Here is a 56,853-nt window from a genome sequence, read left to right as displayed (position 1 = left end):
GCCGAGTACTGGCCGACTTCGAAGAACGTATAGATGTTCTCGTTGTACGGCTGTGCGCCGCCCCACAGCAGCATGTACAGCACGTAGCTGGACATGATGCAGCTGGCGCCGACACCCAGGATGGTGACCGTCTGTGCGCCGATGCGACCGACCTGCCGGCCGAACAGGCCAGCGATGATGCTGCCGATCAGCGGTGCAAGCACCACTGCGATCAACAGACTCTTGGAGAGAGTGATTTCCATCTACGGATCAGCCCTTCAGCGAGTCGACTTCGCCGACATTGATGGTGCGGCGATTACGGAACAGGGTTACCAGGATCGCGAGACCGATCGCGGCCTCGGCCGCGGCAACGGTGAGGATGAAGAACACGAACAGCTGGCCGGCCGTGTCACCCAGTTCCCGCGAGAACCCGACGAAATTGATGTTGACCGACAGCAGCATCAGCTCGACCGACATCAGCAGCACGATGATGTTCTTGCGGTTGAGGAAGATGCCGGCGAGGCTGATGCAGAACAGCAGCGCGCCCAGTGCCAGGATATGGCCGAGGGTGATCATGGCGTTGCCTCCTCGTCGCTGGACGGCTTGGTGTTGGTGTGGACCACCGGCTTTTCGACAGCCATCTTGACCACGCGCAGACGGTCGCTGCCCTTGACCATGGTCTGCTCGCTCGGGTTCTGGGTCTTCAGGCCGGTGCGGCGACGCAGGGTCAGCATCACGGCGGCGACCACGGCCACGGTCAGGATGACGGCGGCGAACTCGAACGGCAGCAGGTATTCGGTGAACAGGCTGCGGGCCAGCCAGGTGATGTTGGAGCTGTCGGCCGCCAGTGCGGCCGCGTTGTCGGCCGGGAACGGGTTGACCGCCCTGCCCTTCACCCCGATCAGCACCAGCATCTGCACCAGCATGGTGACCGCGACCACCAGGCCGATCGGCAGGTAACGCACCCAGCCTTCGCGCAGGTTGGTGGCATCGATGTCGAGCATCATCACCACGAACAGGAACAACACCATGACCGCGCCGACGTACACCAGCACCAGGGCCACGCCGAGGAACTCAGCGCCGACCAGGATCCAGATGCAGGCCACGGAGAAGAAGGTCAGGATCAGGTTCAATACGGCGTAGACCGGATTGCGCACGCTGATCACCGCCGCGGCGGAAATGCCCGCCACGATGGAGAAGACCCAGAAACTGATATTTACCCAATCCATCATTCGACCTCAGCGGAAAGCGGCATCGGCGGCGCGACGCTCGGCGATTTCGGCTTCAAGCCGATCCCCGATGGCCAGCAGCTGCGGCTTGGTAACGATGTTCTCGCCACGATTCTCGAAGTGGTACTCGAGGATGTGGGTCTCGACGATCGAGTCCACCGGGCAGCTTTCTTCACAGAAGCCGCAGAAGATGCACTTGAACAGATCGATGTCGTAACGGGTGGTACGGCGGCTGCCGTCCTCGCGCTTGGCCGAATCGATGGTGATGGCCAGTGCCGGGCACACCGCTTCACACAGCTTGCAGGCGATGCAGCGCTCTTCCCCGTTGGGGTAGCGGCGCAGCGCGTGCAGGCCACGGAAACGCGGCGACTGCGGGAACTTCTCCATCGGGTACATCAGCGTGTACTTGGGCTTGAAGGCGTACTTCAGGGTCAACCACAGACCGCCGAGCAGCTCGAGCAGCAGCAGGCTTTTGAAGTAATGGGTAATTCGATTCATCACTTAGACGCCCTTCTGGATCACGCCGTAGAACACCATCACCGCCGTCACTGCAATCCAGAGGATGGTGAGGGGGATGAAGACCTTCCAGCCCAGACGCATGATCTGGTCATAACGGAAGCGCGGGAAGCTGGCACGGAACCAGATGTAGGCGCTGGCGAAGAAGAACACCTTCAGCAGCAGCCACGGCCAACCGCCCTTCCACAGCCAGTCGATCCACGGCGAGATGTCCGCGTTGACCCAGCCCTGGATGGGGCTCAGCCAGCCACCGAGGAAGAAGATCGAGATCAGGAAGCTGATCAGGATCATGTTGGCGTATTCGGCCAGGAAGAACAGCGCGAACGCACCACCGGAGTACTCGACCATGTGGCCGGCCACGATTTCCGATTCGCCTTCCACCACGTCGAACGGCGCGCGGTTGGTTTCGGCAACGCCGGACACCCAGTACACGATGAACAGCGGGAACAGCGGCAGCAGGAACCAGTCGAAGAAGCCGGAGCTGCCGGCCTGGGCCATCACGATGCTGCTCAGGTTCAAGCTGCCTGAGGCGATCATCACGCCGACCAGGGCAAAGCCCATCGCGATTTCGTAGCTGATCATCTGCGCCGAGGCGCGCATCGCACCCAGGAAGGCGTACTTGGAGTTGGAGGCCCAGCCCGCCAGGATGATGCCGTACACGCCCAGCGAGGTCATCGCCAGCAGGTACAGCAGGCCGGCATTGGCATTGGACAGCACGATCTTGGCGTCGAAGGGAATCACCGACCAGGCCGCGAAGGCCGGGCCGAGCGTGATCAGCGGCGCAAGGATGAACATCGCCTTGTGCGAGCTGGCCGGCTGGATGATTTCCTTGAACAGCAGTTTGAAGACGTCGGCGAAGGCCTGGAAGATGCCCATGCCGACATACATCGGACCATGGCGGACATGCATCCAGCCGATCAGCTTGCGTTCCCAGACCACGAAGAACGCCACCGAGATGATCACCGGCATGGCGATCACCAGGATCTTCAGGATGATCCAGAGCAGCGCGCCGATGTCGCCCAGTGACAGCAGCCACTGGTGCAGCGGGTCGACCGCGTTCAACAGCAATTCGTTCATGCAGCCACCACCGTTACGCGAGCGGCACCCAGCGGTGCGGTTGCACCGTGGCCCGATTCAATCCAGACCGAACCCGCGGCGACGCGGGCGTCGACCACCACCGGCAAGGTGGCGCGACCGGCATCGGTGCCGACCTTGGCCATCTGCCCTTCGGCCAACTGCAGGCGGGCAGCATCGGCGGTGTTGAGCACGATGCGCGGCGCGGTGTTGAGCGGATGCGACTGCAACGCCTGGGCGCGACGGACCACCGCATCGGTGCGGTAGATCGCGGCGGTCGAGGTCACTTCCAGACCCTCGCCTGCCAGCGGCGTTGCAGCCGAGGCGGCAACGGTGACGCTGACCGGGGCCAGGCTGGCGCGCAGGCCGGCCAGGTCGATGAACTCGAAACCGGCCAGGGCCAGCTCGCCGCCCAGTGCACGCAGCACACGCCAGCCTTCACGCGCCTCGCCCGGCAGCTTGCCGCCGGCACGGGCCGACTGCTCGCGACCATCGAGGTTGGTCAGGGTGGCGTCCACTTCCGGCAGGGCACCGATCGGCAGGATCACGTCGGCGACGTCGCGGGTGGAGGCACAGGCGAACTGGCTGAAGGCCACCACCTGCGCACCGGCCAGTGCCTTGCGGGCAGCGGCGGCGTCGGCGAAGTCCAGGCCCGGCTCGATGCCGTAGATGGCATAGGCCTTGCGCGGCTGGGCCAGCATGGCGTTGACGTCCTTGCCGGCCGGCAGCACGCCGGCGCGGGACAGGCCCACGGCATTGGCACCCTGCGGGATACGGCACAGCTTGGCACCGGTGGCGGCGGCGAAATCACGCGCCGCGGCGCGGATCGCAGCAGCCTGCGGATGGTTTTCGGCGATGCCACCGACAATCAGCACGGCGTTGCCGGCCGAGGCGCTGACGGCATCACGCAGCGCGGCAGAGCCCAGCGCCTCGATGAAGGCCGACGGGGCGACGATCTGCTTGCTGGCCAGCTTGAACGCGAAGTCAAAGTCCACCGGGTTGACGGCGTGGATCTTGGCGTTGCGCGTGGTCTGCGCCTTGCGCAGGCGGGCATGCAGCAGCGGCAGTTCGTGGCGGATGTTGCTGCCCAGCACCACGATGCTGTCGGCGGCTTCGATCTCGGCCAGCGGCAGGCCGAACACTTCGGCGGTGGCGGCGTCGGAGAAGTCGCGGTTGTTGATGCGGTGGTCGATGTTGGTGGTGCCCAGGCCGGCGGCGAGACGGGCCAGCAGTGCGCCCTCCTCGTTCGAGGCCGACGGGTGCACCAGCACGCCGAGGTCATCGCCCTGGTTGGCGGCGAAGATTTCCTTGGCAGCGGCCAGGCCTTCAGCCCAGCTCACTTCCTTCCACTCGCCATTGACCTTGCGCAGCGGCTTGACCGCACGGTCTTCGCTGTACAGGCCCTGGTGCGAATAACGGTCGCGATCGGACAGCCAGCATTCGTTGACCGACTCGTTGTCACGCGGCACAGCGCGCAGCACTTCGCCGCGACGCACGTGCAGGAACAGGTTCGAGCCCATCGCGTCGTGGTAGCCCAGCGACTCGCGCGCGGTCAGTTCCCACGGACGGGCGCGGAACTGGAACACCTTGTTGGTCAGCGCGCCGACCGGGCACACGTCCACGACGTTGCCGGACAGCTCGGTGGTCAGCGGCTTGCCGTCGTAGGTGCCGATCTGCAGGTTTTCACCGCGGTACATGCCACCCAGTTCGTAGGTACCGGCAACGTCGGCGGTGAAGCGGACGCAGCGGGTGCACTGGATGCAGCGGGTCATTTCGGTGGCGACCAGCGGACCGATGTCCTCGTCGGGCACCACGCGCTTGCGCTCGTTGAAGCGGCTGACCGAACGGCCATAGCCCAGCGACACGTCCTGCAGCTCGCACTCGCCGCCCTGATCGCAGATCGGGCAATCCAGCGGGTGGTTGATCAGCAGGAATTCCATCACCGAGCGCTGGAACTTCAGCGCCTTTTCACTGCGGGTGGCGACCTTCATGCCATCCATGACCGGCGTGGCGCAGGCCGGTGCCGGCTTGGGCGACTTTTCAACGTCGACCAGGCACATGCGGCAGTTGGCCGCGATCGGCAGCTTCTCGTGGTAGCAGAAGCGCGGGATCGGGATGCCAGCCTTGTCGGCGGCCTGGATGATCATCGAGCCCTTGGGCACGACCAGGGACTGACCGTCGATTTCGACGGTGACATGTCCCTCAGGCACCACGGCCGGCGTCACGCCCGGATTGTTGGGTTGCGCGCTCATGCAGCGGCTGCCTCCACCTTCTTGCCGTCAACCATCGAATGACCGTTGACGATGTAGTACTCGAATTCGTCCCAGAACTGGCGCAGGAAGCCCTGGATGGGCCATGCCGCCGCTTCACCGAACGCGCAGATGGTGTGACCTTCGATCTGGCCGGCCACCGTCTTCAACTGATGCAGGTCTTCCATGGTGGCCTTGCCGGCGACGATGCGCTCGAGCACACGATGCATCCAGCCGGTGCCTTCGCGGCACGGGGTGCACTGGCCACAGGATTCCTTGTGGAAGAACTGGCTGATGCGGCAGGCGAACTTGACGCAGCAGACGCTGTCATCCAGCACCACGATGGCGCCCGACCCCAGCCCGGTGCCCAGGGCACGCAGGGTGTCGTAGTCCATCTGCAGGCCCTTGAGCTCTTCGGCCTTCAGCACCGGCATCGAGACGCCGCCCGGGACCGCGCCCTTGAGCGTGCGGCCCGGCTTCAGACCACCGGCCATTTCCAGCAGGTCGTCGAAGGTGGTGCCCAGCGGCACTTCGAAGTTGCCGCCCTTCTGCACGCAACCGGAAACCGAGAAGATCTTCGGGCCGCCGTTCTTGGTCAGGCTCAGGCCCTGGAACCATTCCGGACCGTTGCGGATGATCGCCGGCACCGAGGCATAGGTCTCGGTGTTGTTGATCGTCGACGGCTTGCCGTACAGGCCGAAGTTGGCCGGGAACGGCGGCTTGTAGCGCGGCTGGCCCTTCTTGCCTTCCAGCGATTCCATCAGCGCGGTTTCTTCGCCGCAGATGTAGGCGCCAGCGCCCAGCGCGCCGTAGATGTCGATGTCCACGCCGCTGCCAAGGATGTCCTTGCCCAGCCAGCCGTTCGCGTACGCGTCGGCCAGGGCCTGCTCGAAGTTCTCGAACGGCTCGTGGTGGAACTCGCCACGCAGGTAGTTGTAGCCCACGGTCGAGCCGGTGGCGTAGCAGGCGATCGCCATGCCTTCCACAACCGAATGCGGGTTGTAACGCAGGATGTCGCGGTCCTTGCAGGTACCCGGCTCGGATTCATCCGAGTTGCACAGGATGTACTTCTGCATGGTGCCCTTGGGCATGAAGGACCACTTCAGACCGGTCGGGAAGCCGGCGCCACCGCGGCCGCGCAGATTGGACTGCTTGACCATCTCGATGACCTGCTCCGGCGAGATCTTCTCTTCGAGGATCTTGCGCAGGGCGGCATAGCCACCGGTCTTGAGGTAGCTTTCATACGACCATGGGGTGTCGTAATGCAGGGTGGTGTAGACCACCTGGTGCGGCAACGGTGCGGGACCGACCGGACCACTGGGTGCGTGATGATGTGCCATGTCTTACTCCAACCCGTCCAGCAGCTCGTCGACTTTCTCGACGGTCAGGCGCTCGTGGTAATGGCCATTGATGACCATCATCGGCGCACCGGCGCAACCGGCCAGGCATTCTTCTTCACGCTTGAGGTAGACGCGGCCGTCGGCGGTGGACTGGCCGGTCTTGCAGCCGAGCTTCTTCTCGGCGTGCGCGACCAGGTCCTCGGCGCCGTTCAGCCAGCAGCTGATGTTGGTGCAGAAGGCAACGTTGTGGCGGCCGACCTTCTCCAGCTCGAACATCGAGTAGAAGCTGGCCACTTCGTAGGCCCACACCGGCGGCAGGTCCAGATACTTGGCCACGCCGGCGATCAGCTCGTCGGTCAGCCAGCCTGCATTCTGTTCCTGTGCGGCGTGCAGGCCCTGCAGGACAGCCGAGCGCTTGCGATCCGGCGGGAACTTGGCCAGCCAGTGATCGATGTGCGCACGGGTCTTGTCATTCAAGACCACCATCGGGTCGACGTCGCGCGCCGCCTCGAAATTACCTGTCGCCTTCATCGGCCGACCTCAGCGAATACGAAATCGTTAAAAACCAGAACCTGCAGCGCCGGCAGCAGCCGGCGGGTGTCAGGCATCGTGCAAGCGGATGCGATCACCGGTCCACCTCGCCGAACACCAGATCGTAGGTACCGATCATGGCGACCACGTCGGCGAGCATGTGCCCGCGTACGATCGAGTCGATCGAGGACAGATGGGCGAAGCCGGGCGCGCGCAGGTGCACGCGGAACGGCTTGTTGGCGCCATCGGACATCAGGTAGCAGCCGAACTCGCCCTTGGGCGCTTCGACGGCGGCGTAGGTTTCGCCGGCCGGGACGCAGTAGCCTTCACTGAACAGCTTGAAGTGATGGATCAGCGCTTCCATGTCGTCCTTCATGTCTTCCCGGCTGGGCGGGGCGACCTTGAAGTTCTTCACCATCACCGGGCCCGGGTTGGCCTTCAGCCACGCCACGCACTGCTTGATGATGCGGTTGGATTCGCGCATTTCGGCCACGCGGCACAGGTAGCGATCGTAGCAATCGCCTTCCTTGCCCAGCGGGATGTCGAACTCGACGGCGTCGTACTTGGCATACGGCTGCTTCTTGCGCAGATCCCAGGCAATGCCCGAGCCGCGCAGCATCACGCCGGTCATGCCCCAGGCATGCGCCAGTTCAGGGGTGACCACGCCGATGCCGACGGTACGCTGCTTCCAGATGCGGTTGTCGGTGAGCAGGGTTTCGTACTCGTCGACACGCTTCGGGAATTCAACGGTGAAGTTCTCGAGGAAATCGAGCAGCGAACCTTCGCGCGCGGCGTTGAGGTTCTTCAGGGCCTTGCCCTTGTGCCAGCGCGATTCGGTGTACTTGGGCATGCGGTCCGGTAGGTCGCGGTAGACGCCGCCCGGACGGTAGTACGCCGCGTGCATGCGTGCGCCGGAGACCGCTTCGTAGCAGTCCATCAGCTCTTCGCGTTCGCGGAAGGCGTACAGCATGACCGCCATCGCGCCCAGATCGAGCGCGTTGGACCCCAGCCACATCAGGTGGTTCAGGATGCGGGTGATTTCGTCGAACAGGGTGCGGATGTACTGCGCACGCTCCGGCGCCTCGATCCCCATCAGGGTTTCGATCGCGCGCACGTAGGCGTGCTCGTTGCACATCATCGACACGTAATCCAGGCGATCCATGTAGCCGATCGACTGGTTGAACGGCTTGGACTCGGCCAGCTTCTCGGTACCACGGTGCAGCAGGCCCACGTGGGGGTCGGCACGCATGATGGTTTCGCCGTCCATTTCCAGGATCAGGCGCAGCACACCGTGCGCGGCCGGATGCTGGGGACCGAAGTTCATCGTGTAGTTGCGGATTTCCTGGCGCAGTTCCGCCGGGTTGCTCGCAAAGGCCTGGTGGGCCTGGGGTTCACGCTTGCTCAGATCAGCACTCACTTTACTGCCTCCGTCTGCGCGCTTTCGCCGGCAGCGGTCTGGAAACGGGCATCGTCACGGATCACGCGCGGCACGCCGACGCGCGGCTCCACCGAGGTCACCGGTTCGTAGATCACGCGCTTCTTCTCTTCGTCGTAGCGCACTTCGACGTTGCCGATCAGCGGGAAATCCTTGCGGAACGGATGGCCGACGAAGCCGTAGTCGGTCAGGATCCGGCGCAGGTCCGGGTGGCCTTCGAAGATCACGCCGAACAGGTCGAACGCCTCGCGCTCGAACCAGTTCAGGCCCGGCCATACATCGGTCAGCGAGGCGACAACCGGCAGTTCCTCATTCGGCGCAAAGCAACGGATGCGCATGGTGAGGTTGTGCTGGTAGGAACGCAGCTGGGCGACCACGGCGAAACGCTGCAGCGGGATCGGCTGCGGCTGGGCGCCATCGCTGGTTTCGCGGGTGGGGAATTCACCCCAGGCGAAACGGCCGACGGACTTGCCCTCGACGCCACGGCTGAAGCCCTGGGACGACACATCGGCCGTATCCCATTCGTCGCTGCCGTAGCCGAGGTAGTCCAGGCCGCACAGATCGACGGCCTGCTCGAAACCGAATACGTCGCGCAGCGCCACAGCCGTGGCATGCCAGTCAGCGGCGGGCACTTCCAGCGTCACTTCGCCGCGGGGTTCGACCACGAAGACCTGCGCACCAGCAAAATGTGCGGAGAGTCGGTCGATGAAGGAAGGTGCTTGCTCTGCCATGGGGGCTTGGCGTGCTCTAGTCAGGAGGGAGGTCAGCGGGCGATGGTCTGCGTACGCCAGATCTTCTTCTGCAACTGCAGGATCCCGTACACCAGCGCTTCGGCGGTTGGCGGGCAACCGGGGACATAGATGTCCACCGGCACCACGCGGTCACAGCCACGAACCACTGCATAGGAGTAGTGGTAGTAGCCGCCACCGTTGGCGCAGCTGCCCATGGAGATGACCCACTTGGGGTCCGGCATCTGGTCGTAGACCTTGCGCAGGGCCGGGGCCATCTTGTTGACCAGGGTACCGGCCACGATCATCACGTCGGACTGACGCGGCGACGGGCGGAACACCACACCGTAACGGTCAAGGTCCAGACGCGCGGCGCCGGCATGCATCATTTCGACCGCGCAGCAGGCCAGACCAAAGGTCATCGGCCACATCGAACCGGTACGTGCCCAGTTCAACAGCGCGTCGACGCTGGTGGTCAGGTAACCCTTTTCCAGCAGCGGGTTGTCGCCCTCGGGGCGCAGGATGTCGTCGACCCGCCCTTCCGGGACCGGGTTGTTCATCAGGCCGTCGAGCGTCTGAATCACTCCCATTCCAGCGCTCCCTTCTTCCAGACGTAAATGAAACCGAGGAAAAGCATGCCTACGAAGAGGCCCATCGTGACCAGCGAGCGTGCGCCCAGTTCCATGAAGACCTGGGTCCACGGCACGATGAAGATGATTTCCAAGTCAAATACGATGAACTGGATCGCGATCAGGTAGTAGCGCACATCGAACTTCATGCGCGCGTCCTCGAAAGCCTCGAAGCCGCATTCGTACGGCGAGAGCTTTTTCAGATCAGGACGTCGTGGACCGAGGAATCGGCCAACCAGCATCAGCGAAACGCCGATACCGGTGGCAACGATCAGAAACAGCAGAGACGGCAAATATTCGGCCAGCACAGCGATTCTCTCTTGCCTCTGCCGCGACGCCTGCAGGCGTGTTGGCATGGGGGAGTGGACGGATACCGCTACCTGGCGCTTTGCGCGCCAGACGAACCCGCTTACAAACAAAATGGTGCCCAAGAGGGGACTCGAACCCCTACGACCTAAGTCGCTACCACCTCAAGGTAGTGCGTCTACCAATTCCGCCACCTGGGCTTACGTTCGCAAAGAGGGGTTTCCCTATCGGATTCCCTCAGTGCGCCGCATATTGTAACCGTCTTCAGCGAGTCTGGGTGCCTTCCGAAGGCTTTTCTTCACCAGATTTCGGCGTTTCCGCCTGAGCCGGCACAGTAGCCTGCGGAACCGACTGCTGCACAGCGGTTTCCGGGGCCTTGGGCACGGCCGGCAGCTCGCCTGCCGGGGCGGCCGGGGTCGTTGCGACCGGGGCCGACATCAAACCAAGATCCTGCTGGGTGGCCGGGCGCGAGCCATGGCTGGCGTACCAGGCCATGAACAGGCTGATGCCGAAGAACACCACGGCCAGCCACTTGGTCGACTTGGACAGGAAGTTGGACGCGCCACGCGCGCCAAACACCGTGCCCGAGGCGCCGGCGCCGAAACCCGAGCCTGCGGCAGCACCGGAACCACGCTGCATCAGGATGAGCGCGATCATGGCGACGGCCACCAGCACGTAGACCACATTGAGGATCAACATCAGCATTTCGAATCCGTCCTCGGACATGTTCGTGCCGGCGGTTGGCCGGCAACATTACTAATTAGCGCCCGGCCGCCGCAGTGGCGATGGCCAGGAAGTCCGCGGCGACCAACGAGGCGCCGCCCACCAGCCCACCATCGACATCGGGCTGCGCGAACAGTTCCCCAGCGTTGTCGGGCTTCACGCTGCCGCCGTACAGGATCGGCAACGAATCGGCGATTCTAGCATCCAGCTTGGCCACTTCGCCACGGATGAACGCATGGACCTGCTGGGCCTGCTCCTTGGAGGCGGTGCGGCCGGTGCCGATGGCCCAGACCGGCTCATAGGCGACAACGGCGTGCTGGAAGCCGGCCGGGCCCACCAAGGCAAGCACCGGGGCGAGCTGGGCGGCGATGACCTGCTCGGTCTGGCCGGCCTCGCGCTGCTCCAGGGTTTCGCCCACGCACAGCACGGGCGCCAGGCCGGCATGCAGGGCGGCGGCGAACTTGCGGGCAACCAGTTCGCTGGTTTCATTGTGGTACTGGCGGCGCTCGGAGTGGCCGACCAGGCCGAACCGGGCCCCGACTTCGGCCAGCATAGCGGCGGAGACCTCACCGGTGTAGGCGCCCTTTTCGTTGGAGCTGACATCCTGCGAGCCGAAGGCGATGGCCCGGCCCTCAAAGGCTTCGACCAGCTCGCCCAGGTACGGCAGCGGGGGCAGGATCACCACCTCGACGCCATCGACCGGCAGGCTGGCGACCAGGTCGCTGACCAGGTCGGTGGCGAATTGGCGGCTGCCGTGCAGCTTCCAGTTACCGGCGACGATCTTGCGGCGCATGCGGTGCTCCTTTGGGTATCAGCCGGCAATGATACCGGATGAAACGAAACGGCGCGGTTGCGAAAACGCTTACATTTCAAATGGATATTGGTTTTGTCCGAAAGGCGGCAGCTGGAACTTCATCGCGCGGGTCGGGCGCGGGCGGGGCGGCGGGACACGCCGTGAACCCATCCATGGGGGCTCTTAGGCGACATCCATGTCGCCTAAGGTCCCGCCGCCCCGCCCGCGCCCGCCCATGACAGTTGGCCGTTTCGCACGGGAAGGCGAAGGAGCGTGCCGACCAACGGTCAGCACCTACCCATCCCCATCCCCATCCCCATCCCCATCCCCATCCCCATCCCCATCCCCATCCCCATCCCCATCCCCATCCCTACCCCATCACCCATCAGCAATCACCCGCAGCCTCACCCATCCGCAGACCCAAAGCGCCAGCAGCAAGCCTGCCCCTGCCCTCGGCTCCGGTCGCAGCAATCTGTGAGGTCGGGCGCTGCCATGCCCCGCCGGGACCTTAGGCAACATGGATGTTGCCTAAGAGCCCCCATGGATGGGTTCACGGCGTGTCCCGGCGGGGCATGGCAGCGCCCGACCAACCGACAGCAACCGACCAGCCGGCAGTTGCCGTTGCCGTTGCCGTTGCCGTTGAATTTGACGTTAAAAAGAAGAAGGCCGCCTTCCGGCGGCCCTCCTCCCAACATCATTTCAGCTTGATCTCGCGCAAACGCTCTTCCAGGAAACCATGCGCCGTAATCGGCTCCGGATAGCGGCTCGGGTTCTCCGGCGTGATGCAGGTCGGCAGCACATCGATCAGGAAGTCCGGATTCGGATGCAGGAAGAACGGCACCGAATAGCGCGGCTGGCGCGCCTGCTCGCCCGGGGGATTGACCACCCGGTGGATCGTCGACGGATACACATGGTTGGTCAGACGCTGCAGCATGTCGCCAATGTTCACCACGATCGTGTCCGCGTCCGACGTGAACGGCACCCACTTGCCCTCGTGCGACTGCACCTCCAGCCCCGCCGCGCTCGCCCCCACCAGCAACGTGATGAAGTTGATGTCGCCGTGTGCACCAGCGCGCACGTTCGGAATGTTCTCGGCGGTGATCGGCGGGTAGTGGATCGGGCGCAGGATCGAATTGCCGTTGTTGGTCTTGTCCGCGAAGAAATCTTCCGGCAGCCCGATGTGCAGCGCCAGCGCCGACAGCACCCGCGACCCCAACTGGTCCAGCGCCTGATACAGCGCATAGCCACGCTCGCGGAAGTTCGGCACCTCGGACGGCCACAGGTTCGGCGCCATCACGTCACGGTACTTCGAGTCGTCCGGAATCTCGCGGCCGATGTGCCAGAACTCCTTCAGGTCGAAGTGCTGCGAGCCCTTGGCCGTCTCCACGCCGAAGGCCGTGTAGCCGCGCGCCCCGCCGCTGCCCGGCACGTGGTACTGGCGCTTGGTCTCTTCCGGCAGTGCGAAGAAGGCCTTGAACACCTCGTAGGCGGCGTCGATGTCGGCCTGCGGGATGCCGTGGTTGCGGATACCTGCGAATCCCCATTCGCGGTAGGCCGCGCCCAGCTCGGCAACGAAGGCGTCGCGGTCACTGTCGAAACGGGTGATGTCGAGGGTCGGGATCTGGCTCACAGCGGTTCCTGGCTTGTTCGGATGGGTCACAGGCCATCTCACTGGCCCGGCTGAACATTGTGCCAGATCCGCCACCCGGCACTGCCGACACAAAGATACAAACCGATACAATGCGCCCGCCCTGTTGCCATAAGCAGGGTGCCGACGCAGCCGCCGCCACGTCCCCCGTCCCCTTTCACTGCGCCGCCGACCCGCTCCATGCCCCTTTTCCTGCCCGCTGATGCCCTCTCCCCGTCCACGCGCTGGCAGCGCCTGGCCTGGCTGAGCCTGTTCACCGCCCTCAATGCCGGCGCCGCGATTCTCATCGCACTGGGCAACACCCCGCTGGGCGACAACCCCGGTGGCGGGCTTGGGCTGGCCTACCTGAGCGTTGCCCTCCCCGGCCACTTCCTGGCGCTGGGCGCGGTGGTATCGCTGCTGCCGCTGCTGCTTGGGCTGGGCCTGCGCGCACCGCGCGGCCTGCTGGTGAGCGCGGTGGTGCTGCAGACCCTGTGGCTGTGCCTGCTGCTGGTGGATGCCAAGGTGTTCGCCCTGTATCGCTTCCACCTCAATGCCATGGTGCTCAACATGGTGTTCGGCGGCGCACTGCAGGACCAGGTTGCACTGTCCTGGCAGACCTGGCTGCAGGCCGGGGCCGTACTGGCCGCCGTGGTGCTGGCCGAAGTGCTGCTGGCCTGGGCCTGCTGGCGGCTCATCCCCGGCGCGGCGCGGCGCCGCCCGCTGCTGCTGGCCTGGGCCGCCGGCCTGGTGCTGATGACCTGCGGCCAGGTGGCCACCGCCTATTACGATGCCCGCGGCGAACGTGCGGTGACCAGTCAGTGGGCGTACCTGCCCTGGGCGCAGCCGATCACCGCCAAACGCCACATGCACCGGCTCGGCGTGCACAGCCTGCCCCAGGCCAGCCTGCCCGACCCGCGCCACAGCCAGCTGCAGTACCCGCTGCATCCGTTGCGCTGCCAGAGCAACGTGCAGCCCAATGTGCTGGTGGTGGTGATGGAATCGCTGCGCCACGACGCGCTGGACGCCACCACCATGCCCAACACCTGGGCACTGGCCGCGCAGTCCGAGCAGTTCACCGCCCACTACAGCAGCGGCAATGCCACCCGCTACGGCCTGTTCGGCCTGCTGTACGGGCTGCCCGGCGGCTACTGGGACAGCATGCTCAGCGAGCAGCGCGGCTCGCAGCTGTTCGACGTGCTCCAGCAGCAGGGTTACGACCTGCACCTGTATGGCAGCGCGCCGCTGCACAGCCCGGAATTCGACCGCACCGTGTTTGCCCAGGTGCGCAACCAGCTGCACACCGCGCCGTCGGCACTGCCGGTGGCCGCGCGCGATCGACACATCATCGATGCGCTGCGCGCCGACATCGCCCGGCCCGGCAAGGGTCACTGGTTCGGGTTCGCGTTCCTGGACAGCACCCACGCGCCCTACCACCTGCCCAAGGACTACCCGCCGCTGGCCACCCCGATGGCGAGCCATATCGACTTCCTCGCGTTGGACGAGGATCACGTGCCGGTGCCCGAGCGCAACCGCTACCGCACCGCCGTGCACTACGCCGATGGCTTGCTGGGCGAGCTGATGCAGACCCTGCGCGACAGCGGCCAGGCCGACAACACCATCGTGCTGGTCACCGGTGACCACGCCGAGGAATTCAACGACCTCGGCCTGAACTACTGGGGCCACAACGGCAACTTCTCCGATTACCAGATGCGCGTGCCGTTCGTGCTGCATTGGCCCGGCCGTGCGGCCGCCCGGCACACCGGCAACACCAGCCACGAAGACTGGGTACCTACCCTGATGCGCCATGGCCTGGGGTGCGAGAACGCGCTGGCCGATTTCAGCACCGGCCGCGACCTGTTCGACCCCGTGCCGGCCGACCGTGCCCTGCTGGTGGAAAGCTGGTCGCAGCGCGGCATCCGCCATGGCGAGCGCACCTACGTGTTCGACAAGTTCGGCAACGCCACCACCCTGGACCGCCAGTACCTGCCGGTGGCCGACCAGCAACCCGATGCCGCTGCGGTACGCGCGGCATGGGAAGCGCTCACCCATTTCCGCCGGCCATGACGGCCGCGCCCCGCCTGGAACGTTCATCGATGAACATGCCTTCCACTACCCCGCCCCTGAAGATCCTGCACACGGAAGCCGCCAAAGGATTCGGCGGGCAGGAGATCTACATCTACCGCCACATGCTGGCCATGCGCGAGCGTGGCCATGACGTGTCGCTGCTGTGCCAGCCCGGTGCACGCCTGGGCACCATCGCGCGCGAGGCCGGGTTCACCGTCCATGACCTGAAAATGGGCGGCCTGCTGCGTCTGGTGCGCGGGATCTGGTCGGTGCGGCGGCTGGTGCGCCGCCATGGCTTCGACGTGGTCAATACCACCAGCCGCCGCGACAGCCTGATCGCCGCCGCCGGCGCGCGGCTGGGGCGCACGCCGCTGGTGGTGCGCTCACGCCACCTGATGAGCCCGGTCAACTCGCTGCTGACCTATACCGGCCTGCCGCACCGGGTGATGACGGTCAGCAGCTTCGTCAAGCAGCTGCTGGTGGCGCGCGGGGTGGACGACCGCCACGTGGGCATCGTGCCGCCGATCGCGGTGCCGCCGGAGTGGTCGAAGATCGACTGCGAAGATCCGTGGCAATGCGTCCAGGACACCCGTGCCGAGGTGCGCCGCGAGCTGGGCTTTGCCGACGACCAGATCGTGGTGGGCTGCGTGGCGGTGCTGCGCGAACCCAAGGGCCACGTGGACCTGCTGCGCGCGATTGCGCCACTGTGCCGCCAGCATCCCAACCTGCACCTGGTGATTGTCGGTGACGGCCAGCCGGTGATGGGCCGGCTGGAGGCGCTGCGCAGCGAACTGGGCGTGGCCGCGCAGGTGCACCTGCTCGGCTACCGGCACGGTGCGTGCCGCCTGATGGCCGGTTTCGACATCTTCGCGCTGGCCACGCATAAGGAAGCGGCCGGTACGGTGTTCCTGGAGGCGGCGCACGTGGGCGTGCCGGTGGTGGCCACGCGCGTGGGCGGGGTGCCGGAAATGGTGCTGGAAGGCAGCAATGCTATTCTCGCCCCACTAGGCGACCAGGCGACCCTGACCCAGGCGTTGCAGACCCTGGTTGACGACGCCGCGCAGCGTCGGCGCATGGGGCGCGCCGGTTGGGAATGGATGCGCAGCGCGCAGCGCTTCACCCCGTCGGGGCATACCGAAGCGACCGAACACTATTACCACCAGTGGTTGAAGGAACTGGGCCATGGCCAACGCTAGATCCGTGCCGGTATTGATGCACCACCACGTATCGCCGTCACCGGGGATGATCACGGTGTCGCCGGAGAATTTCGAAAGCCAGATCGCGTGGTTGGCCAACAACGGCTGGACCTCGCTGACGCTGGCGCAGTACGCCGACTTCCTGGCCGGCAAGCCGGTCCCGCGCAAGTCGATCGTGATCACCTTCGACGACGGCTACCTGGACAACTGGGTGTACGCGCACCCGATCCTGCTCAAGTACGGCATGCACGCGGTGGTGTTCGTGGTGACCGGCTGGATGGGCGAAGGCCCGGTGCGCCCGCATGCGGGGCAACCGGGGGTGACGCTGCCGCCCACCCCGGACCATCGCGGGTGCGAAGCGGCGATCCTGCGTGACGACCGTACCGACGAGGTGATGATGCGCTGGAGCGAGGCGCGCGCGATGATCGCGGCCGGCACCTTCGAAGTGCATTGCCACACCCACTCGCATACGCGCTGGTTGAAGCAGGACATCACCCGCGAGCAGAAGTGCGAGGGCATCACCCGCGACCTCTCGATGGCGCGGCTGGTGCTGCAGCAGCAGTTGGGCGAGGTGTCGGACACGCTGTGCTGGCCCTACGGCGATTTCGATGCGGACTACCTGCCGATCGCGCGTGCACAGGGCTTCAAGTACCTGCACACCACGCACCCGTTCGGGCGCAACGTGGTGGGCGGCAATCCGGAGCACATCTACCGGTTCGCGATCCGCAACCGCCCGGCCAGCTGGCTGCGCAAGCGCATCGCGTGGAGTTACAACCCGTTGATCGCGCCGGTGTTCAACCGCTTCAAGGCGAAGCAGAAGAAGATGGTGCCGGGGCCGTAAGGCCCGGGTACCGCCGGGCTCTGGCGCGGCCCGCATCCGGTATGCGCTGGCTCTTGCGCAGCCGCGTAGCGCCGGGCTCTGCCCGGCTTGCATCCTGCATGCGCTGGCGTTGGAGGCGCTTCAGCCGGGCAGAGCCCGGCTCTACGTGACTGCTCAACGCAGCCCACCGACGGTGGAGAAGCCGACCAACGGTCGGCTCTACCGCGCGGTGGCCGTTCTCAGGCGGCCGCCGCCTTCACCGCACCGGACAGGTTGTCCAGCGTGGACTGCATCAGCTCGGCGGTATCGGCCTCGACGGTGACACGCACCACCGGCTCGGTGCCGGACGGACGCAGGAACGCGCGGCCGCGGCCCTTCACCGCCTGCTGCGCGGCGACCAGCGCGGCCTGCACGGTATCGGCCTGCACGATGGCCTTGGCCGAGACGTCGCCCAACCGCACGTTCACGGTCTTCTGCGGCACCCGGCTCAGGTCCTGCAGCGAGGCGCGCAGGGTGCGGCCTTCGCGACGCAGCACTTCCAGCACCTGCAGCGCGCTGACGATGGCATCGCCGGTGGTGGCACGGTCCAGGCACAGCAGGTGGCCGGAGGCTTCGCCACCGAGCACGCCGCCGCCTTCCACCAGTGCCTGGTGCACATAGCGATCGCCCACGTTGCTGCGCACGAACGGCAGGCCAAGGCGCTCCAGCGCCTGCTCCAGACCGAAGTTGGTCATCAGCGTGCCGACCACCGGACCGCGCAGGCGACCATTGCCCTGCCAGGACGCCGCCAGCACGTACAGAAGGTCGTCGCCGTCGACCGGGTTGCCCTGGTCGTCGGCCATCAGCACGCGGTCGCCATCGCCGTCGAAGGCGATGCCCAGATCTGCACCGACCTCACGTACTTTGTTGGCGAGGTTGTCGATGTGCATCGAGCCGACGCCATCGTTGATGTTCACCCCGTTGGGCTCGGCACCGATGGTGACCACCTCCGCGCCCAGCTCGCGGAACAGCAGCGGGGCGATGTGGTAGGTGGCGCCGTGCGCACAGTCGAGCACGATCTTGAGCCCGCGCAGGTCGAAGCTGCGCGGCACGCTGGCCTTGCAGAATTCGATGTAGCGGCCCACCGCGTCGCGCGCGCGCATGGCCTTGCCGAGGCGGTCGGATTCAGCGGTGGTGAAATCGCCGTCCAGCGCTGCTTCCAGGGCCAGTTCGGTGGCGTCGTCGAGCTTCTCGCCATCGGCGGAGAAGAACTTGATGCCGTTGTCGTAATGCGGGTTGTGCGAGGCACTGATGACGATGCCGGCATCGGCGCCCAGGGTACGGGTGAGGAACGCGACGGCCGGGGTCGGCATCGGGCCGAGCAGCTGCACGTCCACACCGCCGGCCACCAGGCCCGCTTCCAGCGCGGCTTCGAACATGTAGCCGGAAATGCGCGTGTCCTTGCCGATCACCACCACCGGGCGGTGCCCGGGGCGGTGGCCATTGCGTTCGGTCAGTACGCGGCCGAGCGCATTGCCCAGGCGCAGCACGAAATCGGCGGAGATCACGCCTTGGCCGACGCGGCCACGGATGCCGTCGGTCCCGAAATACCGGCGCGCACCCATCAGGCGACCTCGTCGGCGACCGGCGCCGGCTGGCGGCCGAGCATGGCCAGCAGGTCGGACAGTCGTTCCCGCATTTCGCGACGGTCGCAGATCTGGTCGATGGCACCGTGTTCGAGCAGGAACTCCGAGCGCTGGAAGCCTTCCGGCAGTTTTTCGCGCACGGTCTGTTCGATCACGCGCGGGCCGGCGAAGCCGATCAGCGCCTGCGGTTCGGCGATGTTGATGTCGCCCAGCATCGCAAACGAGGCCGAGACGCCGCCGGTGGTCGGGTGGGTCAGGACCGAGATGTATGGCAGGCCGGCCGCACGCAGCTTGCCCAGTGCGGCCGAGGTCTTGGCCATCTGCATGAGCGAGAACAGGCCTTCCTGCATGCGCGCGCCGCCGCTGGCGGAGAAGCAGACGTACGGGGCGCCGATTTCGACGGCCTTTTCAGCGGCCAGCGAGAAGCGTTCGCCGACGACCGAGCCCATCGAGCCGCCCATGAAGGCGAAGTCGAAGGCGGAGGCGACCAGCGGGCGGCCCTTCATCAGGCCCTGCATGGCGATCAGGGCGTCGTACTCGCCGGTGTTCTTCTGCGAGGCCTTGATGCGCTCGATGTACTTTTTCTGGTCCTTGAACTTGAGCAGGTCGGTCGGGCCCAGCCGCGCACCGATTTCGGTGGTGCTGTCGGCGTCGAACAGGGCGGCCAGGCGCGCGCGCGCGCGGATCGCCATGTGGTGGCCGCACTTGGGGCAGACTTCCAGGTTCTCTTCCAGCTCAGGTCCGTACAGTGCGCTGCCGCAGTTGCTGCACTTTTCCCACAGGCCCTCGGGGACGCTGCGCTTTTTGCTGGGGACGTTGTCGGTGCGGATGCCAGACGGCATCAACTTGCTGAGCCAACTCATGCGGGATGCTACTTCCGTTCAGGGCGGCCCGAAGGCCGCAAAGGCGGACAGTCTAGCTCAGGCCCTCCCCACCCGTGCACCCCCTGCGGGGTGCGGCGGCGGACGGTAAAACCGTGCTGTGACGTATGTTTAGGAGCGGGCGACGACGGTCTCCGGCCGGGATTCCGATGCTCTCACGGCAACACCAGCGCCTTGGTCGTGTCGCGGGAGGCAGGCGGGCAGCCGCACCCGGGACACGCACGTAAACCCATCCCTGGGGGCTCGTGGGCGCCATCCATGGCGCCCAACGGTCCCGGGCGCGGCTGCCCGCCTGCCTCTGCACAGTTTCACGTATGCGGATCGGAGAGCGAGGGCGCCGCTTGATCAGGCTTGGTCGAGCGCAGCACGCAGCGGCGCGAGGAAGGACGTTGCGGTCTGTGCGGCAGCGCCTGCATCGGCCGCTTCACCCAGCGCGGCGACCAGGGCGCTGCCGACTACGACGCCGTCGGCTTCGACGGCCATGGCAGCGGCGCTGGCGGCGTCCTTGATGCCGAAGCCGGCTACGACCGGGACGGTCGAGCGGCGGCGCAGGTCGCGCAGGCGGGCGCTGGCGGCGCTGCTGTCGAGGCGTTCGGACGCGCCGGTGACGCCTGCGAAGCTGACATAGTAGAGGTAGCCCTGGGCCATGGCCGACAGGGTGTCCAGGCGGGTGTCGGCGGTGGTTGGGGAGGCCAGCAGGATCAGGGCCAGGCCGGCGGCGGTGAAGATGGCGCGGGTTTCGGCGGCCTCTTCCGGCGGCAGGTCGACCAGCAGCACGCCGTCCACGCCCGCGGCGATGGCCGCGTCGGCGAAGCGGGCGGTGCCATGGATCTCGACCGGATTCAGATAGCCCATCAGCACCACCGGGGTGGTGGCATCGTCACGGCGGAAGGCGGCCACGGTTTCGAGCACGTAGCGCAGCCCTGCCCCACGCGCCAGCGCGCGCTCGGAACTGCGCTGGATGGTGGGGCCATCGGCCATCGGGTCGGAGAACGGCACGCCCAGTTCGATCACGTCCGCGCCGGCGGCGGCCAGCGCGTGCATCACCGGCACGGTGGCGTCCAGGCCCGGATCACCGGCGGTGATGAAGGGAATCAGGGCCTTGCGGCCATCGGCGCGCAGGCGGGCAAAACAGGCATCGATACGGTCCACGGACATTTCAGGCACATCCTTCAATCAATTCAACGGCGCCGCTGGCGCCCCAGTACAGCGTCGAAATCACCCCGTCGAAGATCTCCAGCCGGATCGCCAGATCCGAGCCGGGGTCCTGCCAGGTCAGGTATTCGCCCGTTTCCGGGTCGTAGGCGTGCGGCTGCGCGAGGCTGCCCTTGGGCAGGCGCTTGAGCGCGGCGTCACGCGACATGCCCAGGCGCAACCCGAACGGGCCGGCCTGGGTGATGGTTTCATCGCTTCCGTCCAGCGGCGCCAGTTCGAAACGCTGCACATGGTCATCGTCGACCATCATCGAGATGCCCTCGGGCAGGCTGCCGCGCTCGTAGTATTCGCAGCTACCGGCCTGCCCGCCTTCGCTCAGACCGGCCGAATGCCAGGTGGCATCGGCATCGGCGGCCGTGAAGCGCTGGCCGATGACGATGTCGCCGGCATGGTCCAGCGCCACCGAGACCACCGCTGGCGCGGGCGCCGCATCGGGGGCCGGGGCCGCCGGTTCCGGGTCGTCCTCGATCGGGCGGTTGGCGATGTCGTCATCGTTGCTCGCCGGCACCTGCGCCGGTGCGATGGCCGCCGGGGCCGACGGCGCGGCGGGCAGCAGCGGCGGATCCGGCGGGGTGCAGGCGGTCAGGCCGACCACGATCAGCAGCGCACTTCCCTGGCGCAGCAGTGGATTCACAGCATCAAGCCCTCGCGTGCGGCGATGGTGTGCACGTCCTTGTCACCGCGCCCGGACAGGTTGCACAGCACCAGTTTGTCGCGGGGCAGTTCACGCGCGATCTTGATGGCCTGGGCCACCGCGTGGCTCGATTCCAGCGCGGCCAAGATGCCTTCGCTGTGGGCCAGCTGGTGGAACGCGGCCAGCGCTTCCTCATCGGTGATGCCGACATACTCGGCGCGCCCGGCATCGGCCAGGAACGCATGCTCCGGGCCGACGCCCGGGTAGTCCAGGCCGGCCGACACCGAGTGGGTCTCGGTGATTTGGCCGTCGTCGTCGCAGATCACGTAGGTGCGGTTGCCGTGCAGCACGCCCGGGCGGCCGGCGGCGATGGAAGCGGCATGGCGGCCGGTCTCGATGCCGTCGCCGGCGGCTTCGGCGCCGACGATGCGCACGTCGCGGTCGTTGAGGAAGGCATGGAACAGGCCGATGGCGTTGCTGCCGCCGCCGACGCAGGCGGTGATCGCATCGGGCAGGCGGCCGTAGTCGGTGAGCATCTGCGCGCGCGCTTCGCGGCCGACGATGGCGTTGAAGTCACGCACCATGCGCGGGTACGGGTCCGGACCGGCGACGGTGCCGATGATGTAGAAGGTGTCGCGCACGTTGGTGACCCAGTCGCGCATGGCTTCGTTGAGCGCGTCCTTGAGCGTGGCCGAGCCGGAGGTGACCGGCACCACCGTGGCCCCAAGCAGCTTCATGCGGTAGACATTGATCTTCTGCCGCTCGATGTCGGTGGCGCCCATGTACACCACGCACTCCAGGCCCAGGCGCGCGGCGACGGTGGCACTGGCCACGCCGTGCTGGCCGGCGCCGGTCTCGGCGATGATGCGGGTCTTGCCCATCCGCGCGGCCAGCAGGGCCTGGCCGATGGTGTTGTTGATCTTGTGCGCGCCGGTGTGATTCAGGTCTTCGCGCTTGAGCAGGATCTGCGCCCCGCCCACCTGCTGGCTGAGCCGTTCGGCGTGGTAGATCGGGCTGGGCCGGCCCACGTAATGGGTGAGGTCTTTGTCGTAGGCGGCGATGAACGCCGGATCGCGGCGCGCCTCATCGTAGGCCGCCGCCAGTTCCTGCAGCGGCCCGATCAGCGTTTCAGCAACGAAACTGCCGCCGTAGCGGCCGAAATGGCCCTGGGCGTCGGGATAAGCGTGGAAATCGGTGATGGGGGATGCGGACATGGCGCGACAACCGGTGGAGACAGGGTGCCAATTTAACGCACATGTCATGACAGGAATATCGATAATATCTGCGACAACCCGTCAGGAAAACTCACATGAGCGACCTTCCCCTGCCGCCGCTCAACGCCCTGCGCAGTTTCGAGGCCGCCGCCCGCCTGGGCGGGGTGGGCCGGGCGGCGGAGGCCCTGCATGTCACCCATGGCGCGATCAGCCGCCAGTTGCGGGTGCTGGAGGACCACCTGGGCGTGGCCCTGTTCGAACGCGACGGGCGCGGGCTGCGCCTGACCCGGGCCGGCGCCGAGCTGCAGAGCGCCTGTGAGGGTGCGTTCGGGCAGATCCGCGAGGCGGTGGGCGCGCTCAAACGCCAGCAGCGGCCGGATGCGCTGGTATTGGGTTGCAGCGGCAGCATCCTGGCGCGCTGGATGATTCCGCACCTGCCCGCGCTGCAGCGCGACCTGCCGCAGCTGGCGTTGCATTGGTCGGCCCAGGACGGCAGCTTCACCGACGCCCAGCGCGGCCTGGACGCGGTGCTGCTGCTGGCGCAGCCGCCGTGGCCACGCGGCTGGCAGGTGCGCGAACTGGCGCCGGAACGGGTGGGCGTGGTGGTGAGCCCGCAGCACCCGGCGGCGGCGCGGTTGCGCCAACAGCCGCCGACTGCCCTGCTCGGCGAAGCCTTGCTGCATACCGCCTCCCGCCCGCAGGCGTGGCCGGCGTGGGCGCTGGCGCATGGGCTGGACCCGGCGCAGCTGCAGCTGGGCAGCGGGTTCGAGCACCTGTACTACCTGCTGGAGGCGGCGGTGGCCGGGCTGGGCGTGGCGATCGCGCCCGAGCCGCTGGTCGCCGACGAGCTGGCCGCCGGCCGCCTGTTGGCGCCGTGGGGATTTGGCGCCACCGGCGGGTTCTGGGTACTGGCCACGCCCGACGGGGCGGTGGATGCACGGGTGGAGGTGCTGGCCGGGTGGTTGCAGCAGCAGTTGGCGGGGGTGTAGGTCCCCACCGTTGGTGGGAACGCTGCCGGGGGGCGCGTCGGTCAGACGGCGGTCGGCGCTGCCAGGCGCTGCTGCACGTCGTCGCGCAGGCGCGCCAGTTCCACTTCGGCCTGCTGGCGCTGCTGCATGCCTTCGCGGTGGATGGTGCGCACTTCTTCCACCGTGGCGATCAACTGCTCGTGCACGTGGCGCAGCGTGGCCACATCGATCACCGCGCGCTGGTTGGCCTTGGCCGTCTCCACGGTGGTCTGGCGCAGCAGGTCGGCGTTGCGCCGCATCATCTCGTTGGTGGCATCGTCGATCGCGTTGGACAGCTCCACCGCGTTCTTCTGCTCGTTGAGCGACAACTGGATCGCGAACTGGCGCTTCCACGACGGGATCGTGATGTCGCGGACCGTGTTGAACTTCTCGATCAACAGGATCGCGTTGGCCTGGATCAGCCGGATCATCGGCAATGACTGGTCGGCCGCGTGCTGCATCACCACCAGATCGCCCACGCGCTTGTCGAGCAGCCGGATCGCGTTGTCCAGCTCGCCCTGGCGGATGCGCTGCTGCGGATCGTCCTGGCCCTGCCCGGCCAGCTGTTCGCTGCGCAGCGAGGCGATCCGGCGCTTGCCGGCGGCGATGTGCAGGCCCAGGCCGTGGCGTTCTTCGCGGACGATGTCGTGCATGCGGTCGAACTCGACCACGCGCTGGCCCATCAGCGCCTGCTGGCTGCCCACGTCGCCCATCAGCTGTTCGATCTGACGGTTGGTGTCGCTGAATTTCTGCACCAGCTCGCCCTTGGAGGCGCGCAGCTTGTCGATCAACCCACCGATGACCGGCACCTTCGAGCGTTCGGCCAGCCCGTCGAGTTTCAGCGAGCGCGCAATGCGCACCACCTCGCCCAGCTTGTCGCCGCTGGCGTCGAGGTCGCGGTTGCGTACCTGGTCGAGCAGCTGGCTGGAAAACGCCGCCGTCTTGGCCGCCGCGTCGCGCCCGAACACCTGCAGGTTGCCCGGCCGGATGTCGTCCAGGCCGCGCCCGATCTCGGCGATCTTCGGCAGGTCCTCCCGCCCCAGGCCCAGCGCCTGCAATGCGCTGTCATCGATGACATCCACGCTGACCTCCACCGGGAGGGAGGCGTTCGGCTGGGAATCCTGGGTCATCGGTGCATCTCCATTCTGAAGGGCGGCCGGAGCGCCGGCACGGGTCAGTGTACTCAGGGAAGTCTAGCCTGCGCCGCGGCGACCTCGGCGCGGATCTGGCCCAGCAGCTGCGCCGCGTGGTCATTCTGCCGCGCATGCGATTGGGTGCTGGTGGCGCGCACGGCCTGCTGCCACGCCGGCATCAGTACCGCGGCGATGCGCTGGACGTGGTCCAGCAGGGCGGTGTCCTGTGCCTGCAGCAGCTGCGTCTGGCCGGCCTGCACGCGCTTGAGCGAGGCCAGCGTCCGCAGGTGCGTCACGCGCTGCTGCAACATGCCCTGCGCATCGGTGGGCAACCCGGCACCCAACGCCGTTCCTGCGTCGGCCCACTGTTCCAGCGCCTGCGCGCCGTGCATATCCACCGCGGCCGCGTGCGTGCTGGCCTCGACCACGGCGCCCAGCAGGCGGGCGTGCGCCTGCGCCTTGAGCAGCAGGACGCCGCACTGTGCCTGCAGCGCGTCGGCATCGGCCTGGCGCTCTACGTCACGCCCCAGCAGCCGCCCCCACCAGCTGGTCTGGCGGCGCAACGTGGCCGGATTGTCTGCCTGCAGCGCCAGCGCAAGCCGCGACAGCGCCTCGACCAGACCACTCCGCGGGTCGTCGTCGTATGCAACGGCCCCCGGCTGGTGCGACATCAACGCCTGCAGCAGTACCTCGCCATAGCGCGACAGCACCGCAGCGTCCGCGCCGATGGTGGCCGGCGGCGCAGGCAGCGCAGACAGCGACGGCGCGGTCATGCAGGCGCATCACCGCCGTCGCGTTCCCACCGCGGCGGCAGGCTCGATTCGCCGTAGAAGTGGCGCATCAACGCCTCATCCAGGGCGCGTTCCTCGGGCGTTGAGGCGCGCTTCGGCCGGGCACCGACGCGCGGGGCGGGACCGCTCTCCATCTGCTGGCGCACCCAGCCGGCCAACAAGGCCAACGTTTCGCCGGTGCGTACCTGTTGCTGATGCGAATCGCCCAGTAGTTGCAGCAGCGGGGCCAGCCCGGCCTGCAAGCCACTGGCCAGCGGTTCGGCCAACGGCAGCGCCTCCGGCGCGGCGGGGGTGGCGGCAACCGGTACCGGCTCGGCGCGTGCGGCCGACAGCCGCTCCAGCGCCGACAGCAACGCCGGCCACGGCGCGGGTTCGACCTCGGCCACCGCAGCAGGCGGCGGCAGCTGCAACGCGCTGGCGATGTCGGCCAGCTGCGCCACCACGCGGCCGCCCACATCGGCGTCGTCGGCGCCCATGGCCTTGTTGCGCAGGAAGTCGCGCTTGATCTGCTGCCAGCGCTCCAGTTCGGCGCCCTGCAGCAGGCCACGCAGTTCGGCCAGCTTGAGCAGGTTTTCCTCGGCCCCGGTGGTGAGCAGCTGGGCCTCGCCCAGGTAATGGTCGGACACCAGCTGCTGCAGCTCGGCGTCGTTCATCACCGGCGAGATCTTCTCCGACAGCTTGTTCATGTTGCGGTAGCTGCCCTGCAGCCGGAACGCCGGTTCGGTGCGGTAGCGGTCGTCCTGCGCGGCACTGGCGATGTACTGCTGGTTGACCCGGTAGACCACGTCACGCACGCGCAGCATGCGCTGCAGGGTGGCGACGATCTCGTTGACCTCCGCGCCGCTGTAGGCATGGCTGAGCGCGTTGGTGGACACCTCCTTGCCCATCGCCCGCTCCACCAGCAGGTACAGGTCGGCCATGTCGCGCGTGGCCAGCGGCGCCAGCACCGGATTGGAGGTCAGGCTGTTTTCGATGTAGCTCAGGGTGAAGGCATCTTCCATGCCGCCCAGCACGTCACCCAGGTTGTAGATGTCGGCGCGGTTGGCCAGCATGTCCGGAATCTTGAACACCTCGCCGGACTCGGTATACGGGTTGCCGGCCATCACCACGCAGAACTTCTTGCCGCGCATGTCGTAGGTGCGGGTGCGCCCGCGCCACACGCCTTCGATGCGCCGCGTGCCGTCGCACAGGGAGATGAACTTCTGCAGGAATTCCGGGTGGGTGTGCTGGATGTCGTCGACATACAGCATGGTGTTGTTGCCCATCTCCAGCGCCAGGTTGAGCTTTTCCAGCTCCTGCCGCGAGGTGGCGTCCGGCGCCTGGGCCGGGTCCAGCGAGCGCACCTCGTGGCCCAGCGCCGGGCCGTTGATCTTCATGAAGACCAGGCCGAGGCGGTGCGCCACGTATTCCATCAGCGTGGTTTTGCCGTAGCCGGGCGGCGAAATCATCATCAGCAGGCCCATCAGGTCGCTGCGCTTGTTCTCGCCCACCGTGCCCATCTGCTTGGCCAGGTTGTCGCCGATCACGCCGAGGTAGACGTCGTTGATCAGCTTGTTGCGCACGAACGAAGACAGCGGCCGCGCCTTGAACTCGGACAGGCGCAGGGTGTCGCGTTCGCGCGTGACGATGCGCTGGCGCACCGCCTGGTAGGCATGGAACGCAGGCACGAACACGCCGGTGTGGTGCTGCAGGCGCGCCAGGAAATCATCCAGCGACAGGGTCATGTGGCCCTGCACGATGCGTGGGTGTTCGCCCAGCAGGCCATCCACGCTGACCAGCAGCGCGACGTCGCTGGCACGGGTGCGCAGCGCGCGCTGCACCAGCAGCAGTGCGGCCGCCTCGTCGGCATAGCCGGCGTGGTCGGTGAACGCGGGGGTGCGGCACAGGGCGCGCAGCCACTGCCCGGCCAGCGCCCAGCGCGTGCCCAAGCCGTCCTGCTCGCGCTGCAGGGCGCGTTCCAGCGCCTCGCGCTGGCCGGCCGCCTGCAGCTGCTGGCCCAGTGCCTCCAGCAAGGCCAGCGCATAGCGGCTGCTGGTGAACACCGGCTCGCCCGCCGACAGCTCGTCGGCGAGGTAGGCCGCAGCGGCCAGGTGATCGGCCGCCGTGAACGGCAGCGCGTGTTCGTCATTGAACGCGGCCACGGCCAGCGCCATCTCCGTGCGCAGGGCCTGGCGGCCTTCATCGGACCCGAACAGGCGCGCGATCGCATCGGCGCCGGCCTGGCGTGCCGGCCACTGCGCCACGTCTTCGCGGCGTTGCCGTGCGGCCCAGAACAGCATGGCCAGCGCGCGCACGCGCGGCGCGTGCAGCAGGGTGCCGGCCGCCTGCTGCAGCGGCAGCAGCGCGCGCAGGATCACGGTGGCGTCGTGGTCATGGATACCGCGCTCGTAGCCCTCGCGGTAACGCGGCGCGGCGAAATCACGCACGCTGCGGTCCAGTGCGTCCGGCTCGGCCGCGTTGTGCTGCAACCCGGCCAGGTCGAGCCCCTCGCGGTTGTCCATGGCCGCGCGCAGCACGCTGCCGGCCAGGTATTCGCCGCGGTACAGCGTGTCCGATTCCGAATCGAGGCTGAGCTGCCAGTACGGCTTGAGCTCGGCCAGTTCGGGATCGTGCAGCGGCTCCAGGAAATCGGTGCCGGTGAGGTGGATGGCCAACGCGTCGCCGCGCGGCAGGATGGTCAGGTCCAGCGCCTGTGTGTTCACGCTGAAGCGGTGCCGCGGGCCCAGGCGCACGATGTTGCCACCGGCCTCGAACAGGTCGCTGCGGTCGCGCAGTGCACGTACCGCCTGGTCGCGCACGCCTTTCAGGCGCGATTCGATGTCGTCGGCCTTGACGCTGTCGCGCAGGCCGCGCAGGCGCTCGGCCAGTTCGCGCAGCTTGAGGATCAGCGGGTCGCCGGCGAAGAAGGCGTTGAGCTCGTCGGCGGTGGCGAAGCGCTCGGTGCGCTTGGCCAGGCCGTCGAGGATACGGGTGGCCGCGTCCAGCACCGAGCGCGCCTTGCGCTGGCGCTCGTCCAGCAGCGCCTGCTTGTGGGCCTCGAAGGCATCGATCAGCTCTTCGCGCTTGGCCAGGATGTCGCCCAGGAACTGCTCGTGTTCGCCGAACTGACTTTCCAGTTCCTCCAGCTGCACCAGCAGCCGCGACATCTGTTCGTCGGCGCGTTCGGGATCGGTGGCCATCGCCAGCGCGCTGGTGATGGCCTGCGAGAACAGCGCGAACTGCGCGGCGAACTGCGCCACCGCTTCGGCCGAACCCAGGTTGCGGCGGCGCTGTTCGGCGCGTGCGCGGGTCTGGTTGAGGCGCGCGTAGATGGCCGAGATCGCTTCGACCACGCGGGTGCGCGCGGTGGCGTCGTCAACCTTCAGCCCGGCCATCAGCTCCGACAGCATGTCCAGGTCGGCCGACATGGCGCGCAGGCCGGCAAGCTGTTCGTCCAGCACGCGCGCGCTTTCGGCCTGCTGGGCCGCCTCGTCCAGCGCCTGCAGGCGCTCGCCCAGCGGCGCCAGCGCGGCATCGCCGGCCAGGAACGCGCCGGTGGCCGCGCCGATGGCCTCATGCGCCTGCTGCAGCGCGGCGGTCATCGCATCGATCAGGTCGGTGTCGATGTAGCGGTAATCGCGGATGGTGAGCAGGTGCCCACGCTGCGCCGAGATCGCATTGAGCGCCTCGACGAAGGACTGCACCTCTTTCCAGTTCTCCGGCTGCAGGCGGGCCAACAGGGCTTTCTGCGTGCTCTGCGCCTGGGCCATGGCCTGCGCGGACTGCGCGCGGATCGACTGCACCTTCTCGTATTCGTCCAGCACCGACTCGCCGGTGCTGCTGACCTCGCGCAGCAGGCTGACCGCACCGCCGCATTGGTCGTCGTCCAGCCAATGGTGGGCGTCGAACAGGCGGCGGGTGTCCTGCACCAGGCGCTGGTAGCGCTGCACCGACACGTCATCGCCTTCGATGGTGCGGGCCAGGTCGAACAGGTTGGAGATGCCGCGCACCAGCTCGGCATTGCCGATGCGGCCCATGAAGGTGTTGCCGGGCGGCCGGCTGGCGGCGAATTCGTCACTGCTGAACGGCGTTTGCCACACCTGCATGGCATGGATGCGGGTGGGCTCGCTGCCTTCGGCATGGAACAGCACCATGCGCCCGTCGTGCATGAAGGCGTAGCCGTGGCCGAACACCGGGTTCTGCAGCACGCGCTGGATGGTGTTGTAGACAAACAGCGCCGAACGCCCGCCTTCGCGCTCGTAGAAAATGTAGAGCACGTCCTCGCCATTGGGCGAGCGGATGGCGCGCTTGAACTGCATGCCGTCCATCGCCGCGTCGAACGCCTTGTGCTCGCCGCTCTGCAGGTAATAGCCGCCCGGGAAGATGATGCCGTGGTCTTCGGGCAGCTGCACGCAGGCCTGCACGATCGCATCGTTGCGGGTGATGTTGCCGGTGAGCGTGTTGTAGATCAGGCCGCGCCACACCGTTTCGCGGTATGGCAGCACCTTGAGCAGGATCAGCGAGCCCACCCGGGCAAAGTCGAACTGCGCGTCGTCCAGCGACTGCGTGCTGTCTTCGACCGGTTCGCTGTAGACGCCCTGCCCGCTCTCGGTGTTGTTCTCGACCTTGATGGTCAGATCGCCACCGGTGGTTTCCACGAACAGGCTGTCGAGGATGTTCAGGTGCGCATGGCGGCCGGTGACGGCCATGTCGCGCGTGGCGCGGGTCCACTCGAAATCGAACGGCGGCGGCAATGCGATGTCGCGCTCGCCACGGGCGTCCAGGTAGGTCAGTGCGCCGTCGCGGGCCAGCGCCCAGCGGAACACGCGCACGTCGCTGCTGCGCTCGCCGATCTGGAAGGAGGCCAGCAGCTTGTCGCCGACCACGATCAGCTGCAGCAGGCGCGCATGCTTGTAATAGGCGTAGAGCTCGCCGAAGTCGTGCACGAACGCCGGCTGGGCCAGGAAGCTGCCCTTGGCGTCCACCGGCACCACGTCGTAGCCGTCGTTGGCCTGCACCAGCCGGTACAACCCGAACACGTCTTCGACGCGGGTCTGGGTCTTGAGCCCGATGTAGACGTTGTAGCCGAACAGCAGCAGGTCCGGCCCGACCTGGACGATGTCGCGGCCGACGCAGTTGTTTTCGCTGCGGATGCGGAAGCGGCCGGTGACTTCCAGCCGGCTGTCGCCGAACTCGGCCAGGCGCTGCGTGTTGAGGGCATCGGCGACGCTGCGCAGGCGGCTGCCCTGCTCGGCCAGGCGGCGGCGCAGCACTTCATAGGCGCCGCCCTGGGCAACGGCCTGGTCGACGCTGGCGGTGGCTTCCGGCGCGGACGGCTCGGGACGGTTGGCGGTATCGGACATCGGCTTCCTTCCGGCTCACGGACAACCGGCCGGGCGAGCCGGCCGGGAACGGCGTGGCGGTGGCGTCACGGCCACCGCCGGGGTGCCGGACACGCCACCCCAAGGTGGCGCGCCGGCAGTGGGGCTCAGCGGGTTTCGACCACGGTGGCGGTCACGCTGGGCACCGCCTCAACGGCGTCTTCGCTGATCTGGCGCGGCGCGGATTCGCGCGGGCCCACGCCCAGGTAGCGCTGCATCAGCTCCTGCACGATCGGGCTCTTGTCGGCCAGGCCTTCGATGGACTTGCCCAGCGACACGGCCTTGATCAGGTTCTCGAACATGCCGCCGTCGCCGCCCACCAGGTCGATGTCGGCGTTGCGCAGCGCGCTGGCGATGACGCCGGCGTTCTCGCGCGAGACTTCCTTGCCGGCATCGATCGAGGCCAGCGCCTGCTTGAGGCTGTTGTCGAGCATCATGCGGAACTCTTCGTGGCCGCGCGCGGTGTCGCTGAGCGAGCCGATCGCCTCGAACTTGCGCACCAGGCCTTCCGCCTCGGCCAGCAGCTTCTTCTGCACCACGCCGGCTTCGGCGCCGCCGATGGACTCGGTCGCGGTGGCGCGGGCACGGCCCATCTGTTCTTCACCGTGGGCCTGGGCCTGCAGGTTCTCGGCCAGCACGCGGGCCTCGTTGGTGCCCTGCTTGAGGTTGGCTTCGGCCTTGGCTTCAATTACGCGGGCCTCGGCGATGCCGACCTTCTCGATGGCCAGCGCCGAGGCTTCGCGCACCTGCGCCTCGGCCAGGCCGGGGGCGGCCTGTTCGGCACGGGCACCGTCGGCCAGCAGGCGCTTGGCGTCGGCCTGCTTGCCGGCCGCCTCGTGCTGAGCCTGGGCCAGGGTGGTGATTTCCACGGCGCGGTGCTTGGCCGAGGTTTCGGCCGCCTGTGCTTCCTTGACCTGGCGCACCAGCAGTTCCTGCGCCTTGCCTTCGGCTTCCAGGATCAGCACCTGCTTCTGGCGATCGGCTTCGGACACCTCACGTACTTCCTTGATGCGCTCTTCTTCCTGGGCCACGGTCTTGTCGATGGCGATGCGCTCGCGGGTGATGTTGGCCACGTCCATCTTGCCGGACTCGACCACCTTGTCGCGCTCCACGCCCTGCAGCTGCACTTCGCGCTGGGTGGTGACCTGCTCCAGCTGGCGCGCGCGCTCGACGCGCTCGGATTCGATGGCCACCGCACGCTGGCGGTTCTGCTCGGCCACTTCCACTTCGCGCATGCGGTTCTGTTCGCGGATGTCGATGACTTCCTGCGCTTCGATGCGCGCCTGCTCGGACAGCTGGCGCTGCTCTTCCTGGACCTTGGCGGTCTCGGCTTCCTCACGCGCGCGGATGGTTTCAATCTCGCGCTTCTGGCGGGCTTCGGCTTCGGCCTGCTGGCGTTCCAGCGCCAGCAGCGCTTCACGCGCTTCGACGTTCTTCTTGGTGATGGCCAGCTTTTCGTTCTGTTCCAGCTCGTTGGTGACCACGTTGTGGGTGGCGGTCAGCTCGGTGATCTTGCGGATGCCCTGGGCATCGAGGATGTTGTTCTGGTCCAGCAGCAGCTTGGGGGTCTGCTCCAGGTAGTCGATGGCGACGTCTTCCAGCGCATAGCCGTTCAGGTCGTTGCCGATCACGGCAATGATCTCGTCGCGGAACTCCTGGCGCTTTTCGAACAGTTCGGTGAACTCGAACTTCTTGCCCACCGTCTTCAGCGCTTCGGAGAACTTGGCGTTGAACAGTTCATCCACGGCGTGCTTGTCCGAGGCGCGGTCGGCACCGATCGCCTTGGCCACGCGCAGCACGTCGGCCTGGGTTTCGTTGACGCGCAGGTAGAAGGCCACGGCGATGTCGGCGCGCATGTTGTCGCGGCAGATCAGGCCTTCCTTGCCGCGGCGGTCGATCTGCAGGGTGATCAGGCTGATCCGCATCAGCTCGGCGCGGTACAGCACCGGGATGATCAGCGCACCGGTGAAGTGCACCTTGGGCTGGGCGCTCATGTCATTGACGATCAGGGCCACGCCCTGGTCCACCTTGCGGTAGAACGCTTTGAACAGGCCGGCCAAGCCAAGCAGCAGGACCAGCAGGATGCCCACCCCGATCACGAACGGGGCCAAGGTCGCAAAACTCATCGATGGATCTCCTTATCGCCCGCAATCAGGCTGTCTTGGATGGAAAGCGCGGGGTGGGCGTTTTCACGCACCACCAGGTAATGGTTGTGGTCGGCCAGGTAGTCGAGCAGGACCACGCGGTCGCCGCGTGCGAGCACGCTGCCGTCGTGCGAGCGCACCTGCAGGATCAGCCCGGCGCCGCCGTCGTCGACGTTGGCATGGCCCACGGTGGCGGTGACCTGCGGCGAGGCGACCACGCCGATGCGGCCCAGCAGTGACGCCTGGGGCACCGGGCGCAGGCGCAGCAGCAGGCGCCGGATCGGGCGCAGTACCACCACGCTGAGCGGCACGGCGGGAATCAGCGCAAGCACGGCGGTGACGCTGCCGGCGACCCAGCGCACCGGGGTGGGCAGGGACTGCAGCAGGAACAGGTGGACGAAATAGGTGACGGTCCAGCCGAAGAAGGCCAGCAGCGCGATCACCAGCATCACCGGGGCGCCGCCCAGGCCCAGGCGCGCGAAGATGCCGGAAATGCCGTGCAGGCCGTCATCGCCCAGGTGCAGGTCCATGCCGTCATGGGCAATGCCGTCATCGACCACGCCGAAGGCGGCCAGCAGCCAATACAGCACGGCGAACGCCAGCACGATGCTGTACGGCAGCGTGGGGAAACTCAACGCGACAGTGAGGAATTCGTTCATTCCATGCCTTCCCTGTGAAGGCGGCCAGCCGCTTCCCCGGCCGCCGCTTTGAGGGAAGCGCTCCGGCTTCCCTCGACTACACGCCGTGCCGGCCGCGCCATGTCCTGTCGATGCTACGTGAAATTCGCCGCTGCGCCCATAGCACCATCGCCGCGCCTTGCCTGGCAACGGGTGGGGGGTGTCGGCAATGGCCGGGGCCGGATCGCGCGGGGTGTCCCGACCCACGGTCGGGACCTACCGGGATTTACATGTCCCGACCAACGTCGGGACCCACCACCGGCCTCAGTCGGCCTCGTGGCAGTCGGCGCGACGGACTTCTTCGACGAACTTGCGCATCTTGTAGCCGTCCTTGATGCCCGGCTCGGATTCGATCCCGCTGGATACGTCCACGCCCCACGGCAGCGTGGCCACGATCGCGTCGAACACGTTGTCCGGGGTGATCCCGCCGGCCAGCAGGAACGGCCGATGCAGGCCGGTGGGCAGGCGGGTCCAGTCGAAGGCCACGCCGGTGCCACCGCCGCCGCCGGGGGCGTGGCTGTCGAACAGGAAGCCGGCGGCGCTGGGGTACCGCAGCTGCAGCTGGCGCGCGTTGACGTCCTCGCGGCCCCCCATCGCCACGGCCTTGAGGTAGGGCATGTTGAAGCTGCGGCAGAACGACTCGTCTTCCTCGCCATGGAACTGCAGCAGGGTGGGCCGCACCGTGCGCAGCACTTCGCGCACCTCTTCCTTGCTGTTGTCACGGAACAGGGCCACCACGTCCACCATCGGCGCGATCGCCTGGCGCATCGCACGGGCTTCGGCCGGCGCCACGCGGCGCTTGCTCTCGCGGGCGAAGATGAAGCCGACGGCATCCACGCCCAGCTCCCCGGCCAGGCGCACGTCGCCGGCGCGGGTCATGCCGCAGAACTTGATACGGGTGCGATAGAAAGAGCGGCTCATAGAGTCACCTCGGCGGGCAGTTGCCAGTTGTCGGGGTACAGGGGTCCAACGAACACCAAACCCTGCGGCGGTGCGGTCGGCCCGGCCACGGTGCGGTCCTTTCCGGCCAGCAGCTCGCCCAGCCACGACACCGGCTTGTCCCCGCACCCGACCAGGATCAATGAACCGACGATATTGCGCACCATGTGATGAAGGAATGCATTGGCCTGAACACAGACCTCCAGCACCTCGCCATCGCGGGTCACACTGATCGCCTGCAGCTCGCGGCGGGCATGCAGGGCCTCGCAATTGACGCTGCGGAAGGCACTGAAGTCGTTTTCGCCCAGCAATGCCTGCGCCGCCGCGTGCATCAGCGCGGCATCCAGCGGCCGCCGTTCCCAGCTCAGGCTCTGCCGGTTCAGCGCCGGGCGCACCTGGCGGTTGAGCAGGCGGTAGCGATAGCGCCGGGCGCGGGCGGAGAAGCGCGCATGGAAATCATCGGCCACCGGCTGGCACCAGCGCACCGCGATGGCGGGCGGCAGGCGGGTGGTCGTGCCCAGGGTCCAGCCGCGCAGGTTGCGGACGACGTCGGTGTCGAAATGCACCACCTGGCAGTGCCCGTGCACGCCGGCATCGGTGCGCCCGGCACACATCACCTTGATGGGCGCATCGGCCACCGAGGACAGCGCCTGCTGCAGACTGGCCTGCACGCTGGGACGACCGCTCTCGCCCAGCTGCTGCCAGCCCTTGAATTCACTGCCATCGTATTCCACGCCCATTGCGTAGCGCATGGTCAACCTCTGTAAGTCGGTAAGAACCGGCCAGGGCCGGTCGGGGCATCAGGCCGGATCGCGCTCGGACCACACGGCAAGTTCGTTGCCGCCGGGTTCGACGAACTGGAAGCGGCTGCCCCCGGGAAAGGAAAACACGGGCTTGACCACCTGCCCACCCTGGGCGGCCACCGCCTCGGCCACCGGGGCCAGGTCGTCGGCGTAGATCACCAGCAAGGCGGCGCCCGCGGCGGTGGTGGCCGGGCTGCCGCGGAAGAAGCCGCCCTGCAGGCGGCCATCGTCGAAGGCGGTGTAGTCCGGGCCGTAATCCACGAACGTCCAGCCGAACACCGCCGAGAAGAAGCGGCGGCTGGCGGCCGGGTCGGTGGAGGCGAACTCCACGTAATCCAGCCGGCGCTCGCGCGGCGAAGGCGAGACGGGGCTGGTCATCCCAGCCGCGCCAGCAGTTCGCGGGCCTGCGCCTGGCTGTGCGGGTCTGCCGCAACGGCGACTTCCTGCAGCAGCGTGCGCGCGGTTTCGGCGTCGCCGAGGTCCAGGTAGGCGATGGCCAGTTCCAGCCGGTCGCGGCCAGGGGTGGCCAGGACATGACCACTGTTGTCGGTGGCCTCGAATGGGGCTTCGATGCCTGCCTCGGCGGAAGCATCGGCATCGGCGTCAGCCGCCTCTTCCGCGCCGACGGCAACCGCGTCGCCATCGGCGGGAAACTCGAAGACGCCGCGGAACGACGGCTGTGCCGCGGCTTCCAGCGCATGCGCCGGCGGGGTGTACACGTCGACCATGTCCGTGTCCGCATCCACGGCAGCGGTCGCTGGGGGCACCTGCTCCCCGTCCGGCGCGGTGTCGTCGCCTTCGGGGTGCACTGCATCGCTGCCGGCCACGGTGTGCCCCGGGCGCGGCTCCAGCGTGAACACAGGCTCGCGGCGCAGGCCATCGGCGTAGTGTTCGGCGGGTTCGTCGCGTATTTCATTGGCCTGGTCGCGTGCTTCATCCAGGCGGGCATCCAGCGCATCGTCCTGCTGGGCGGCCAGCTCGTCGATGTAATCGGCGGCAGGCACGGCGGCGGCCAGCGCGGTGGCATCCAGGCCGTCGCGGCGCAGCGGCGGCAACGGCGACGGTTTGCGACGGCGGGCCACGGCCCACCCGCCCACTACCAGCAACAGCACCACCAGGCCCAGCCAGTACCAGCCGCTACCGCCGGCCTCACGCGTGGCCGGGGCCTGGCCCAGGCGCTGCTGCGCGGCGGCCAGGTCGCTGTCCTTCATCGCGATCAGCGACTGCTGCTGCTTCTGCAGCTTTTCCAGGTCGGCCACGCGGCTGCGCAGCTCCTGGATCTCGGCGTCGCGCGTGGCGACATCTTCCTTGGCCTGACGCAGTTGTTCGTTGCCCAGCATGTCGCCCTCACTGCCGGCGGCGGTGCCGGTGGTTGTGCCTGCATTGTTATCGGTGGCGGCGACCGCCGGTGCGATCTCCAGGCGCGCGCCACTGGCCACTGCCGCCGCCGCTGCTGCCGGCTTGGCGACCGGGCCCGGGCTGGCGGCAACGCCGCTGCTGGCCGGCTGCGGGATGGCCGCGCGGGATTGCCGCCATTGTGCGGCGTGCTCGCGCACGATCGCGGCCGCTTCACTGGCGTCGATCGGCGTGGTCGTGTCGGTGGGGCTGCGCAGCACCGCGCCCTGCTTGAGCAGGTTGACGTTGCCGCGGATGAAGGCCTCCGGGTTGGCGCGCAGCAGCGCGACCATCGCCTGGTTGCGGTTGATGCCCTGTTCGCGGGCCACCGCGGCGGCGATCTGGGACAGGGTCTGGCCACGTTGCACGGTGACGCCGCCGGCGGCGCTTGCCGGTGCCGGCGCTGCGCTGCGCGATGGAGCGGTGCGTGGCGGCTGCGCGGCCGTGCGGGCCGGTCTGGCCTCTACCGTGGGCGCAGGCGCGGTCGCCGGTGCCGGCTCACGCACGATGGCGTTGGACATCGCGCCGGCCGGCGCGACGATCTCCGGTTCGGCCACGGCCAGCGCACTGTTGGGTGCATCGACCAGTGCCGAGTATTCGCGGACCAGGCGCCCCTGGCCCCAGTCGGCTTCGATCAGGAAATTCAGCGACGGGGTGGTGACGGGGGTCTGGGTGCTGACCCGCACCACCGCCCTGCCCTGCGCATTGCGGGTCAGTTCGAACTGCAGTTCACTGACCAGGCCTGCCGGTGCTTCCAGCCCGACCCGGGCAAAGGTGCCGGGTGAGGCCAGCGCCACCCGCAGGTTTTCCAGCTCGGCCGGGTCGGCCGAGATCACCGGTATTTCGGCCAGCAGCGGCTGGCCAGGCTTGGACAGCACCCGGATATCGCCCAGGCCCAAGGCCATGGCGGAGCTGCTGGCCAGGGCCAGCAGCAGTGTGGACACATACTTGAGCGGGCGCAGGGCGCCCCGGGTCCGGTTGTTCATGGCGGCCAATATAGCGGCTCCCCCCGTGATCGGCGATGGTTGAATTGCAGCCGCCGATGGCATCCCCATGCCACCGACGTTGCACGATCAGCCTTCGGCGGCGACCAGTTCGGCCAACTGCACCGCATTGAGCGCGGCGCCCTTGCGGATGTTGTCCGACACGATCCACAGGTTCAGCCCGTTCGGATGCGAGAGATCTTCGCGGATACGGCCGACATACACCGCATCGTTGCCCGACGCATGCGTCACCGGGGTCGGATAGCCGCCGGCTTCATGCTTGTCCACCACTTCCACGCCCGGCGAACGCGACAGCAGTTCGCGCGCGGCCGCCACGGTGACCTTGTCGCGGGTTTCGATGGTGACCGCTTCGGAGTGACCGTAGAACACCGGCACGCGCACCGCGGTGGGGTTCACCAGGATGCTGTCGTCGCCCAGGATCTTCTTGGTTTCCCAGACCAGCTTCATTTCTTCCTTGGTGAAGCCGTTTTCCAGGAAGTCGTCGATGTGCGGGATCAGGTTGAAGGCGATCTGCACCGGGAAGCGCTGCGGGTCGATCTGCTGGAAGCTGAGCAGCTGGCCGGTCTGCTTGCCCAGTTCCTCCAGCGCGGAACGACCGCCACCGGACACGGACTGGTAGGTGGCCACGTTGATGCGCGTGATGCCGTACTGGCGGTGCAGCGGCGCCAGCGCCACCAGCATCTGCATGGTGGAGCAGTTCGGGTTGGCGATGATGCCGCGCGGGCGGTTCTTCAGCGCGTCCGGGTTCACTTCGGACACCACCAGCGGCACGTCGTCGTCGTAGCGGAAGGCCGACGAGTTGTCGATCACCACCGCACCGGCAGCGGCGAACTTCGGGCCGTACTCCTTGGACACGCTGCCACCGGCGGAGAACAGCGCGATGTCCACGCCCTTGGGGTCGAAGTCGGCCAGGTCCTGGACCTTGATCTTTTCGCCGCGGTAGTCGATCTCACCGCCGGCCGAGCGCGAGGACGCGAGCAGGCTCAGCGAGGCGATCGGGAAGTCGCGCTCGGCGAGGATGGACAGCATGGTTTCGCCAACGGCGCCGGTGGCACCGACGACAGCGACGTGGAAACGACGATCTGGATTGTTCATGGGGGAACCTCGTGTTGGGTGTACCGACCAACGGTCGGTACCTACCGTGTTTTTGGAGGGGTGTACCGATCAACGATCGGTACCTACCGGGATAGTGAATGTGCGTGCCGACCAACGATCGGTGCCTGCCGGTTCGGGAACCTCGCCTGTTGGCTGGGGAGGTTCCCTATCGTTTTGCGTCGCCGACATTTTTGCCGCCCACGGTCGCGCGGCCGGTTTTGGCGGCGGCCACGGCGTCGGCGTTGATCGCGCTCGGCGGGTGGCCGGCGTTCGGGCCCAGCCCCAGCGCGGCGGTGAGGTTGTCCACGGCCAGCTGCACCATCGCCCGGCGCGTGGCCTGGCTGGCGCTGCCGATATGCGGGGTCAGCACGATGTTGTGCAGGGCCAGCAGTTCCGGGCGCACCGTGGGCTCGCCTTCGAACACGTCCAGTCCAGCCGCGGCGAGGCGGCCGTTGGCCAGCGCGTCGGCCAGCGCCACTTCGTCGACGATGCCGCCGCGGGCGATGTTCACCAGGGTGGCGGTCGGCTTCATCTTCGCCAATGCGCCGGCGTCGATGATGTGGTGGGAGGACGCGCTGTAGGGCAGCACCAGTACCAGGTGGTCGGCCTGGGCCAGCAGCGTGTCGAGGTCAACGTACTGCGCGCCCACTTCGGCTTCGGTGGCGTCGGGCAGCCGCGAGCGGTTGTGGTACAGCACGCGCATGCCGAACCCGAGCGCGCCGCGGCGGGCGATGCCCTGGCCGATGCGCCCCATGCCGAGGATGCCCAGCGTGCTGCCGTGGATGTCCGCGCCGAGCAGGGTCTGGAACGACCACTGGCCCCACTGCCCATCACGCAGCCAGCGCTCGGCCTCGGTGATGCGACGGGCGGTGGCCATCAGCAGCGCGAAGCCAAGGTCGGCGGTGGTTTCGGTGAGTACGTCCGGGGTGTTGCTGGCCAGGATGCCGGCTGCGCTGAGCGCCTCCACATCGAGGTTGTTGTAGCCCACGCCGACGTTGGCGATCGCGCGCAGCTGCGGGGCGTTGGCGATCTCGGCCGCGCCGATGCGCTCGTTGAGGGTGATCAGCGCGCCGTCGACCTCGGCCAGCCGCCCCGCCAACTGCTGTGGCGTATAGCGGGTGACCTCGCCGGTCATGTCCAGGTCGACATGCTGCCCGAGCTGTTCGACCACATCGTCGAACAGCGGCTGGCTGACCCAGACCCGGGGGCGGCGATCAGCCATCGATCGATCCGGGGATGCGCGGGGTGATGGTGCCCACGTCGCCGCACTGCGCGCGGTGGCGCAGCGCCTGGTCCATCAGCACCAGCGCCATCATCGCCTCGGCGATGGGGGTGGCGCGGATGCCCACGCACGGGTCGTGGCGACCGGTGGTGATCACATCGACCGCGTTGCCGTCGGCATCCACCGTGGCGCCGGGCAGGCGCAGGCTGGAGGTGGGCTTGAGCACAATCGAGGCGGTGACCTGCTGGCCGGTGGAGATGCCACCGAGAATGCCGCCGGCATGGTTGCTGGCAAAGCCCTGCGGGGTGATCAGGTCACGGTGTTCGGTGCCCAGCTGGGCAGCGCTGGCGAAGCCGTCGCCGATCTCCACGCCCTTGACGGCGTTGATGCTCATCAGCGCGGCGGCCAGTTCACCGTCGAGCTTGCCGTAGATGGGCTCGCCCCACCCCGGCGGCACGCCGTCGGCGACCACGTTGACGCGGGCGCCGACCGAGTCGCCGGACTTGCGCAGCGCGTCCATGTAGCTCTCCAGCGCGGGCACCTGTTCGGCCACCGGCCAGAAGAACGGGTTGTCTTCCACCGCCGACCAGTCGTGCCCGGTGGGGGTGATCGCGCCCAGCTGGGACAGGTAGCCCCGCACGGTCACGCCATGGCGCTGCTGCAGCCACTTCTTGGCGATGACGCCGGCGGCCACGCGCATGGTGGTTTCGCGCGCGGACGAGCGGCCGCCACCGCGCGGGTCGCGGATGCCGTACTTCTGCCAGTAGCTGTAGTCGGCATGGCCCGGGCGGAACTGCTGGGCGATGGCGGTGTAATCCTTGCTGCGCTGGTCGGTGTTGCGGATCAGCAGCGCGATGGGGGTGCCGGTGGTGCGGCCTTCGTAGACGCCGGACAGGATCTCGACGTCGTCGGCTTCGCGGCGCGCGGAGGTGTGCCGGCTCTTGCCGGTGGCGCGACGCTGCAGGTCGTGGTCGAACTCACCGGCGCTGATCTCCAGCCCCGGCGGGCAGCCATCGATCACGCAGCCGATCGCCGGACCATGCGATTCGCCGAAGGTGGTGACGGTCAGCAGTGTGCCGAAGCTGTTGGAACTCACGGCCGCTGCGCTGCCAGTTCGGTGATGCGCGCGCTGTGGGCGATGAGCTCACGGCATTCGACGGCGAAGATGCCCATCTGGCCAACCTTGAATTCGATCCAGGCAAAGTCGACTTCGGGCAGGAGCTTGATCAGATGCTGTTCGGACTCGCCTACTTCGCAGATCAGCAGGCCATCTTCGCTGAGGTGCAGCGGGGCGTCGCGCAGGATCTTGAGGACGAGGTCGAGGCCGTCGGGGCCGGCCCGCAGGCCCATGTCCGGCTCGTAGGAATACTCCTGCGGCAGGGCATCGGTTTCGTCGTTGGTGACGTAGGGCGGGTTGGTGACGATCAGGTCGTAGTGGCGGCCGGTGAGGCCGTTGAACAGGTCGGACTTGATCAGGGTGACGTTGTGCGCCTGGAGGCGTTCTTTGTTCTCATGCGCGAGGGCCAGGGCATCGTCGCTGAGGTCGACGCCGTCCACTTCCCAGTTGGGGTAGTAGTGGCCGATGGCGATGGCGATGCAGCCCGAGCCGGTGCAGAGGTCGAGGGCGCGATGGACGTCGCGGCCGGCCAGCCAGGGTTCGAAGCCGGTTTCGATGAGTTCGGCGATGGGCGAGCGCGGGACGAGGGCGCGGCTGTCACTCTTGAAGCTGAGGCCGGCAAACCAGGCTTCGCCGGTTAGGTAGGCGGCGGGGAGGCGTTCGTTGATGCGACGCTCGAACAGGGCCAGCACCTCGGCCTTTTCAGGCGTGGTGACGCGGGCGGCGCCGTAGGCGGGGCCGAGGTCATGCGGCAGGTGCAGGCTGTGCAGGACGAGCTGGGTGGCTTCGTCCAGGGCGTTGTCGTAGCTGTGCCCGAAGGTGAGGCCTGCGGCATTGAAACGGCTGGTGCCGTAGCGGATCAGGTCGATGATCGTGTGAAGTTCGGCGGCCGTTTCGGCAGTCATGGCAAGGCAACAGACAGTGTGGCCCCCGATTATAGGCGACCCCATGCCCCCCGGCATCCGTTGCAGTCGAAAGTGGTTGGGTTGGGGGTTTGGGGGTTTGGAGGCCTGGAGCAGGGTCAAGGTCAACTTCAAAGGCGGCGCTTCGTTGGTGGCGGGCTGGGTCGGTGGGGGTGGGTTGGCAGGGCACGCTGCAAGTACGTCCATGTAAGCTCCGTCGCCGCATCCATGCGGCTCAGGGCCCTGCCAACCCACCCCCACCGACCCCCGACACACCCTCGGTGCCGCATTGAGAGCAAGGTCAAGAACCAGAGCAGCCTCCTGCGCCCGCACGGGTGGGAGGAGTAGTGCCGAGCCTTGCTCGGCACCTCCCTACCCTCCCCACTACCTGACCCCTTCCCCTTGCCCCAACCCCAATCGCACTGCCAGTGCCCTTGCCCTGCCTAGCTCTGCCTAGCCCTGCCTAGCCTTACCGCCTTTACACGAGGGCACCAGCCAACTGTCGAGCGTCGGCACGGGTGGGGTTGCGGGGCCCTGAGGCGCATGGATGCGCCGACGGAGCTTACATGGACGTACTTGCAGCGTGCCCCGCAACCCCACCCGTGCCGGCGCCGCCTCCGATCGCTGCACACCAAGGCTTCGGCTTCGGCTTCGGCTCCGGCTCCGGCTTCGGCTCCGGCCTCGGCTCCGGCTTTTGCCTTCGCTTCAGACCTACGCTCTTCAAAGAATCAACCCAACAAACCCCAAAAGACCCAACAGCGCCGCCGCCGCCCCTATCATGGTGGCCCCTTCCGGGAACGGGCTTTCCATGTTCAATCGCAACGTCGGCATCATCCTGCTCATCGCCCTGGCCGCCGGCCTGGGCCTGGTCGCCGCGCAGAAAGTGTTCGCGCCCAAGCCGGCCAGCGACCGCCCCGCTACCGAATCGATCACCTTCTATCCCCAGCCGCGGCCCCTGCCTGACTTCAACCTCAGCCAGTCCGACGGCACCCGCCTCATTCCCGGCGAGCTCAAAGGCCACTGGACCCTCGTGTTCCTCGGCTTCACCTTCTGCCCCGACGTCTGCCCCACCACCCTGGCCGACCTCGCCCAGGCCCAGAAACAGTGGGAAGCCCAGCCTGACACCCTGCGCCCGCGCCTGGTGTTCATCTCCGTGGATCCCGAGCGTGACACCCCGGCCCGCCTCGGCGAGTACGTGCACGCCTTCCACAAGGACACCCTGGCCGCCACCGCCGACGTCCCCTCGCTCGAACGCTTTGCCACCTCGCTCGGCTTCGTGTTCCAGAAAGTGCCCGGCAAACAGTTTGATGAGAATCCCGAGGATTACACCCTCGAACACTCGGCCAGCCTGGCCGTGCTGGACGCGGACGGCAAACTTGCCGGCCTGATCCGCCCCCCTTTCAATGCGCAGGCCATTGCCCGCGATCTGCAGACGCTGACCGAGAAAACCGCACCATGAGCCTGACCACCACGCTGAGCTACGTCCTGCCCCACCGCCTGCTGTCCTCGATGGCACGGCGCCTGGCGTATTCCAGCAACCCGCGGATCTCGCGCTGGCTGATCGACACTGTCACCGAGAAGTTTGGCGTCAACCTGGCCGAGGCCGCCAATCCCGACCCGCGCAGCTACGCCACGTTCAACCAGTTCTTCACCCGCGCGCTCAAGCCCGGCGCCCGCGTGGCCGCGCCCGACCCGCGCACCCTGGTGATGCCCGCCGATGGCCGCATCAGCCAGCTCGGCGCCATCGAGGACGGTCGCATCTTCCAGGCCAAGGGACAGTCGTTCACCGCCGCCGAACTGCTCGGCGATGCCAAGGATGCCGAGGTCTTCCATCACGGCCTGTTCGCCACCGTGTACCTGTCGCCCAAGGACTACCACCGCGTGCACATGCCGTGGACCGGCACCCTGCGCGAAACCGTGCATGTGCCCGGCCGTCTGTTCAGCGTGGGCCCGGCCGCGGTCAACAACGTCCCCGGCCTGTTCGCCCGCAACGAGCGCCTGGTCTGCCATTTCGATACCGACTTCGGCCCGATGGTGTCGGTGATGGTGGGCGCGCTGCTGGTGTCCGGCGTGGAAACGGTGTGGGGCGGTGAAGAGATTCCGGCGTACGGCGACACGATCACCCGCAAGGACTATCGCGGCAAGGGCATCACGCTGGAGCGGTTCGCGGAGATGGCGCGCTTCAACTACGGCTCCACCGTGATCATCCTGCTGCCGCCGGGCGTGGCCGACTTCGCCCCGCACCTGGATGCCGAGCATGCCGTGCAGCTGGGCCAGGCGCTGGCGACCTTGAAGTAACGGCGGTGCCGGCCGCTGGCCGGCATTGCGGTAGTGCCGGCCGCTGGCCGGCATTGCAGGCATTGCAGGCATTACGGTAGTGCCGGCCGCTGGCCGGCATCGCGGGCACTACGGGGAGCCGGCCAGCGGCCGGCACTACCTTGGGCTCACGCCCATAAAAAAACGCCCCGGGAAACCGGGGCGTTTTTCGTGGGACGCGATCCGTTGCGGTCAGATCTCGACCGGGCCGACGTCCATGCCGTCGTAGTCTTCCACGCCATTGGCTTCGGCCAGCGCCTGCAGCTCGTGGTTGCGGGCGTCCAGCGAGGCTTCGCTGTGCACTTCTGCGCGCTCCACGTGCAGCACGTGGTACGGCGCCTCGCCCTCTTCCAGGTCCGGCTCGAAGATCTCGACCAGGCTGTAGCCCATGGCGACCAGCTTCTCGCCCAGGCCGCTCAACGGCTCCGGGGTGGTGTTGACGAAGAAATAGCCCCACAGCATCGGGCCATTGAGGTCCCAATCGGTGTTTTCGCGGATGTTGGCGAACATCTCGTTGATTGCGGTGATATCCATCGTCTTGTCCTGTATGCGTGACCCGGTGGCCGAAAGGGAGTGGCCGCGGGCGTGATGCCGGCAGCCTACTCCATTGGGCGTGTGCTTACTTGCCGCAGCCCTGCAGCTTGAGCACCTGGCCTTGCCTGAGCGCGTAGGCCGGGGCCTTGAGACCGTTGGCACGGGCCAGTTCACGCACGTCGCACTGGAACTTGTCGGCAATCGCGCCCAGGGTCTGGCCCTTGCCTACCTTGTGGCTGCGCGCCGGCTTGGCCTTGGGCTTTGCCGCAGGCGTGGCCACCGGGGCGACCGGCGTGGACGCCACCGCACTGGCCTGCACCTGCGCCACCGGGACCACGCTGCCCACCGCCACGTTGCCGGTGTAGCTGGCCGCGGCGGGGCGCACGATCGCGGCGTTGAGGTCGGCGGTGATCAGGGTGCGTGCCAGGTCCGCGCGCGGGCCGCTGACGCAGTACCGGTTGTACAGCCCGGCGATGCGGGTGGTGGCGTTGATCGTGGTACCGGCCGGAATCCAGCCGTCGGCCTCATAGCGCGGGTTGAGGTTGCGCAGCGCGCGCATGTAACCGTCGCGGGTGCCGGCACTGCCCAGGCAGATGGTCAGCTCGTAGATGGTGGTGGACTTGGCCAGCCGGATCGTCGCCGGCTGCGCGCTGATCTTCGGGAACTCCACGCCGTACTGCTGCGGGTGCAGGAAGATCCAGGCCGCGGCGATCACCATCGGCACGTAGTCCTTGGTTTCACCGGGGAACTGGTTGTACACGCTGTCCACCCAGAAGCCCTGGCCGCCGCTCTGCTTGAACACGCGCACGGCCCGGCCTTCGCCGCCGTTGTAGCCGGCCAGCGACAGCTCGACGCTGCCGTTGAGCTCACGCATGCGCTCGTTGAGGTAGGTGGCGCTGGCCTCGGCGGCGCTGCGCGCATCGAAGCGGGTATCGAAGCCGGTGCCATCCGGGCCCAGCCCGAAGCGGCGGCCGGTAGCCGGCATGAACTGCATCAGGCCGGCGGCGCCGGCACGTGAGGAGGCGTGCACGCGGCCATTGGATTCCTTGGCCATGATCCCGAACAGCAGCGCCTCGGGCAGGCCGCGCTTCTCCCACTCGGGCCACATCACCTGGCGCAGGTTCTGGTAGTTCTCGTAGGTGGTCATCAAGGCCGGGCGCATGTCGGTGAGCCAGCGGCGGATGCCGGCCTGCACCGCCGGGTTGTACTCGACCATGTTGTCGAAGGCGTGGCGCTTGTCGTTGAGCAGCGCGGCCGCACGCGCCGCTTCGGGCACGTCGGCCGACAGCGGGCCGATGTGGTCCGGGTCGGCTTCCAGCAGGCCGCCGTCGCTGGCCAGCTCGTCGCCCTCGCCATCACGGGTGTCGGCGTTGTCCTTCAGCAGGCGCTTGTAGGCCGGCAGCATGTTGCTGACCTGGCAGCCCTTCTGGGCGACACAGGCGCTGATCACATCCTCCATGTCCTCCAGGGCGGCATCGCCTTCGTTCTTGCCCTTGGGATCGGCATTGGCCACCAGCACCAGCGCATCGCGGTAGCGCTTCTCGGCAGCGGCCATGCGCTGGTCCAGCGCATCGATCTTCACCCGGTCACGGGCCGAAACCCGCTGCGCATGGGCCTCCGGCACGAACGAGAGCATTGCAGCGAGCGCCAACAGCGGCCAACCACGGACAAGCAAGACAGGAACGGGCATTTTTGGCACTGTGTGCGAAAGATGGGGCAGAGTAGCCGCGCCACTTGCATCGGGGCAACCCGGTCGGCCCGGCAACCTGCGTCGACGTTTAGAATCCCGCCCATTCACACAGCACCAGCACAAGCGAGTTGACCATGGATCCGATCCTGCTCGGCAAAGGCATCACCGACGATATCGCCGTGACCCTGCAACCCCGTCTGGGCAATCGCCATGGTCTGGTGGCCGGGGCCACGGGCACCGGCAAGACCGTCACCCTGATGACCCTGGCAGAAGGCTTTTCACGGATCGGCGTGCCGGTGTTCCTGGCCGATGTGAAGGGCGACGTGTCCGGCCTGGCCGTGGCCGGTGCAGGTACCGAGGCCTTGCTGCAGCGGGCACGGGAGATCGGCGTGGCCGACTACGCCCCCGCCGCCAGCCCGGCGATCTTCTGGGATCTGTACGGCAAGCTGGGACACCCGGTGCGCACCACCGTGAGCGAGATGGGCCCCACGCTGCTGGGCCGCATCCTGGAGCTCAACGACACCCAGTCCGGCGTGCTCGACATCGTGTTCAAGCTGGCCGACGACCGCGGCCTGCTGTTGCTGGACCTGGATGACCTGCGCGCCCTGCTCGGCCTGGTGGCCGACGAACGCAAGGACATCTCCACCGAATATGGCCTGGTCAGCGCACAGACCGTGGCGGCGATCCAGCGCTCGCTGCTGCGCCTGTCGCAGGACGGCGGCGAAGCCTTCTTCGGCGAGCCGGCGCTGGAACTGGCCGACATCATGCGGGTCAACCATGACGGCCGTGGCGTGATCGGCATCCTGGCCGCCGACCAGCTGGTCCTCAAGCCCAAGCTGTACTCGACGTTCCTGCTGTGGCTGCTGTCGGAGCTGTTCGAAACCCTGCCCGAAGTGGGCGACCTGGACAAACCCAAGCTGGTCTTCATCTTCGATGAGGCCCACCTGCTGTTCGACGATGCGCCGCCGGCGCTGGTGCAGCGCATCGAGCAGGTGGTGCGGCTGATCCGCTCCAAGGGCGTGGGCGTGTACTTCTGCTCGCAGTTCCCCGACGACGTGCCGGCCAACATCCTGGGGCAGCTCGGCAACCGCGTGCAGCATGCGCTGCGCGCCTTCACCCCGCGCGACCAGAAGGCGGTGAAGACCGCCGCCGAAACGTTCGTGCCCAATCCCAAGCTCGACGTGGCGGCCGTGCTGGCCAAGCTCGGCACCGGTGAGGCACTGGTGTCCACGCTGCAGGACAAGGGCATCCCCTCGCCCGTGCAGCAGACCCAGATCGCCCCGCCCCGCTGCCGGATGGGTGCCATCACCGAGGCCGAACGCGCCCAGGTGCGCGCTGGCAGCCCGGTGGGCACCCGCTACGACACCGCGATCAACCGTGAGTCGGCGGCCGAACTGCTGGCCCAGCGCGCGCAGAAGGTGGTCGCGCAGGCCGATACGCCCAAGGCCCGCACGCGCGAGCAGGACGAACAGCAGGAAGGCGGCTTCGGCCAGTCGATCAAGGACGCCATCTTCGGCACCAAGCGCCGCCAGGGCATGATCGAAACCATGGCCAAGCAGACCACCCGGACCGTGGGCAGCAAACTGGGCAACCAGATCGTGCGCGGCATCCTGGGCGGGCTGTTCGGCGGCAAGCGCTGAGCGATACCGATGTCGCGTTGGCGTCCCCCGGCGGAAAAGAGTACGGCCCTGATCACCGCACAGGGCCATCAGCGGTTGAAGACTGAACTGGACGACCTGTGGCGGGTGCGCCGGCCGGAGGTGGTCAAGGCGCTGGCCGCGGCGGCTGCCGAGGGGGATCGCTCGGAGAATGCCGAGTACACCTACCGCAAGAAGCAGCTGGGCGAGATCGACCGGCGCGTGCGCTACCTGACCAAGCGGCTGGAATCGCTGCGCGTGGTCGACACCACCCCGACCGATCCGCAGGCGGTGTTCTTCGGCGCCTGGGTGGAGCTGGAGAACGTGGACAGCGGCGATACCAGCCGCTACCGCATCGTGGGCCCGGACGAGACCGACGCCGCCACCGGCTGGATCAGCATCGATTCGCCGCTGGCGCGGGCGTTGTTGAAGAAGCGCGTGGACGACGAGTTTGAAGTGGAGCTGCCCAGCGGCCGCCACGGCTTTGCGATCCTGGCGGTGGAGTACGGCGCGGGCTGAGGCCTTTTGCGCCGTTCAACGCACGGCGTTACCGGGTGGTGCGCTGTTATCGGCAGTTGTTTGGGAACCAACCCTACCGTGTGGGGCGTCCTGGTGCGCAGGCGGAACGGGGATGCCCATCGGCGATGGCCGCAGCGCCATCCCGGCGTTGAGGGCTACCTGCTGTTGGTAGGGTCGCATCCCGATCGACTGCCATGGGATTCGCCGCGTTCGGTATTGGCATGAGCATCGGCGACAAAGGCCTTTGCGTCGCTCAACGCGCGGCGTTACCGGGTGTGGCGCCGCTACCGGCGGTTGTTTGGGAACCAACCCTACCGTGCGCGGCCTTACGCGTCCTGCGGCGCGGGATAGCCCCTGCCGTCGCGCAGCGGCCGGAAATAATCGGCCTGCCGGTAAAACGCCGCATCCTGCCGCGGATGCCAGCCGGGAATGCCCGCCAGCGGCAACGGCCGCAGCTCCAGCGGATCGTTGAGCACGCGTCCGCTCTGGATCCTCCGCGCGACCTGTGCCACGGCGCGCGCATCCTCGTCGGCGCACACCACCACGCACTTGCCCACCAGCAGACGCCCCGGCAACAAGGCCTGCTCCATCAACGCGTGGCCGATCACCGCCGCCACGGCGATCTCGCCGTTGCGCCACTGCCCTGCCCCATCCACGAACACCGCCGCCCAGTCATGCCGGTCCCAGGCCTGCACCATCGCCGGATCGCGCACCCGCACGATCACGCCGGTTTCGTCGAACTGGGTCAGCGCCGCCTGCGCACGGTTGCGCTGCTGCGGACCATGACAGCCGATGTGCAGGCATTGGCGTGCGTTGAGCGCATGTTTGATGGCCGGATGGCATGCCCACACCAGCGCATTGAACAGGTCGTGCCAGTTCGCCGTGCGGGTGGCAATGCGGCCCTGCGCAATGCGTTGCTCGTAGTGCAGGCCATCGGCCAGCAGCGCGTCGTCCTGCTCGACCAGGTGCCGGCCCGGCAATGCCAGGCGGGCATCGAGCGCCGCGACGGTCGGCCAGTCGGCCGCCGTCAGCAGATCGGCGTAGCGGGAGAACCCGGCAAACAGCGGCTGGGCGAAGACGTCCGCCGCCACGGCGCCACGCGGCGGTGCGATGAAACGGCGGCGCGTGCCACCGGCATCGACCGCTGCCGCGGTCACAGCACCTGCAGGTCGAACGGCTTGCGGGCCGCCGCGTCGATCAACGCGTCGCCGTACAGGTCGTGGTCGTCGCTCTCGGTGATCTCCACGTCGACGAACTGGCCCACGCGCAGGCGGGCTTCCTCGGCATTCTGGATGTGCACCAGACCATCGATTTCCGGCGCATCGGCCTTGGACCGGGCCACCGCGATGCCGTCTTCGATCGCGTCGACCAGGCACTGCTGCACGGTGCCGATCTTGGCCTCCAGGCGCGCGGCGGAGATCTCTGCCTGGCGTTCCATGAAGCGCGCCAGGCGCTCCTGCTTCACTTCCTCGGGCACCGCATCGGGCAGGTCGTTGGCCGTGGCACCGGTCACCGGTGAGTAGGCGAATGCGCCCACGCGGTCCAGCTGCGCCTCGTCCAGGAAGCCCAGCAGTTCCTCGAACTCGGCGTCGGTCTCGCCGGGGAAGCCGACGATGAAGGTCGAGCGCACGGTGATGTCCGGGCACAGCTGGCGCCAGCGCTGCACGCGCTCGAGGGTCTTGTCGACCGCACCCGGGCGCTTCATCAGCTTCAGGATGCGCGGGCTGGCGTGCTGGAACGGAATGTCCAGGTACGGCAGGATCCGGTTTTCGGCCATCAGCGGCACGATCTCGTCCACGTGCGGGTACGGATACACGTAGTGCATGCGGGTCCAGGCATCCAGTTCGGACAAGCCTTCGCACAGCGCCTTGAGCCGGGTCTGGTAGGCCTTGTCGCGCCACATGCGCTCGGCGTACTTCACATCCACGCCATAGGCCGAAGTGTCCTGGGACACCACCAGCAGTTCCTTCACCCCACCGCGCACCAGCCGCTCGGCCTCGCGCAGCACCTCATCGACCGGGCGCGAGACCAGCTTGCCGCGCATCGACGGAATGATGCAGAAGCTGCACTTGTGGTTGCAGCCTTCGGAGATCTTCAGGTACGCGTAATGGCGCGGGGTCAGCTTGATGCCGTAGTCGGGCACCAGGTCCACGAACGGATCGTGCTTGGGCGGCAGCGCGGCGTGCACGGCCTCCATGACGCTGATGTAGTCCTGCGGGCCGGACACCGCCAGCACGTTCGGGTACGCCTCGCGGATCTGCTCGGGGCGCTTGCCCAGGCAGCCGGTGACGATGACCTTGCCGTTGGCGTTCATCGCCTCGCCGATCGCATCCAGCGACTCGGTCACGGCCGAATCGATGAAGCCGCAGGTGTTGACCACCACGACGTCGGCCGCATCGTAGGAGGGCACGATGTCGTAGCCCTCCGAGCGCAGCTGGGTGAGGATGCGTTCGGAATCGACGAGCGCCTTCGGGCAGCCAAGGCTGACGAAGCCGACTTTGGGGTTCAGCTGGGACATGGAATCGCGGGACTCTGGGGGCCTGGGCCCATGCCGGAATGGCGTGGGGACCTGGGGCCGGAAACGGCGGCAAGTATACCGGCGTTGGGCCCCGGGCCCTGAATCGCATCGGGGCGATCCCGCCAGACCCGGCACGGCCGCTGACACCGCCCTAACCGGCGCGCGGCCGATAATGAACGCCTGAACCAACAGGAGTCACGCATCATGGGTGAGTGGGTCACGCTCGATACGCACCACGGTCCGGTCCGGGCCTGGCAGGCCACGCCGGCGGGCAAGCCCCGGGGCGGGCTGGTGGTCATCCAGGAGATCTTCGGGGTCAACGCGCACGTGCGCGAGGTGGCCGAAGGCTTTGCCGCGCAGGGCTACGCGGTGCTGGCGCCGTCGTTCTTCGACCTCATCGACGGGGTGGACGCCGACCCCGACGCCCTGCCCTACGACCCGGACGGGGTGAAGCAGGGGCTGGAACGGGTGAACGCTCTGGGCGTGGAGAAGGCATTGGAAATCGTCCGCGCCGCGGCTTCGCGGCTGGCCCCGGCCGGCAAGGTGGGTACGGTGGGCTACTGCTGGGGCGGCAGCATCGCGCTGTTGTCGGCGCTGCGGCTGGGCCTGCCGTCGGTCAGCTACTACGGGGCGCGCAACGTGCAGTTCCTGGACGAACCACCCAAGGCGCCGGTGATGTTCCACTTCGGCGCCCAGGACAAAAGCATCCCGCCCGAGGCGATCGCCGCCCACCGCGAGAAGCTGCCGCAGATGGCCACCTTCGTGTACCCGGCCGACCACGCCTTCAACCGCAGCGTCGGACATGCGTATGATCCAGACAGCGCCACCCTGGCGCTGGAACGCACCCTGGACTTCTTTGCGGAGCATCTTGGATGAGCGAGTTCGAACTGGATCCACGCCTGGCCACCGATAGCGTACTGGTAGCAGAAGGGCCGTTGTCGCAAGTGCGATTGATGAACGACGAGCGTTACCCCTGGTTGATCCTGGTGCCCCGGCTGGCCGGCATCACCGAGTGGATCGACCTGGACGGCGATCAGCAGGACAAACTGCGCACCGAGTTGAACCGTGCCTGCAAGGCGCTCAAGGGCACCGACGGGGTGGAGAAGATCAACATCGGCGCACTGGGCAACATCGTGCGCCAGTTGCATTTCCACGTGATCGGCCGCCACGTTGGCGATCCGGCGTGGCCGGGCCCCGTGTGGGGCCAGGGCCAGGCACACCGTTTCGATCCGGCGGTGCTGGCCGAACGTGTCGCGCACTGGAAGGAACGGCTAGGATATTCGCCCCAGCCCTAGCGGACCCTGCCCCTGATGCGTTCCAACCTTGTCGCTGCCATCGTCCTGATCCTCGTCGGCCTGTTCCTGCTGGCCAGCAATCTGGGCTGGACCAACATGAACATGGGGAAGCTGATCCTCACCTGGTGGCCGGTGGTACTGGTGGCGGTGGGCATCGGACTGCTGTTCGGCCGCGGCAAGTAGTGCCGGCCGCTGGCCGGCAACCGCAGAAACAAAGGTAGTGCCGGCCGCTGGCCGGCAAACCGGTGAAACGAAAAAGCGCGGAGCGATCCGCGCTTTTTCGTTCGGGGCGGTCGCCGTTACGGATCGCGCAACCGCAGCCGACCAACGGTCGGCTCTACCCTTCGGGGAACCAGGCGCCCAGCAGTATCCGCGTCAGGGGACCCGGTGCACCGCAGTCCGCGCGTCGGGTTTACACGATGCGCGCCAGCACGCCGGGGAAGACCAGATGCGCGGCAGACACCCGCGTGGTGATCAGGTGCGCGGTAGGGTCACGCCGGTCTGGCCCTGGTACTTGCCACCGCGGTCCTTGTACGACGTCTCGCAGATATCGTCCTTGTCGGCCTGGAAGAACAGCATCTGGGCCACGCCTTCGTTGGCATAGATGCGCGCCGGCAGCGGCGTGGTGTTGCTGAATTCCAGGGTCACATGGCCTTCCCACTCCGGTTCCAGCGGGGTCACGTTGACGATGATGCCGCAGCGCGCGTACGTGCTCTTGCCCAGGCACACCACCAGGGTGTCACGCGGGATGCGGAAGTACTCCACGGTGCGCGCCAGCGCGAAGCTGTTGGGCGGGATGATGCACTCGTCGCCCACGATGTCCACGAAGCTGCCCGGGTCGAAGTGCTTGGGATCGACGATGGTGGAGTTGATGTTGGTGAACACCTTGAACTCGCGCGAGCAGCGCACGTCGTAGCCGTAGCTGGAGGTGCCGTAGCTGACGATGCGCTGGCCGTTGGCCTGCTTGACCTGGCCAGCTTCGAACGGCTCGATCATCGCCTGCTGTTCGGCCATCTGACGGATCCAGCGGTCACTCTTGATGCTCATGGGGGGTCCTGGGTGCGGAAAGGAACAACGGCACCGCCAACGGGCGCCCGGGCCACGATTCTAAACAGCCACCCGGGTTGCGGCCAGCTGCGATGCAGGGGGCGCAGGCAACAAGGCCCGGCAATGCCGGGCCTTGTGCGGTTCAGACGTGCCAGGCCCAGGGCCGGGCGGTCAGATCAGGGAGGACAGGATCGGGATGCTGGCGCGCGGGCGCTTGGCCACTTCCTCGATCAGGCGCTCGGCCGCGCGCAGGTAGGCCTGGGCGGCTGCCGAGTCCGGCAATGCGGCGGTGATCGGCGTGCCGGCATCGCCCTGCTCGCGGATGCCGATTTCCAGCGGCAGCGACCCCAGCAGCGGCACGCCGTACTGCGCGGCCATGCGCTCGCCGCCGCCATCGCCGAACAGGTGCTCGCGGTGGCCGCAGTTGCTGCAGGTGTGCACGGCCATGTTCTCCAGGATGCCCAGGACCGGCACTTCCACCTTCTCGAACATCTTCAATGCCTTCCTGGCGTCCAGCGTGGCGATGTCCTGCGGCGTGGTGACGATCACCGCGCCGGCCAGCGGAATCTTCTGGGTCAGGGTCAGCTGGATGTCGCCGGTGCCCGGCGGCAGGTCGATCAGCAGGTAGTCCAGGTCATCCCAAAGAGTGTCATTGAAGAACTGGGTCATCGCCGAGGTGGCCATCGGGCCGCGCCAGATCATCGGCGTCTCGTCTTCGATCAGGTAGCCGATCGACATGGTCTCCACGCCGAAGGCGCGCATCGGTTCGATCGACTTGTTGTCCGGGCTTTCCGGGCGGCCGCTGAGGCCGAGCATGGCCGGCACGCTCGGACCGTAGATGTCGGCATCCAGCAGGCCCACGCGCGCGCCCAGTTTGGCCAGCGCCACGGCCAGGTTCACCGCCGTGGTGGACTTGCCCACGCCGCCCTTGCCCGATCCCACGGCAATCACGTTGCGGATGCGCGGATGCGGGCTGAGCCCTTTCTGCACCTGGCTGGCGTGGGGACGACGCGACTGACTGCTGCTCACTGCATGGCTCCGGGAAGACCGCGATGGGAACCGGCAACTATACAACCCCGGCCGGGCCGCGCCCCGCTGTGATGGGCAGCAGTGCACGCCGCACCGTGTTTTCCCACCGGTTGCATCACGCAGCGCAGCTGCATCGGCTGCCGCTGATGGAAACTTGTCCAAGTATCTCGGTTGTTAACTTGTATGGATATTCATCATTTATTCATTGTTATTATGAAACGACACCAAGGTAATCCGTAACCGTATGTTTTTCATGAATAATTTTCGGAATAAACGAATAATGTTTCCAAGACATTTATTTCAAGTTAAGCCTGTGTTACGGTCGAAAAACGCTGAAACCCAGCTGAACGATCCGGGTATTGCCAGGAAAGGGAATACCGCGCCATTACCAGTACGGAGATCCACATGTTCCGCAAAGGCCTCAAGTACCCGCGTCACCCGCTTACCGCCGCCGTCCTGTCCGGCCTGCTGCTCGCCAGCGCAAGCGCGTTCGCCCAGGATGCGGCGACGACCGAACTGAGCCGCGTCACCGTCACCGGCTCGCTGATCCCGCAGACCGAGATCGAAAACCACACCCCGGTGCTGACCGTCACCGCCGAGGACATCCAGACCCGCGGCTTCTCCAGCGTGGCCGAAGTGCTGCAGCAGAACTCGCTCACCACCGGCGGCCTGCAGGGTGGCCAGAGCTCGGCATCGTTCACCCAGGGTGCCGAGGCGTCGGGCATGTTCGGGCTCAACCCGGGCTACACCAAGTACCTGATCAATGGGCGGCCGATGCTGTCCTACCCTGCCCTCTACAACGGCAGCGACACCTTCAACAACCTCAGCGGCATTCCGATCGACATCGTCGAGCGCATCGAGATTCTGCCCGGCGGGCAGTCCTCGCTGTATGGCTCGGACGCGATCGCCGGCGTGGTCAACATCATCCTCAAGGACCGCATGGACGGCGGCGTGCTCAACGTGCGCGGCGGCGCCTATACCGAGGGCGGTGGCAACAGCTTCCGGCTCAGCGGTGCGCATGGCTTCAATGCGTTCGACGACCGCTTCCACGCGCTGGTCAACGTGCAGTATGAGAAGAGCAGCCCGATCTGGGGCTACCAGCGCGACCTGACCAAGGTGAACAATCCGGTCGGTTATTCGGCGCAGGTCCCCACCAACGACTTCCTGGTGTACCTGCCCGACCAGCAGAACGCCTATGTGATGATGGATCCCACCCGGTGCGCAGGCGTTGCGGGGCAATTCGGTGGCACCACCGTGCTCGGCACGCGCGCGACCGGCGAATCCTGCGGCTCGGCTTACAGCCCCGGCTACAAGACACTCAAGAACGGCAAGGAAAGCAGCCAGTTCTACACCTCGATGAGCTTCGATGTGAACGACAATTTCCAGTTGTTCGGCGATGCGCTCTACAGCCTGGAAGAAGTCGATTACACCTCCGGCTCGGGCTATGCGTTCTGGGGCAGCGATGTGGGCTTTGGCCAGTTCTATGACCAGTCCAGCCAGCAGTACATGAACCTGCAGCGCGCCTTCGCACCGGAAGACATCAGCGGCGCCGGCTACCGCGACATCCTCAGCACCGACCGCAACAAGTCCTACCAGGTCACCCTGGGCGGCCGCGGCAGCGCCGGCAACTGGGATTACAGCGCCAGCTTCAGCCGTGGCGAATATCGCCTGACCGAGCGCAGCTTCGCGCGCTGGGCCGACGAGATCGACGGCTACTTCGAAGACCATGTGCTCGGCCCGGTGCTGGGTACCACCGATGACGGCTACAACATCTACAACCCCAACTGGGGTGCGTTCTACTCGCGCCTCCCCGCGGGCGACTTCCAGACCTTCACCGGCTTCACCTACAACGAAAGCAAGACCTGGCA

Annotated in this window: 51 protein-coding genes and 1 tRNA gene (2 of these 52 running past the window's edge); 12 read left to right on the top strand and 40 right to left on the bottom strand. The window is 67.2% G+C overall.

What is annotated here, in order from left to right:
• The 16 genes from nuoL to DX03_RS06150 all read right to left on the bottom strand — a co-directional run.
• Nucleotides 1-242, bottom strand: the 5' end (the start) of a protein-coding gene (gene nuoL / locus DX03_RS06225; RefSeq protein WP_038687246.1) for an NADH-quinone oxidoreductase subunit L. Its footprint begins 1,963 nt before the window's first position; only the first 242 of its 2,205 coding nucleotides appear in the window; the start codon lies at nt 240-242; the stop codon falls past the left edge of the window.
• A gap of 7 nt (nt 243-249) precedes the next feature.
• Nucleotides 250-555 (bottom strand): NADH-quinone oxidoreductase subunit NuoK, encoded by a 306-nt coding sequence (nuoK, locus tag DX03_RS06220; RefSeq protein WP_017355932.1) that lies wholly within the window; start codon nt 553-555, stop codon nt 250-252.
• Nucleotides 552-1,211, bottom strand: a complete 660-nt coding sequence (locus DX03_RS06215; RefSeq protein WP_181406245.1) for an NADH-quinone oxidoreductase subunit J — start codon at nt 1,209-1,211, stop codon at nt 552-554. Before DX03_RS06215 ends, nuoK begins: the two co-directional genes overlap by 4 nt.
• 6 nt (nt 1,212-1,217) lie before the next feature.
• Nucleotides 1,218-1,706: an NADH-quinone oxidoreductase subunit NuoI gene (gene nuoI / locus DX03_RS06210; protein ID WP_038687244.1), complete on the bottom strand. Its 489-nt coding sequence runs from the start codon at nt 1,704-1,706 to the stop codon at nt 1,218-1,220.
• Nucleotides 1,707-1,709: 3 nt separating this feature from the next.
• Nucleotides 1,710-2,801, bottom strand: a complete 1,092-nt coding sequence (nuoH, locus tag DX03_RS06205) for an NADH-quinone oxidoreductase subunit NuoH (protein WP_038687242.1) — start codon at nt 2,799-2,801, stop codon at nt 1,710-1,712.
• Nucleotides 2,798-5,050, bottom strand: coding sequence for an NADH-quinone oxidoreductase subunit NuoG (gene nuoG, locus DX03_RS06200; protein WP_038687240.1), 2,253 nt, complete (start codon nt 5,048-5,050; stop codon nt 2,798-2,800). Before nuoG ends, nuoH begins: the two co-directional genes overlap by 4 nt.
• The gene (gene nuoF / locus DX03_RS06195; protein WP_038687238.1) at nt 5,047-6,387 is read right to left on the bottom strand and encodes an NADH-quinone oxidoreductase subunit NuoF; all 1,341 of its coding nucleotides are present in this window, start codon (nt 6,385-6,387) and stop codon (nt 5,047-5,049) included. Before nuoF ends, nuoG begins: the two co-directional genes overlap by 4 nt.
• 3 nt (nt 6,388-6,390) lie before the next feature.
• Nucleotides 6,391-6,918, bottom strand: coding sequence for an NADH-quinone oxidoreductase subunit NuoE (nuoE, locus tag DX03_RS06190; RefSeq protein WP_038687236.1), 528 nt, complete (start codon nt 6,916-6,918; stop codon nt 6,391-6,393).
• A gap of 94 nt (nt 6,919-7,012) precedes the next feature.
• Nucleotides 7,013-8,242, bottom strand: a complete 1,230-nt coding sequence (locus DX03_RS06185; RefSeq protein ID WP_244880231.1) for an NADH-quinone oxidoreductase subunit D — start codon at nt 8,240-8,242, stop codon at nt 7,013-7,015.
• Nucleotides 8,243-8,331: 89 nt separating this feature from the next.
• On the bottom strand, nt 8,332-9,084 hold the full coding sequence (locus DX03_RS06180; protein ID WP_038687235.1) for an NADH-quinone oxidoreductase subunit C: 753 nt from the start codon (nt 9,082-9,084) through the stop codon (nt 8,332-8,334).
• 32 nt (nt 9,085-9,116) lie between these two features.
• Nucleotides 9,117-9,671, bottom strand: a complete 555-nt coding sequence (locus DX03_RS06175) for a NuoB/complex I 20 kDa subunit family protein (RefSeq protein ID WP_038687233.1) — start codon at nt 9,669-9,671, stop codon at nt 9,117-9,119.
• The gene (locus DX03_RS06170; protein WP_038691968.1) at nt 9,662-10,018 is read right to left on the bottom strand and encodes an NADH-quinone oxidoreductase subunit A; all 357 of its coding nucleotides are present in this window, start codon (nt 10,016-10,018) and stop codon (nt 9,662-9,664) included. Before DX03_RS06170 ends, DX03_RS06175 begins: the two co-directional genes overlap by 10 nt.
• A gap of 113 nt (nt 10,019-10,131) precedes the next feature.
• Nucleotides 10,132-10,216: transfer RNA gene (locus DX03_RS06165), tRNA-Leu, on the bottom strand.
• A 64-nt stretch (nt 10,217-10,280) separates the two neighbouring features.
• A complete protein-coding gene (secG, locus tag DX03_RS06160) occupies nt 10,281-10,721 on the bottom strand; it encodes a preprotein translocase subunit SecG (protein ID WP_038691966.1) in 441 nt (146 codons plus the stop codon).
• 55 nt (nt 10,722-10,776) lie between these two features.
• Complete coding sequence (gene tpiA, locus DX03_RS06155) at nt 10,777-11,532, bottom strand: triose-phosphate isomerase (RefSeq protein WP_038687231.1); 756 nt, start codon at nt 11,530-11,532, stop codon at nt 10,777-10,779.
• Between the two features lie 694 nt (nt 11,533-12,226).
• Nucleotides 12,227-13,162, bottom strand: coding sequence for an isopenicillin N synthase family dioxygenase (locus DX03_RS06150; RefSeq protein WP_038687229.1), 936 nt, complete (start codon nt 13,160-13,162; stop codon nt 12,227-12,229).
• Nucleotides 13,163-13,360: 198 nt separating this feature from the next.
• Here DX03_RS06150 and DX03_RS06145 point away from each other — a divergent pair, with 198 nt between their 5' ends.
• The 3 genes from DX03_RS06145 to DX03_RS06135 are packed head-to-tail and all read left to right on the top strand — an operon-like array spanning nt 13,361 to nt 17,263.
• A complete protein-coding gene (locus DX03_RS06145; protein WP_038687227.1) occupies nt 13,361-15,226 on the top strand; it encodes a DUF3413 domain-containing protein in 1,866 nt (621 codons plus the stop codon).
• A 29-nt stretch (nt 15,227-15,255) separates the two neighbouring features.
• Entirely contained in the window at nt 15,256-16,422 is a 1,167-nt protein-coding gene (locus DX03_RS06140) for a glycosyltransferase family 4 protein (protein WP_244880188.1), read from the top strand.
• Nucleotides 16,409-17,263 carry a polysaccharide deacetylase family protein gene (locus DX03_RS06135; protein ID WP_038687226.1) on the top strand — a complete coding sequence of 285 codons (855 nt, stop codon included), beginning with the start codon at nt 16,409-16,411 and terminating at the stop codon, nt 17,261-17,263. The genes DX03_RS06140 and DX03_RS06135 overlap by 14 nt, the downstream gene beginning before the upstream one ends.
• A 218-nt stretch (nt 17,264-17,481) precedes the next feature.
• Here DX03_RS06135 and glmM read toward each other — a convergent pair whose 3' ends face one another.
• The 5 genes from glmM to trpB form a co-directional block, all read right to left on the bottom strand.
• On the bottom strand, nt 17,482-18,846 hold the full coding sequence (glmM, locus tag DX03_RS06130; protein ID WP_038687224.1) for a phosphoglucosamine mutase: 1,365 nt from the start codon (nt 18,844-18,846) through the stop codon (nt 17,482-17,484).
• On the bottom strand, nt 18,846-19,730 hold the full coding sequence (accD, locus tag DX03_RS06125) for an acetyl-CoA carboxylase, carboxyltransferase subunit beta (RefSeq protein ID WP_038687222.1): 885 nt from the start codon (nt 19,728-19,730) through the stop codon (nt 18,846-18,848). Before accD ends, glmM begins: the two co-directional genes overlap by 1 nt.
• A gap of 363 nt (nt 19,731-20,093) precedes the next feature.
• Complete coding sequence (gene trpA / locus DX03_RS06120; RefSeq protein WP_038691962.1) at nt 20,094-20,900, bottom strand: tryptophan synthase subunit alpha; 807 nt, start codon at nt 20,898-20,900, stop codon at nt 20,094-20,096.
• 7 nt (nt 20,901-20,907) lie between these two features.
• On the bottom strand, nt 20,908-21,597 hold the full coding sequence (locus tag DX03_RS06115) for a hypothetical protein (protein ID WP_038687220.1): 690 nt from the start codon (nt 21,595-21,597) through the stop codon (nt 20,908-20,910).
• Entirely contained in the window at nt 21,594-22,811 is a 1,218-nt protein-coding gene (trpB, locus tag DX03_RS06110) for a tryptophan synthase subunit beta (RefSeq protein WP_038687218.1), read from the bottom strand. The genes DX03_RS06115 and trpB overlap by 4 nt, the downstream gene beginning before the upstream one ends.
• Before the next feature lie 95 nt (nt 22,812-22,906).
• Here trpB and DX03_RS06105 point away from each other — a divergent pair, with 95 nt between their 5' ends.
• On the top strand, nt 22,907-23,800 hold the full coding sequence (locus DX03_RS06105) for a LysR family transcriptional regulator (RefSeq protein WP_038687216.1): 894 nt from the start codon (nt 22,907-22,909) through the stop codon (nt 23,798-23,800).
• 41 nt (nt 23,801-23,841) lie between these two features.
• Here DX03_RS06105 and DX03_RS06100 read toward each other — a convergent pair whose 3' ends face one another.
• The 13 genes from DX03_RS06100 to prmB all read right to left on the bottom strand — a co-directional run bounded on the left by DX03_RS06100 (nt 23,842) and on the right by prmB (nt 42,403).
• On the bottom strand, nt 23,842-24,948 hold the full coding sequence (locus DX03_RS06100) for a toxic anion resistance protein (RefSeq protein ID WP_038687214.1): 1,107 nt from the start codon (nt 24,946-24,948) through the stop codon (nt 23,842-23,844).
• Nucleotides 24,949-25,001: 53 nt separating this feature from the next.
• The gene (locus DX03_RS06095) at nt 25,002-25,724 is read right to left on the bottom strand and encodes a hypothetical protein (RefSeq protein ID WP_038687212.1); all 723 of its coding nucleotides are present in this window, start codon (nt 25,722-25,724) and stop codon (nt 25,002-25,004) included.
• Nucleotides 25,721-31,084 (bottom strand): DNA repair ATPase, encoded by a 5,364-nt coding sequence (locus DX03_RS06090; RefSeq protein WP_038687210.1) that lies wholly within the window; start codon nt 31,082-31,084, stop codon nt 25,721-25,723. The genes DX03_RS06095 and DX03_RS06090 overlap by 4 nt, the downstream gene beginning before the upstream one ends.
• 125 nt (nt 31,085-31,209) lie before the next feature.
• Nucleotides 31,210-33,228, bottom strand: coding sequence for a flotillin family protein (locus DX03_RS06085; protein WP_038687208.1), 2,019 nt, complete (start codon nt 33,226-33,228; stop codon nt 31,210-31,212).
• Nucleotides 33,225-33,905 (bottom strand): hypothetical protein, encoded by a 681-nt coding sequence (locus DX03_RS06080; protein WP_038687206.1) that lies wholly within the window; start codon nt 33,903-33,905, stop codon nt 33,225-33,227. Before DX03_RS06080 ends, DX03_RS06085 begins: the two co-directional genes overlap by 4 nt.
• 282 nt (nt 33,906-34,187) lie before the next feature.
• Nucleotides 34,188-34,844 carry a phosphoribosylanthranilate isomerase gene (locus tag DX03_RS06075; protein WP_038687203.1) on the bottom strand — a complete coding sequence of 219 codons (657 nt, stop codon included), beginning with the start codon at nt 34,842-34,844 and terminating at the stop codon, nt 34,188-34,190.
• Nucleotides 34,841-35,614 (bottom strand): tRNA pseudouridine(38-40) synthase TruA, encoded by a 774-nt coding sequence (gene truA, locus DX03_RS06070; protein ID WP_038687201.1) that lies wholly within the window; start codon nt 35,612-35,614, stop codon nt 34,841-34,843. Before truA ends, DX03_RS06075 begins: the two co-directional genes overlap by 4 nt.
• Before the next feature lie 48 nt (nt 35,615-35,662).
• Entirely contained in the window at nt 35,663-36,043 is a 381-nt protein-coding gene (locus DX03_RS06065) for a VOC family protein (protein ID WP_038687199.1), read from the bottom strand.
• Nucleotides 36,040-38,046: a motility hub landmark protein FimV gene (locus DX03_RS06060; RefSeq protein WP_038691960.1), complete on the bottom strand. Its 2,007-nt coding sequence runs from the start codon at nt 38,044-38,046 to the stop codon at nt 36,040-36,042. Before DX03_RS06060 ends, DX03_RS06065 begins: the two co-directional genes overlap by 4 nt.
• Before the next feature lie 87 nt (nt 38,047-38,133).
• Nucleotides 38,134-39,159, bottom strand: a complete 1,026-nt coding sequence (locus tag DX03_RS06055) for an aspartate-semialdehyde dehydrogenase (protein WP_038687198.1) — start codon at nt 39,157-39,159, stop codon at nt 38,134-38,136.
• 166 nt (nt 39,160-39,325) lie between these two features.
• Nucleotides 39,326-40,381, bottom strand: a complete 1,056-nt coding sequence (locus tag DX03_RS06050) for a 2-hydroxyacid dehydrogenase (protein WP_038687196.1) — start codon at nt 40,379-40,381, stop codon at nt 39,326-39,328.
• Nucleotides 40,374-41,477 (bottom strand): chorismate synthase, encoded by a 1,104-nt coding sequence (aroC, locus tag DX03_RS06045; RefSeq protein WP_038687194.1) that lies wholly within the window; start codon nt 41,475-41,477, stop codon nt 40,374-40,376. The genes DX03_RS06050 and aroC overlap by 8 nt, the downstream gene beginning before the upstream one ends.
• Complete coding sequence (gene prmB / locus DX03_RS06040; protein ID WP_038687192.1) at nt 41,474-42,403, bottom strand: 50S ribosomal protein L3 N(5)-glutamine methyltransferase; 930 nt, start codon at nt 42,401-42,403, stop codon at nt 41,474-41,476. The genes aroC and prmB overlap by 4 nt, the downstream gene beginning before the upstream one ends.
• Before the next feature lie 805 nt (nt 42,404-43,208).
• On the opposite strand from prmB, the gene DX03_RS06035 reads away from it, so the two are divergent.
• Together DX03_RS06035 and asd are read left to right on the top strand one after the other, a co-directional pair.
• Nucleotides 43,209-43,859 (top strand): SCO family protein, encoded by a 651-nt coding sequence (locus DX03_RS06035; protein WP_038687191.1) that lies wholly within the window; start codon nt 43,209-43,211, stop codon nt 43,857-43,859.
• Nucleotides 43,856-44,698, top strand: a complete 843-nt coding sequence (gene asd / locus DX03_RS06030) for an archaetidylserine decarboxylase (protein ID WP_038687189.1) — start codon at nt 43,856-43,858, stop codon at nt 44,696-44,698. The genes DX03_RS06035 and asd overlap by 4 nt, the downstream gene beginning before the upstream one ends.
• 210 nt (nt 44,699-44,908) lie before the next feature.
• Here the strand turns inward: asd and DX03_RS06025 are convergent, their stop codons facing one another.
• Nucleotides 44,909-45,250 carry a ribonuclease E inhibitor RraB gene (locus DX03_RS06025; RefSeq protein ID WP_038687188.1) on the bottom strand — a complete coding sequence of 114 codons (342 nt, stop codon included), beginning with the start codon at nt 45,248-45,250 and terminating at the stop codon, nt 44,909-44,911.
• 85 nt (nt 45,251-45,335) lie between these two features.
• Nucleotides 45,336-46,940, bottom strand: coding sequence for a transglycosylase SLT domain-containing protein (locus tag DX03_RS06020; protein WP_038687186.1), 1,605 nt, complete (start codon nt 46,938-46,940; stop codon nt 45,336-45,338).
• 134 nt (nt 46,941-47,074) lie between these two features.
• Between DX03_RS06020 and DX03_RS06015 the strand changes: the two genes are divergently transcribed.
• Nucleotides 47,075-48,580 carry a helicase HerA-like domain-containing protein gene (locus DX03_RS06015; RefSeq protein ID WP_038687184.1) on the top strand — a complete coding sequence of 502 codons (1,506 nt, stop codon included), beginning with the start codon at nt 47,075-47,077 and terminating at the stop codon, nt 48,578-48,580.
• 9 nt (nt 48,581-48,589) lie between these two features.
• Nucleotides 48,590-49,096 carry a transcription elongation factor GreB gene (greB, locus tag DX03_RS06010; protein ID WP_038687182.1) on the top strand — a complete coding sequence of 169 codons (507 nt, stop codon included), beginning with the start codon at nt 48,590-48,592 and terminating at the stop codon, nt 49,094-49,096.
• Between the two features lie 326 nt (nt 49,097-49,422).
• Here the strand turns inward: greB and DX03_RS06005 are convergent, their stop codons facing one another.
• Together DX03_RS06005 and rimO are read right to left on the bottom strand one after the other, a co-directional pair.
• Entirely contained in the window at nt 49,423-50,253 is an 831-nt protein-coding gene (locus tag DX03_RS06005) for a DUF3025 domain-containing protein (RefSeq protein WP_038687180.1), read from the bottom strand.
• A complete protein-coding gene (gene rimO / locus DX03_RS06000) occupies nt 50,250-51,614 on the bottom strand; it encodes a 30S ribosomal protein S12 methylthiotransferase RimO (protein ID WP_038687178.1) in 1,365 nt (454 codons plus the stop codon). The genes DX03_RS06005 and rimO overlap by 4 nt, the downstream gene beginning before the upstream one ends.
• Before the next feature lie 204 nt (nt 51,615-51,818).
• Here rimO and DX03_RS05995 point away from each other — a divergent pair, with 204 nt between their 5' ends.
• The 3 genes from DX03_RS05995 to DX03_RS21105 are packed head-to-tail and all read left to right on the top strand — an operon-like array spanning nt 51,819 to nt 53,092.
• Entirely contained in the window at nt 51,819-52,490 is a 672-nt protein-coding gene (locus DX03_RS05995) for a dienelactone hydrolase family protein (RefSeq protein WP_038687176.1), read from the top strand.
• A complete protein-coding gene (locus DX03_RS05990; RefSeq protein WP_038687173.1) occupies nt 52,487-52,909 on the top strand; it encodes an HIT domain-containing protein in 423 nt (140 codons plus the stop codon). Before DX03_RS05995 ends, DX03_RS05990 begins: the two co-directional genes overlap by 4 nt.
• 15 nt (nt 52,910-52,924) lie before the next feature.
• Nucleotides 52,925-53,092: a LiaI-LiaF-like domain-containing protein gene (locus DX03_RS21105; RefSeq protein ID WP_019182647.1), complete on the top strand. Its 168-nt coding sequence runs from the start codon at nt 52,925-52,927 to the stop codon at nt 53,090-53,092.
• Nucleotides 53,093-53,383: 291 nt separating this feature from the next.
• On the opposite strand, the gene dcd is transcribed toward DX03_RS21105, so the two are convergent.
• Together dcd and apbC are read right to left on the bottom strand one after the other, a co-directional pair.
• The gene (dcd, locus tag DX03_RS05980; RefSeq protein WP_038687170.1) at nt 53,384-53,956 is read right to left on the bottom strand and encodes a dCTP deaminase; all 573 of its coding nucleotides are present in this window, start codon (nt 53,954-53,956) and stop codon (nt 53,384-53,386) included.
• Nucleotides 53,957-54,127: 171 nt separating this feature from the next.
• Complete coding sequence (gene apbC / locus DX03_RS05975) at nt 54,128-54,985, bottom strand: iron-sulfur cluster carrier protein ApbC (protein WP_038687168.1); 858 nt, start codon at nt 54,983-54,985, stop codon at nt 54,128-54,130.
• Nucleotides 54,986-55,390: 405 nt separating this feature from the next.
• On the opposite strand from apbC, the gene DX03_RS05970 reads away from it, so the two are divergent.
• Nucleotides 55,391-56,853 carry the 5' portion of a TonB-dependent receptor domain-containing protein gene (locus DX03_RS05970; protein ID WP_038687166.1) on the top strand. Its footprint extends 1,342 nt past the window's final position, so only the first 1,463 of its 2,805 coding nucleotides appear in the window; it begins with the start codon at nt 55,391-55,393; its stop codon lies off the right edge, out of view.

It is taken from the genome of Stenotrophomonas rhizophila (assembly GCF_000661955.1).
GTDB classification, from domain to species: Bacteria; Pseudomonadota; Gammaproteobacteria; order Xanthomonadales; family Xanthomonadaceae; genus Stenotrophomonas; species Stenotrophomonas rhizophila.
This window is presented reverse-complemented; position numbering and strand designations above follow the sequence as displayed.

What these genes read in the sequence shown, in the direction of transcription:
- nuoK (WP_017355932.1), bottom strand. Translation starts at nt 555, where the DNA reads ATGATCACCCTCGGCCATATCCTGGCACTGGGCGCGCTGCTGTTCTGC.
- DX03_RS06215 (WP_181406245.1), bottom strand. Translation starts at nt 1,211, where the DNA reads ATGATGGATTGGGTAAATATCAGTTTCTGGGTCTTCTCCATCGTGGCG.
- nuoI (WP_038687244.1), bottom strand. Translation starts at nt 1,706, where the DNA reads ATGAATCGAATTACCCATTACTTCAAAAGCCTGCTGCTGCTCGAGCTG.
- nuoH (WP_038687242.1), bottom strand. Translation starts at nt 2,801, where the DNA reads ATGAACGAATTGCTGTTGAACGCGGTCGACCCGCTGCACCAGTGGCTG.
- nuoG (WP_038687240.1), bottom strand. Translation starts at nt 5,050, where the DNA reads ATGAGCGCGCAACCCAACAATCCGGGCGTGACGCCGGCCGTGGTGCCT.
- nuoF (WP_038687238.1), bottom strand. Translation starts at nt 6,387, where the DNA reads ATGGCACATCATCACGCACCCAGTGGTCCGGTCGGTCCCGCACCGTTG.
- nuoE (WP_038687236.1), bottom strand. Translation starts at nt 6,918, where the DNA reads ATGAAGGCGACAGGTAATTTCGAGGCGGCGCGCGACGTCGACCCGATG.
- DX03_RS06185 (WP_244880231.1), bottom strand. Translation starts at nt 8,242, where the DNA reads ATGAACTTCGGTCCCCAGCATCCGGCCGCGCACGGTGTGCTGCGCCTG.
- DX03_RS06180 (WP_038687235.1), bottom strand. Translation starts at nt 9,084, where the DNA reads ATGGCAGAGCAAGCACCTTCCTTCATCGACCGACTCTCCGCACATTTT.
- DX03_RS06175 (WP_038687233.1), bottom strand. Translation starts at nt 9,671, where the DNA reads ATGGGAGTGATTCAGACGCTCGACGGCCTGATGAACAACCCGGTCCCG.
- secG (WP_038691966.1), bottom strand. Translation starts at nt 10,721, where the DNA reads ATGCTGATGTTGATCCTCAATGTGGTCTACGTGCTGGTGGCCGTCGCC.
- tpiA (WP_038687231.1), bottom strand. Translation starts at nt 11,532, where the DNA reads ATGCGCCGCAAGATCGTCGCCGGTAACTGGAAGCTGCACGGCAGCCGC.
- DX03_RS06145 (WP_038687227.1), top strand. Translation starts at nt 13,361, where the DNA reads ATGCCCCTTTTCCTGCCCGCTGATGCCCTCTCCCCGTCCACGCGCTGG.
- DX03_RS06140 (WP_244880188.1), top strand. Translation starts at nt 15,256, where the DNA reads ATGAACATGCCTTCCACTACCCCGCCCCTGAAGATCCTGCACACGGAA.
- DX03_RS06135 (WP_038687226.1), top strand. Translation starts at nt 16,409, where the DNA reads ATGGCCAACGCTAGATCCGTGCCGGTATTGATGCACCACCACGTATCG.
- glmM (WP_038687224.1), bottom strand. Translation starts at nt 18,846, where the DNA reads ATGGGTGCGCGCCGGTATTTCGGGACCGACGGCATCCGTGGCCGCGTC.
- accD (WP_038687222.1), bottom strand. Translation starts at nt 19,730, where the DNA reads ATGAGTTGGCTCAGCAAGTTGATGCCGTCTGGCATCCGCACCGACAAC.
- trpB (WP_038687218.1), bottom strand. Translation starts at nt 22,811, where the DNA reads ATGTCCGCATCCCCCATCACCGATTTCCACGCTTATCCCGACGCCCAG.
- DX03_RS06105 (WP_038687216.1), top strand. Translation starts at nt 22,907, where the DNA reads ATGAGCGACCTTCCCCTGCCGCCGCTCAACGCCCTGCGCAGTTTCGAG.
- DX03_RS06100 (WP_038687214.1), bottom strand. Translation starts at nt 24,948, where the DNA reads ATGACCCAGGATTCCCAGCCGAACGCCTCCCTCCCGGTGGAGGTCAGC.
- DX03_RS06095 (WP_038687212.1), bottom strand. Translation starts at nt 25,724, where the DNA reads ATGACCGCGCCGTCGCTGTCTGCGCTGCCTGCGCCGCCGGCCACCATC.
- DX03_RS06090 (WP_038687210.1), bottom strand. Translation starts at nt 31,084, where the DNA reads ATGTCCGATACCGCCAACCGTCCCGAGCCGTCCGCGCCGGAAGCCACC.
- DX03_RS06085 (WP_038687208.1), bottom strand. Translation starts at nt 33,228, where the DNA reads ATGAGTTTTGCGACCTTGGCCCCGTTCGTGATCGGGGTGGGCATCCTG.
- DX03_RS06080 (WP_038687206.1), bottom strand. Translation starts at nt 33,905, where the DNA reads ATGAACGAATTCCTCACTGTCGCGTTGAGTTTCCCCACGCTGCCGTAC.
- DX03_RS06075 (WP_038687203.1), bottom strand. Translation starts at nt 34,844, where the DNA reads ATGAGCCGCTCTTTCTATCGCACCCGTATCAAGTTCTGCGGCATGACC.
- truA (WP_038687201.1), bottom strand. Translation starts at nt 35,614, where the DNA reads ATGCGCTACGCAATGGGCGTGGAATACGATGGCAGTGAATTCAAGGGC.
- DX03_RS06065 (WP_038687199.1), bottom strand. Translation starts at nt 36,043, where the DNA reads ATGACCAGCCCCGTCTCGCCTTCGCCGCGCGAGCGCCGGCTGGATTAC.
- DX03_RS06060 (WP_038691960.1), bottom strand. Translation starts at nt 38,046, where the DNA reads ATGAACAACCGGACCCGGGGCGCCCTGCGCCCGCTCAAGTATGTGTCC.
- DX03_RS06055 (WP_038687198.1), bottom strand. Translation starts at nt 39,159, where the DNA reads ATGAACAATCCAGATCGTCGTTTCCACGTCGCTGTCGTCGGTGCCACC.
- DX03_RS06050 (WP_038687196.1), bottom strand. Translation starts at nt 40,381, where the DNA reads ATGGCTGATCGCCGCCCCCGGGTCTGGGTCAGCCAGCCGCTGTTCGAC.
- prmB (WP_038687192.1), bottom strand. Translation starts at nt 42,403, where the DNA reads ATGACTGCCGAAACGGCCGCCGAACTTCACACGATCATCGACCTGATC.
- DX03_RS06035 (WP_038687191.1), top strand. Translation starts at nt 43,209, where the DNA reads ATGTTCAATCGCAACGTCGGCATCATCCTGCTCATCGCCCTGGCCGCC.
- asd (WP_038687189.1), top strand. Translation starts at nt 43,856, where the DNA reads ATGAGCCTGACCACCACGCTGAGCTACGTCCTGCCCCACCGCCTGCTG.
- DX03_RS06025 (WP_038687188.1), bottom strand. Translation starts at nt 45,250, where the DNA reads ATGGATATCACCGCAATCAACGAGATGTTCGCCAACATCCGCGAAAAC.
- DX03_RS06020 (WP_038687186.1), bottom strand. Translation starts at nt 46,940, where the DNA reads ATGCCCGTTCCTGTCTTGCTTGTCCGTGGTTGGCCGCTGTTGGCGCTC.
- DX03_RS06015 (WP_038687184.1), top strand. Translation starts at nt 47,075, where the DNA reads ATGGATCCGATCCTGCTCGGCAAAGGCATCACCGACGATATCGCCGTG.
- greB (WP_038687182.1), top strand. Translation starts at nt 48,590, where the DNA reads ATGTCGCGTTGGCGTCCCCCGGCGGAAAAGAGTACGGCCCTGATCACC.
- rimO (WP_038687178.1), bottom strand. Translation starts at nt 51,614, where the DNA reads ATGTCCCAGCTGAACCCCAAAGTCGGCTTCGTCAGCCTTGGCTGCCCG.
- DX03_RS05995 (WP_038687176.1), top strand. Translation starts at nt 51,819, where the DNA reads ATGGGTGAGTGGGTCACGCTCGATACGCACCACGGTCCGGTCCGGGCC.
- DX03_RS05990 (WP_038687173.1), top strand. Translation starts at nt 52,487, where the DNA reads ATGAGCGAGTTCGAACTGGATCCACGCCTGGCCACCGATAGCGTACTG.
- DX03_RS21105 (WP_019182647.1), top strand. Translation starts at nt 52,925, where the DNA reads ATGCGTTCCAACCTTGTCGCTGCCATCGTCCTGATCCTCGTCGGCCTG.
- dcd (WP_038687170.1), bottom strand. Translation starts at nt 53,956, where the DNA reads ATGAGCATCAAGAGTGACCGCTGGATCCGTCAGATGGCCGAACAGCAG.